This is a genomic window from Pseudomonas sp. TH15, from assembly GCF_016651105.1.
Classification (GTDB): domain Bacteria; phylum Pseudomonadota; class Gammaproteobacteria; order Pseudomonadales; family Pseudomonadaceae; genus Aquipseudomonas.
In genome coordinates this window covers 4,936,722-4,994,392 of the sequence record NZ_JAEKEL010000001.1, presented here as the reverse complement: position 1 = coordinate 4,994,392, position 57,671 = coordinate 4,936,722, and the positions used below count along the sequence as shown (strand labels likewise).

Sequence of the window (57,671 nt, the reverse complement as noted above, 5' to 3'; positions counted from 1 at the left end):
TTTCCACATGACGTGGCTTGAGCAGGTACTTTTCCACCAGCATCCGCGAATCGCCGAACGAGGATTTCGCTTCACGCTGGGCCGAGGCTAGGGCTTCGGCCAACTGGCTGACGTCCTCGACCACTTTCATGCCTTTACCGCCACCACCAGCCGTGGCCTTGAGCAGCACCGGATAACCGATGCGTTCACAGGCGTCGCGGAAGGTATCGAGGTCCTGGGCTTCGCCGTGATAGCCGGGTACCAATGGCACGCCGGCGGTCTCCATCAAGGCTTTGGCGGCGGATTTGCTGCCCATGGCGTCGATGGCCGCGGCGGGTGGGCCGAGGAAAATCAGGCCGGCGGCTTCAATGGCGCGAGCGAACCCGGCGTTTTCGGAAAGAAAACCGTAGCCAGGGTGAATCGCCTGAGCGCCACTGGCCTGGGCGGCGGCAATCAGTTTGTCGATTTGCAGGTAGCTGTCGGCAGCTTTACTGCCGCCCAGGTCGACGCGGATATCCGCTTCGCGGCTGTGCCGGGCGTCACGGTCGGTGGCGCTGTGCACGGCGACGGTGGTCAGGCCCAAGGCTTTGGCGGTGCGCATCACCCGGCAAGCAATTTCGCCACGGTTAGCCACTAGCAGAGTAGTGAGAACAGGTGCGCTCATCAACGCGGCTCCTTGGGGGTGGTGACGGCTTGCCAGTTCGGCGGACGTTTTTGCAGAAAGGCCCGCAGGCCTTCCTGACCTTCAGGGCTGACACGAATGCGCGCGATGGCATTTTCGGTGTAACGACGAAGCGCCGGAGTCAGGGCGCCATTGCCGACTTCACGCAACAAGTCCTTGCTGGCACGCATGGCGGCCGGGCTGTTGAGCAGCAGGTTGTCGATCCAGTGTTCGACGCTTTGCTCCAGTTCGGCGACCGGAAAACTCTCCGACAACAAACCGATTTCCCGCGCCCGCTGCCCGCCGAAACGCTCGGCGGTCAAGGCATAACGCCGCGCCGCACGTTCGCCGATGGCTTGCACCACGAACGGGCTGATCACCGCCGGTGCGAGGCCGATGCGCACTTCCGACAAACAGAACTGCGCGTCATCGGCACCGATGGCCATGTCGCAGCAACTGATCAGACCCAGTGCGCCGCCGTAAGCCGCGCCTTGCACAACCGCCAGAGTCGGGACTTTCAGCTTGGCGAGGTTGTACATCAGCTCCGCCAGTTCCCGGGCGTCGTCGAGGTTGGTGTGGTAATCGAGTTCGGCCGATTGCTGCATCCAGGCCAGGTCGGCGCCTGCGCTGAAATGCTTACCGCGACCACGAATCAGCAGGAAGCGCAGGCTGGCATCACCCGAGACCTTGTCCAGTGCGAGGATCAGCTCGCGGATCATTTCGGCGTTGAATGCGTTGTTCTTTTCTTCACGGCTGAGCCACAGGGTCGCGAAACCCCGTGGGTCGGTCAGCAGTTCGAGGGTGTTGAAGTCGCTCATATTTGTCCGTCTCCACGAGACTTGTGGGGGGATTGCAAGGGATGGCGATTGCTTCGCAATCGAACGGGGGCAAGCCCCCTCACCACACAAGCCCGCTCCCACAAAAAAATCACATCCGGAACACGCCGAAGCGGCTCGGTTCGATTGGCGCGTTCAACGACGCGGATAAGGCCAGGGCCAGTACGTCGCGGGTTTGGGCCGGGTCAATGACGCCGTCGTCCCACAGCCGTGCGCTGGAGTAGTAAGGGTGGCCTTGTTCTTCGTACTGATCGAGGATCGGTTGCTTGATTTGCGCTTCCTGTTCGGCGCTGAAACCCTGACCACTGCGTTCGGCCTGCTCGCGTTTGACCTGAACCAGCACGCCGGCAGCCTGCTCGGCGCCCATCACGCCGATGCGTGCATTCGGCCACATCCACAGGAAGCGCGGATCGTAAGCCCGCCCGCACATGCCATAGTTACCGGCGCCGAAGCTGCCGCCGATGATCACGGTGAATTTCGGCACCTTGGCACACGCCACGGCGGTCACCAGTTTGGCGCCGTGTTTGGCGATACCGCCGGCCTCGTATTTCTGGCCAACCATGAAGCCGGTGATGTTCTGCAGGAACAGCAATGGGATGCCGCGCTGGCAGGCCAGTTCGATAAAGTGCGCGCCTTTCTGCGCGGCTTCGGCGAACAAGATGCCATTGTTGGCGAGGATCGCGATCGGGTAACCGTGCAGGTGGGAAAAGCCGCAAACCAATGTAGTCCCGAACAACGCCTTGAACTCATCGAATACCGAACCGTCGACCAGTCGTGCAATCACTTCGCGCACGTCGAACGGCTGCTTGGCGTCGGCCGAGACCACGCCATACAACTCATCGCTACTGTAGAGCGGAGCAATCGGCGTGCGTTGTTGCAGTTCGCCGAGCTTGCGCCAATTGAGATTGGCAACGCTGCGTCGGGCGAGGGCGAGGGCGTGTTCATCGCTCTCGGCGTAATGGTCGGCGACCCCGGAAATCTTGCAGTGCACGTCGGCTCCGCCCAAATCTTCAGCACTGACCACTTCGCCGGTGGCCGCTTTCACCAGCGGCGGGCCAGCGAGGAAAATCGTTGCCTGATTACGCACCATGATCGCTTCGTCAGCCATCGCCGGTACGTAGGCGCCACCAGCCGTGCAGGAACCCATAACCACCGCAATCTGCGGAATGCCCATGGCGCTCATGTTGGCCTGGTTGAAGAAAATCCGCCCGAAATGCTCGCGGTCAGGAAACACTTCATCCTGACGTGGCAGGTTGGCACCGCCGGAGTCCACCAGGTAGATGCACGGCAAGCGGTTTTGCTGGGCGATGGTCTGGGCGCGCAGATGTTTTTTCACGGTCAGCGGGTAGTACGAGCCACCTTTCACCGTGGCGTCGTTGGCGACGATCATGCACTCGACGCCCTCCACGCGGCCGATCCCGGCAATCACGCCGGCCGCCGGAACGTCTTCGCCATACACCGCGTAGGCCGCCAGTTGGCTGATTTCCAGAAACGGTGAACCCGGATCGAGCAAACGATTGATCCGCTCGCGAGGCAGCAATTTGCCCCGCGACGTGTGGCGCTCTTGCGCCTTCGGGCCGCCACCTTGCTGCACTTGGGCGAGCAGGGTGTGCAGGTCGTCGACCTGTTTGAGCATCGCCGCGCTGTTGGCGGCGAACTCTGCCGAACGGGGGTTGAGCTGGGTATGCAGAATCATGGGGCTACTCCGTAGCAGCTTCGAGTTGCAAGCTACAAGCTACAAGTTGAAGCAAGAGCGCGGTCCTCTTGCAGCTTGGAACTTGCAGCTTGCCGCTGACGAAACTCATTTCGTTTCGTTGAAGAGTTCGCGACCGATCAGCATGCGTCGGATCTCGCTGGTGCCCGCGCCGATTTCATACAGCTTGGCGTCGCGCAGCAGACGACCGGCCGGAAATTCGTTGATGTAGCCGTTGCCGCCGAGAATCTGGATCGCGTCGAGCGCCATTTGTGTGGCGCGTTCGGCGCTATAGAGGATTACCCCGGCAGCGTCCTTGCGGGTGGTTTCGCTGCGCTCGCAGGCCTGGGCGACCGCGTAGAGGTAGGCGCGGCTGGCGTTGAGTTGGGTGTACATGTCGGCGACTTTGCCCTGGATCAGCTGGAATTCGCCGATGCTCTGGCCGAACTGCTTGCGGTCGTGGATGTACGGAACGATCAGGTCCATGCACGACTGCATGATCCCGGTCGGGCCGCCCGAGAGGACGACGCGCTCGTAATCGAGGCCGCTCATCAGCACTTTCACGCCGCCGTTGAGTACGCCGAGGATGTTTTCTTCCGGCACTTCGACGTCATCGAAGAACAGCTCGCAGGTGTTCGAGCCGCGCATGCCGAGCTTGTCGAACTTGTTGCTGCGGCTGAAGCCTTTCGAGTCACGCTCAACGATGAATGCGGTGATGCCATGGGGGCCTTTTTCCAGGTCGGTCTTGGCGTAGATCACGTAGGTGTTGGCGTCGGGGCCGTTGGTGATCCAGGTCTTGCTGCCGTTGAGCACGTACTTGTCGCCGCGTTTGTCGGCGCGCAGTTTCATCGAGACCACGTCGGAACCGGCATTCGGTTCGCTCATGGCCAGTGCGCCGATGTGCTCGCCGCTGATCAGTTTTGGCAGGTATTTGGTCTTCTGTTCGTGAGTGCCGTTGCGGTTGATCTGGTTGACGCAGAGGTTGGAATGCGCGCCGTAGGACAGCGCCACCGAGGCCGAGCCGCGGCTGATTTCTTCCATGATGACCACGTGGGCCAGGTAACCCAGGCCTGCGCCGCCGTACTCTTCCGGCACGGTGACGCCCAGCAGGCCCATGTCACCGAATTTGCGCCACAGGTCTGCGGGGAACAGGTTGTCGATGTCGATCTGAGCCGCGCGCGGGGCGATCTCTTTGGCGACGAAGGACTGAACCTGATCGCGCAGCATGTCGATGGTTTCACCGAGGGCAAAGTTCAGGGATGGATAGCTCATGGGTCACCTTTTGGCTTTTTTGTAGGGTTGGGAGGGCGTGGTTCGGCTCTCACCTTTACGTTAACGTAAGCTTGTGACGAATGGCTGTCAATCACCCTTTACGTTAACGTCAACTTGAGCGAGAGTAGGGCCAGTTCAAGATAGAAAAGCGGAGCAATCCTGTGGGAGCGCCCTGTGGTGAGGGGGCTTGCCCCCGTTTGAGTGCGTAGCACTCACAAAATTTTTTGGTGCATCGAAAGTTTTGGGGCTGCTTCGCAAACCCAACGGGGGCAAGCCCCCTCGCCACAGGCCGCTCCCACAGGTGACCGTCGCCAACCCATAAATAAAGACAATAGGGGTCGTCATGGATCAACCCAGTGCAAACCCGCAGCGCAGCTATACCCGTGGTTCCCAGGACAAAGCCTTGTTGGCAATGACCATCGGCGAGGCGTTCGATCACACCGTCGCGCAGTACCCGATCGGGGAAGCGCTGGTCGTGCGTCATCAACAGTTGCGCTACACCTGGCAGCAATTGGCCGACACCGTGGACCTGCACGCCAGAGCACTGCTGGCGCTGGGTTTGCAGACCGGCGATCGCCTCGGTATCTGGGCGCCGAACTGCGCGCAGTGGTGCATCAGCCAATTCGCCAGCGCGAAAATCGGCGTGATCCTGGTCAACATCAACCCGGCGTATCGCAGTTCTGAATTGGAGTACGTGTTGAAACAGTCCGGCTGCCAATGGCTGGTCTGCGCCGGGGCCTTCAAGACGTCCGACTATCACGGGATGCTGCAAGGATTGGTGCCAGAGTTGGCGGAGCAATCCATCGGCCAATTGCAGAGCGAACGCCTGCCGGACCTGCGTGGCGTCATCAGTCTGGACGCCTTGCCGCCCTCGGGTTTCCTGCCGTGGTCGCAACTTGCAGATCTTGCCGCCAGTGTCTCGGTCGAGCAGTTGAATGAACGTCAGCACAGCCTGCATTTCGATCAGCCGGTGAATATCCAGTACACCTCCGGCACTACCGGTTTCCCCAAAGGCGCGACCCTCAGTCACTACAACATTCTCAACAACGGTTACATGGTTGGCGAAAGCCTGGGTTTGACGGCCGATGATCGGCTGGTGATCCCGGTGCCGCTCTATCACTGTTTCGGCATGGTCATGGGCAACCTCGGCTGCGTGACCCACGGCAGCACGATGATCTACCCCAACGACGCATTCGATCCACTGTTGACCCTGACCACCGTCGCCGAAGAAAAAGCCACCGCGCTCTACGGCGTACCGACCATGTTCATTGCCATGCTCGATCAACCCCAACGCGGCGAATTCGATCTCTCCACCCTGCGCACCGGGATCATGGCTGGAGCGACCTGCCCGATCGAAGTGATGCGCCGGGTCATCAACGAGATGCACATGAGCGAAGTGCAGATTGCCTACGGCATGACGGAAACAAGTCCGGTGTCATTGCAGACCGGTCCGTCGGACGAGTTGGAATTGCGCGTCACCACCGTCGGCCGCACCCAGCCGCAACTGGAAAGCAAGATCATCGACGAGGCAGGTAACCTGGTGCCGCGTGGCACGATTGGCGAGCTGTGCACTCGGGGTTACAGCGTGATGCTCGGTTACTGGAAAAATCCGCAGGGTACCGCCGAAGCTATTGATCAGGCTGGCTGGATGCACACCGGTGACCTGGCGAGCATGAACGACGAGGGTTACGTGTGCATCGCCGGACGCAACAAGGACATGATCATCCGTGGCGGTGAGAATGTTTACCCACGGGAGCTGGAAGAGTTCTTCTTCACCCACCCGGCAATAGCGGATGTGCAGGTGATTGGCATTCCCTGCTCGCGCTACGGCGAGGAGATTGTTGCCTGGATCAAGTTTCACCCCGGCCACAGCGCGACCGAAGAAGAGCTGAAAACCTGGTGCAAGGCGCGCATCGCGCACTTCAAGACGCCGCGTTACTTCAAATTCGTGGAAGAGTTTCCGATGACCGTGACCGGCAAGATCCAGAAATTCCGGATGCGCGAGATCAGTATCGAGGAGTTCAAAGCGATACCGTAGGAGCTGCCGAAGGCTGCGATCTTTTGGGGGGGCGCAGAAGGCTCAGATCAAAAGATCGCAGGCTGCGCCAGTTCCTACAGGGGATTTGTGTCGGGTCAGTCGACAGCGAGGTTGAATGATAAATCGCCTTCGCGGGCAAGCCTCGTTCCTACAGGAGTCGGTTTTACTGAATCGCAGAAAGCACAAAGGGGAGCCGAAGCTCCCCTTTAATTTGTCGTTGCGCGTGCTCTTTTTTTATTATTGAGGGGCGGTCTATTGTTGTTTTTGGCAACCGTGGCCCTTTACTGCTGTTTTTGTCGACCCCCATCCGGGGTCAAGAGCAAACGTATTTTTTTGAGCGCTGATCTGCTTTTTCGCCAAGCGATCCAACCAGTTCGGGAGCTACCTGAAGGTAGTTTTATTGTTCTCTGCCCGGTTGCGGGTTACTCCGAAAAGCACCCTGAAAAGCACACCTTCTCCAAAAAAATCTGTTAGCTGCGTCTCTGCCGTGTTGTTCTTGTTATGTCAGAGTCGTTACGTCTTATTTTTATTAGGTTTGCTGCTTTTTATTCTTGTTATGCCATAGAGATAGCAGAAGCCGTGCCAAGTTTTTAAAAACCTTTAAATTCAATGGTTTGAGTTTTTTGTAGGGTTTTTCTCTCAATCAAAACTCAGCAATTTGTTTCCGTGTTACTCGTTTGTACCCGCACTCCAGACAATGCGGTAACACCCGGACACATCCGCCCACTCACTGGGCGCTGCGAGCCTTGGCCACGCGCGAACCGGTCGGGCGCCCCAGCACCGTGCAAATCTGTTGGCCCGCGAGAATCAAGGCGTCCAGGTCGATTCCGGTCTCGATTCCGAGGCCGTTGAGCAGGTACACCACGTCTTCGGTGGCGACGTTACCGCTGGCGCCCTTGGCATATGGGCAGCCGCCGAGGCCGGCGATAGAGCTGTCGAATACCGCGATGCCTTCCAGCAGACTGGCGTAGATATTGGCCATGGCCTGGCCGTAGGTGTCGTGGAAATGCCCGGCCAGTTTGTCCCGCGGCACATCGGCCGAGACCACCTCGAACATCCGGCGGGTAGCGCCAGCGGTGCCGGTGCCGATCGTGTCACCGAGCGAAACCTCGTAACAGCCCATGGCATAGAGCTCACGAGCCACCATCGCGACTTGTTCCGGCGCGACGTTACCTTCGTAAGGACAACCCAGCACACACGACACATAACCGCGCACGCTGACGCCGTGCTGTTTGGCGGCGTCCATGATCGGTACAAACCGCGCCAGGCTTTCGCTGATCGAGCAGTTGATGTTGCGCTGGGAAAACGCTTCGGAGGCGGCGGCGAACACCGCGACTTCCTTGACCCCGGCCGCGATGGCGTCTTCAAACCCGCGCAGGTTCGGCGCCAGTGCGCCATACGTCACGCCGGTCTTGCGCTGGATTTGCGCAAAAACCTCGGCGGAACCAGCCATTTGCGGCACCCACTTGGGCGAAACGAAACTGCCGACTTCTATATAGCCAAGGCCCGCAGCGCTCAAGGCGTCGACCAGTCGCACCTTGTCCGCGACGCTGATGGGCTGGGCTTCGTTTTGCAGACCGTCGCGGGGGCCGACTTCGATCAGGCGTACGTGGGTGGGAAGGGGCATGGCGGTTGACCTGTTCTTTGAATTCGTGGAGAACTCTGTGGGAGCGGGCTTGCTCGCGAAAACGTCAGGTCAGTCGACATCGATGTTGAATGACGTACCGCTTTCGCGAGCAAGCCCGCTCCCACAGGGGATTTTCGTAGGGCTACTGGACGGGCTGCTGGCTTTTGATCGTCTGCTCCAGCGCCTGGGTGCAGCGTTCCTGCGCGGTGTCCAGTTCCAGCTTCATTTGCTCAATGTCGAGCATTTGCTGTTCTAACTGATCACGCCGTTCGGCGATCTTGGTCAGCATGGTTTGCAGCTGTTTCTGATTGCCGCCGGTGGGGTCGTAGAGTTCGATCAGCTCGCGGCATTCGGCCAGTGAAAAACCGATGCGCTTGCCCCGCAGGATCAGCTTCAGGCTGACCTTGTCCCGGGGCGAATAGATGCGTTCCTGGCCACGGCGCTCGGGGCTGAGCAAACCTTGCTCTTCATAAAAGCGAATGGCCCGGGTGGTGATGTCGAGCTCGCGGGCGAGGTCGGAAATGCTGTAGGTCTGGCTGCTCATGGAAGCGCTCGAAGAAGGTCATGGCGCTAAGCTAATGTCAGGTTTACGTTTACGTCAAGGGGCATGCATCTATGGTGTTGCCGCTGGCCTCTTCGCGATCAAGCCCGCTCCCACAGGGGATCTCTGTAATACATAGACATTGTGGTCACTGAAGATCCAATGTGGGAGCGGGCTTGCTCGCGAAGAACGATAACGCGGTTCAAAGCCCTACGCCTTATCGAGCTTCTTCTCATGCGCCGTCACCTGCTGGCACAACTCGATCATCTGCTCGCGCATCCAGCGGTTGGCCGGGTCCTGGTCGGTGCTTTCGTGCCAATACAGGTGCGTTTCCACCGGTGGCACGTCGTTGACCGGCAGATTAAACGCGTGCAGTTCATGACGACGGGCGAAGCGCTCCGGCACGGTCATGACCATGTCGGTCTGCTGCAACACTTGCGACGCCATCAAATAATGCTGCGAGCGCAGGGCGATCTTGCGCTGAATTCCCATTTTTCCCAGCGCCAGGTCGACATGCCCCAGGCCACTGCGGCGGCTGGAAATGTGAATGTGGGTCAGTGACAGATAGTCATCAAGGGTGAATTTCTCTTTGGCCGCCAGCGGATGTCCCTTGCGCATGGCGCACACGTAACGGTCCTCCATCAACTTGACGTGACGCACTTGTGGGTCGGTGTTGAGCGGCGCATCCACCGCGAAGTCGAGGCGACCGGCCGCCAGTTCCTTGGTGGTCTCGCGGCGCTTGGACAGGAAGCTTTCGATGATCACCGCTGGCGCCAGACGACGCAGGCGCTGGAACAGTGCTGGCAGGATCACCGCTTCGGTGAGGTCGGTCATGCTGATGCGGTAGGTCTTGACTGCCTGCAACGGGTTGAAAATGCGGCTTTCCTGTACCGACACCCGTAGCAAAGAAAGGGCATGGCGCACCGGGCCGATGATGTTTTGCGCCATCGGTGTCGGCACCATGCCTTGGGCGGTGCGCACGAACAACGGGTCGTTAAAGGTCTCGCGCAGGCGAGCCAGAGCGTTCGAGACCGCAGGCTGAGTAATGCCGACAATCTGCCCGGCGCGGGTCAGGTTGGCTTCGGTATAGATCGCGTCGAAGACGATGAAAAGGTTGAGGTCGACCTTGCTCAGATTCATTACGCGGCTCTCTTGTTGTAGGGGCGTTTTTGGCCTTGATGATCAGCCGATCATATATCGGTGATGAATGTTAATACACGCCGAGAATAGGCTAGGTAAATTTTCGTAGCTGTTCTAGCATCGATTACATGACCTAAACAACCTCTCCCAAGAAGGTAGCTGCTCATGGATTTCGCTTATTCGCCCAAGGTTCAGGAACTGCGTGAGCGCGTGACCGCGTTCATGGACACCTACGTTTATCCCGCTGAAGCCGTGTTCGAGCGTCAGGTCGCCGAGGGTGATCGCTGGCAGCCGACCGCAATCATGGAAGAACTCAAACTCAAGGCCAAGGCCGAAGGGTTGTGGAATTTGTTTCTGCCTGAGTCCGAACTCGGCGCCGGCCTGACCAACCTCGAATACGCGCCCCTGGCGGAAATCATGGGCCGCTCGCTTCTGGGGCCTGAGCCGTTCAACTGCTCTGCGCCAGACACCGGCAACATGGAAGTGCTGGTGCGTTATGCCAACGAAGAACAGAAACAGCGTTATCTCGAACCGCTGTTGCGCGGCGAGATCCGTTCGGCATTCGCCATGACCGAGCCGGACGTAGCCTCGTCCGACGCCACCAACATGGCCGCCCGCGCCGTGCGTGATGGCGACGAGTGGGTGATCAATGGCAAAAAATGGTGGACCTCAGGCGCTTGCGACCCGCGCTGCAAGATCCTGATTTTCATGGGCCTGAGCAACCCCGACGCACCGCGTCATGCCCAGCACTCGATGATCCTGGTGCCGGTGGATGCACCGGGCGTGAAGATTGTCCGTCCGCTGCCGGTGTTCGGTTACGACGATGCGCCACACGGTCATGCCGAAGTGCTGTTTGAAAATGTACGGGTGCCGTACGAAAACGTCCTGTTGGGCGAAGGACGCGGCTTCGAAATTGCTCAGGGTCGCCTTGGCCCAGGCCGGATTCACCACTGCATGCGCTCAATCGGGATGGCCGAGCGTGCGCTGGAATTGATGTGCAAACGTGCGGTGAGCCGTACCGCATTCGGTAAACCGTTGGCGCGACTGGGCGGCAACATCGACAAGATCGCCGACTCGCGGATGGAAATCGACATGGCGCGGCTGCTGACGTTGAAGGCCGCCTACATGATGGACACGGTGGGCAACAAGATTGCCAAGAGCGAAATCGCCCAGATCAAGGTCGTTGCACCGAACGTAGCGTTGCGAGTGATCGATCGGGCGATCCAGATCCATGGCGGGGCAGGGGTGTCCAATGACTTCCCGCTGGCCTACATGTATGCCATGCAACGCACCCTGCGCCTGGCCGACGGTCCGGACGAAGTGCACCGCGCGGCGATCGGCAAGTTCGAGATCGGCAAGTACGTGCCGAAAGAGATGATGCGTAGCAGTCACTAAGACCGCGTCGCCCCCTTCGCGAGCAGGCTCGCTCCCACATTGGATTTGTGAACGCCACAGAACCTGTGGGAGCGAGCCTGCTCGCGAAGAGGCCTAAAGGCTCAACACATCAACATCAGGCTCAATAAACCCAAACCTCAACCCGCCGATTCTTGATCCGCCCCTCATCCGCGCTATTGGCCGCCACCGGCATCTCGGCACCAAAACCGCGAATCTCGCGAAACACCACGCCGCTTTTCACCAGTTCCCGCCGCACCGCCATCGCCCGTAACTTCGATAGCAGGTCGGCCCGCGCCGGATCGTTCTTGGCATCGCCAAACCCCACCAGCGTCACTTCACGGTTGGCCTTGTCGTGCTGCTTTATATAGTCGAGCACCCGAGACAGGTCCTGCCGGGCCTTGTTATCCAACGTCGCGCTGCCTTCTTCGAAGCGAAAATTTACCGTCAAGCGCTGGGCATGACGGCTCAAGGCCTGATAACCCTCGGGCATCAACGCATTCGGCGTGACGCTCATCGCTTGCACGGTCTGGGCGATAAACCCGTTGGCCGCGACAATCGCCTGGCCCTTGCTGCTTTGGGCGAACGCCACCAGCGCCTCGGCCCAAGGATTTTTCCCCGTCGGCGGTAGGTAAAAGAACAAACGGCGGGACAGCGGATAGTCCTCGGTCGCAATCAAACTATTTAGCGGCAACATCGCCTGGGATTGTCCGTCGACAATCGCCACGGCTTTGGCCTGGCGCACGTAGGGCAGACCGATGAAGCCGATGCCTTGCGGGTCCAGGCTGACAGCATCGGACAATTGCTCGCTGGATTCGAAACGTTTCGCCGAGCTGTTCAGCGTTTTCCCACGACGGCTGAGGACCAATTCCTTGAACGTATCGTAGGTGCCCGATTGATCATCCCGCGCGTAGAGGTGAATCGGCCCACCGCTGCCACCGACGTCTTCCCACGTCGCGGCCTCGCCACTGAAGATCCGGGCCAGTTGTTCGGTGTTGAGTTGATTCATCGGATTTTGTGGGTGCAGGATGATCGCCAGTCCATCGATGGCGATGACTTGCTCGGCAGCCGGACTTTTCAAGTCACCCAGTGCTTGCAGGTCCGCCAATTCGCTGTCCTTGATCGGGCGCGAGGAGGCGGCCAGATCGGCGGAGGCATTTTTCAGTGCCGTGAAACCGGTGCTCGAACCGTGGGCCGCGACCTCGACCACTACTCGGCGACCCTGGGCCGTTTGCCCGACGATGCGTTGTTCGTTGGCCTTGTCCGGCGTTTCGCTGTGAACCTTGAGCAGGCCTTGCTCCTGCATCAACCCTTCGACCAGCGCCGGCCCCAATGCGGCGCCAATCGTGTTGGAACCCTGGATGCGCAGCACCGGGCCGCGTTCGGGCGTCGGCATGGCAGCGGCAGAGACCGTCAGCCATCCACTCAATAGAAAAACGCACAGAACACGCAGGGTCATGCCGGCACCGAATCAAGCAAAGGGGATTGCCGGGGAGATTAAGTCAGGCGCATGACCAAAACATGACAGTGATTCAATGTAGAGGAGCCTTTGTGGCGAGGGGATTCATCCCCGCTCGGCTGCGAAGCAGTCGTGGAGTCTGTAAATCTGATTTGTCTGGAAGTATGCAGGGGCCGGCTTCGCCACCCAACGGGGATAAATCCCCTCGCCACAGGTCAGCCGACCAAAGAACCCCATTGTCAGAATGTGATTCTGTGGTGGCTTCAAGGTCAGGCCAGTTCAAGCCAGATCGGCGCATGGTCCGATGGTTTTTCCATCCCGCGCAGGTCGTAATCCACCCCGGCATCCTTCACCCGCGGCATCAAGCCGTGGGACGCCATGATCACGTCAATCCGCAGGCCGCGCTTGGGTTCGTCTTCAAAGCCGCGGCTGCGGTAGTCAAACCAGCTGAAACGGTCGGCCACGTCCGGGTTCAGGTGGCGGAAGCTGTCCACCAGACCCCAGTTCTTCAGGCGCGCCATCCACTCGCGTTCTTCCGGCAGGAAGCTGCACTTTCCGGTTTTCAGCCAGCGTTTCATATTGTCCGGGCCGATGCCGATGTCGCAGTCTTCCGGGGAAATATTCACATCACCCATCACCACGACAGGCTGGTCGTTGGTGAACTGGCTTTCCAGCAGGTGCTGCAAATCGTTGTAGAAGCGTTGTTTGGCCGGGAATTTGGTCGGGTGGTCGCGGCTTTCGCCCTGCGGGAAATAGCCGTTCATGATCGTCACCGGTACGCCATTGGCATCGGCGAACGTGCCCCAGATGAAACGCCGCTGAGCGTCTTCTTCATCGGTGGCGAAGCCTTTGTGCAGAGCAATCGGCTCTTGGCGCGAGAGCAGGGCGACGCCGTAATGGCCTTTTTGCCCGTGGAAATACACGTGGTAGCCCAGGGCCTGAACCTCGGCCAGCGGGAACTGGTCGTCGTGGACCTTGGTTTCCTGCAGGCCAATGACGTCCGGCTGGTGCTTCTCGATCAGCGCCGCCAGCTGATGCGGGCGAGCGCGCAGCCCGTTGATGTTGAAGGAGACGATCTTCATGGTCGGCAGTCCTGGCAAAAAGGCGATGCTAGCTGACATGTAGGAATGGGGCCAGTGTGGGGTGAGGGGATTCTTGTTTGGCGGTAGGGATGTGGCGGCAGAACCGGCGTCTTCGCGAGCAAGCCCGCTCCCACAGTAGATCGTGGTGCAGGCGCCTAATGTCTTCAGTCTGGTCTATACCTTGTGGGAGCGGCGGTGCGACGATTCGACTTGCCCGCGAAGACGGCTTAAGCAGCAACACTGATTCGGATCAGCAGGGAACTGTGCCAGCGCTATAGGCTCGTAACCAGAAGAGTGCCGTCATTTGAACGGTGCCCCGGGGAGAAATACCGTTATGCCTGAAACCTCGACCGCCATCGCCGATATCCACATGCTCGACAGCGGCTACTCCCGCGAAGCACGCTCCCTGCTGTACCAGGCTTACCGTCACGAGCCGACGTTCAGCTACTTATTCGAAGCCGAGCGCCCCGGATACGAACAGCGGGTGCGGGCGACGGTGCGTGAACTGGTCAAACAACACTTCCTCCAGGACCTGCCGGCCATCGGCCTGCTGGTCAACGACCGCTTGATCGGCATCGCCCTGATCGCGCCGCCGCAACGTCGCCTCGGCATCACCGAAAGCTGGGCCTGGCGCCTGCGCATGGTGCTCAGCACCGGTTTTCGCTGCACTCGACGCTACCTCGAATATCACGATGCCGTCACGGCGTGCGTACCGTCCGATGCGGTGCACGTGCTGCCATTGTTGGGGATTCACCCGCAATTCCAGGGCAAACACTTCGGCGAACAACTGCTGCAAGCGGTGCACAACTGGTGCGCGGTGGATGAGCACTCTGAGGGTGTGATCCTCGATACCGGGAATCCTCGTTATCTCGACTTCTATAAACGTCAGGGCTATGAGGAAATCGGCGAAGTGGCGGTAGGACCGATCCGTGAACACGTGTTTTTTCACGCCAATCCTCAGGTGTTACAAACCGCAACGGCATAAAGGTAGAACTTTCACGGCACCCCAGGCTCTATCAGGCTCCCAAGCTCGTGATAGCATCCGCGCCTATGAAGTTTCCAGGAAGATTTACCAGTGGCGTGCTCATGCTGTTATCCAGCTGCGCGGCGCTGGCGCAAAGTGAATTGGATGTGCGGATCAAACCGTCCAACGATGAACTGAAAGCCAATATAGAGGGCTATATCGGCAGCCTCGGCGATCGTGACGAAGAAGCGTTGCTGCGCTTCAGTCGTGGCGCCGAAGAACAGGCGCGCAAGGCCGCCCAGGCCTTGGGTTATTACCAGCCGCAAATCGACAGCGAAGTGAAGGGCGGCGAGAAGCCGCGCCTGACGCTGAAGATCGACCCCGGCGAACCGATCCATTTGCGCAACGTCACCGTGCGCATCGACGGCCCGGCCGCGTCCCTCAAATCCTTTCGAGTGCCCAACAGCGACACGCTCAAACCCGGCGCCGTGCTCAATCATGGCCATTACGAAGACGCCAAGCGCCTGATCCAGAACCAGGCCTCGCGTTTCGGCTTTTTCAGTGGCCGTTTCACCAGCCAAAAGCTGTTGGTGGACCCGCGTGCCGGTGTGGCGGACGTCGAACTGATCTACGACAGCGGCCCGCGCTACGCCCTCGGCAAGGTCACTTTTGAAGGCGACACGCCGTTCGACGAAGACTTGCTGCAACGCATGGTGCCGTTCAAGGCCGGTGCGCCGTATGACTCCGAACTGATCGCCGAACTCAACCAGGCCCTGCAATCGAGCGGCTATTTCGAGGGCGTGCGGGTGGACGCGGCACCCACCGCCTCCAAGGACGATGTGATCCCGGTGGCGGTCAAGCTCGACACCCGCAAGCCGCGAACCATGGGCCTGGGCTTGGGCTACTCCACCGACGTCGGCCCGCGGATCAAGGCTAACTGGACCCGACACTGGGTCAACCCGCAGGGCGACAGCTATGGCTGGGAAGCTGAACTGTCGGCGCCACGGCAGAACGTCGGGGTGTTCTACGACATCCCGCTCGACCCACCGCTGACCGACAAGTTGCGCTGGGCCGCCGGCTATCAATATGAAGACATCGACGGCTCTGACACCCAGAGCAAGCTGCTGACCCTCGGCCCGGAATGGCACAGCAAGCTGCCCAGCGGCTGGCAGCGGGTGGTCTCGCTCAAATGGCAGCGCGAGGAATATACCCTCGGCGATGACTCGGGCTTGAGCACATTGCTGATGCCCGGCGTCAGCTATTCGTACCTCAAAAGCGATAACCGCATCGACCCGCACAACGGCTATCGCCTGACGTTCGAAACCAAAGTTGCCAAGGAAGGGCTGGGCTCGGACACCAACCTGGTTTACGGCACCGCGCTGATCAAAGGCTTGACCACGGTTTTCGATAACCACCGTTTCCTCGCTCGGCTGCAGGTGGGTGGCAGTGCTACCAACGGCTATAAGTCCGTGCCGCCGTCCCTGCGTTTCTTTGCCGGTGGCGATCAGAGCGTGCGCGGTTACGACTATCAGAGCCTGTCCCCGGAAAACTCCGAGGGCGACCGCATCGGTGGCCGTTACATGGTCGCTGGCAGCGTCGAGTATCAATACTCCATCGCCGAGAAATGGCGGATCGCGACTTTCGTCGACCAAGGCAACTCCTTCAACACCCTCGAACTGCCGAACCTCAAGACCGGCGTCGGTATCGGCATCCGTTGGGTCTCGCCTGTGGGGCCGCTGCGCCTCGACCTGGCCCATGCGCTGGACGATGACGGCGGCATTCGACTGCACTTTTCCATGGGGCCTGAGCTGTGAATCGTGGTTTGAAAATAACGCTGCTGGCGATTCTGGCGCTGCTGATGCTGGTCATCCTGGCGGTGGCCACGGTGCTGGGTACGGCGACGGGCAGTCGCTGGGCACTGGGGTTTGTGCCGGGGTTGACCGTGGAGAATTTCCAGGGCCGTTTGGGCGGCCAGTGGAGCGCCGATCATCTGCTGTGGCAGCAGGGCAGCAGCCGGGTTGAACTGAATAAAGTGATCTTCGCCTGGTCGCCGCTTTGCCTGACGCGCATGACCCTGTGCATCGAGCAATTGCAGGCCGATCAGGTCAGCCTGCAATTCCCGCCGAGTACTGAAGAAGCGAGCAGCGGCCCGATCAAACTCCCTGATTTGAAACTGCCGGTGGCGATTGAACTCGGTGACGTCAAAGTCGGCAGCCTGCTGTTCAACGGCAGCGAAGAGCTCAGGGGCCTGCAACTGGCGGCGCACTGGACGGCCAAAGGGTTGCAGATCGACTCGGTGCAATTGCAACGTGACGACCTGAGCCTGAACCTCTCCGGCCTGCTGCAACCCGGCGGCAACTGGCCGCTGACCGCTGAAGGCACGCTGACGATGTCGACGCCCGCGCCTTGGGTACTGGCCTTGAAAGTTGACGGCGACCTGCTGAAAATCCTGAACCTTAAGGCCGACAGCAGCGGCTACCTGAACGGGCAATTGACCGGCGAGCTGCAACCGCTGGTGGACAACCTGCCGGCCAAGGTGCGAATCACCGCCGACGGCTTCAAGCCCGGCGACGATCTGCCGGACACCCTGCAACTCAATCAACTGGAACTCACTGGCGACGGCGACCTGAAAAACGGTTACCAATTGTTCGGCAAAGCGACGCTGCCCGCCGAGAAAGGCCCGGTCGCGCTATTGCTGCAAGGCAAGGTCGACGCCAAGGGCGCGCAGATTGCCGGCCTCGACCTGACCGCCAACGACAAGCAAAGCCTGAAACTCACCGGCAACCTAGACTGGAGCAAAGGTTTCAGCGCCGAGGCAAAAATCGACTGGCTGGACTTTCCGTGGCATCGGCTTTATCCGCTAATCGACGAACCGCAAGTCGCGTTGCGCAGCTTCAACGGCGAAGTCTCCTACACCGACGGCAAATACCTCGGTAACTTCAAAGCCGCGCTGGATGGCCCGGCGGGGGCCTTCAGCCTGAGCAGCCCGTTCAGCGGCGATCTGACGAAAATCTACCTGCAACAATTCCAACTCGAAGCCGGGCAGGGCAAGGCCGAAGGCCACCTGAACCTGCAATTCGCCGATGGCATCGCCTGGGACACCGCGCTGGACCTGTCGGCGATCAACCCGGCGTACTGGATGGCGGAACTGCCGGGCACACTGGCCGGGCCGTTGCGCAGTAAAGGCGAGATGAAGAATGAAAAGCTCAGCCTGACTGCCGATCTCGATTTGAAAGGCAAACTGCGCGGCCAACCAGCGGTGATCCAGGCCAAGGCTGATGGCGGCGGCGAGCAATGGAACCTCAGTGCCTTGCAGATTCGCCTTGGCGACAACAGCATCAACGGCAAGGGCAGCCTGCAACAGAAACTCGCCGGGCAGATCGATATCAAGTTGCCGCGACTGGCCCAACTCTGGCCGCAACTGCGCGGCCAGCTCAATGGTCGGGTCGATGTCGCCGGCACGCTCAAGGCGCCGCAAGGCAAGCTCGGGTTGCAAGGTTCGCAACTGGCCTTCCAGGATAATCGCCTGCAAAGCCTCAATCTCGATGCCACCCTCGACGGCGCCCAACGGGCGAAGATCGACCTCAAGGGCAGCGGCATCCAGGCCGGCGACACCTCGCTGGGCACCCTGACGGCTAGTGGCCAGGGCGATATCAAGAACCAGAAACTCAGCCTCGACCTGCAAGGGCCGAAGCTGAAACTGGCGCTCGGGCTGGACGGCGCACTGGACAAGGGCAATTGGCGCGGGCGCCTGGCCAGCGGCGATATCCAGGCCGGCGGTCAGGACTGGAAGCTGCAAGGCCCGGCGAAGCTTGAACGACTGGCGGACGGCAAAATCAATTTCGGCGCCCATTGCTGGATGTCGGGTGACGCCAGTTTGTGCGGCGAAGACCAGCGCCTGATGCCTGAACCGAAGCTGCGTTATCACCTCAAGCAATTCCCGATCGACAGCCTCGCCCAATGGTTGCCGAAGGATTTCGCCTGGCAGGGCAAGCTTAACGCCGACCTGCAACTCGACCTGCCGGCCAGCGGCCCGAACGGTCAGATCAGCATTGACGCCAGCGGCGGCACCTTGCGCATGAAAGAGAAAGATCAGTGGCTGGACTTCCCCTACCAGACCCTGAAACTCACCAGCAAACTCACGCCCAAGCGCATCGACACCGACCTCAACTTCGTCGGCGGCAAGTTGGGCGAATTGATGGTGCAGGCGCAAATCAACCCGTTGCCGAAGAACAAACCGCTGACTGGCTCGTTCCGCCTCAATGGCCTGGACCTGTCGGTGGCCCGGCCGTTTGTGCCGATGGTCGAGAAACTCACCGGCCGCTTGAATGGCAGCGGCACGCTCTCCGGCGGGTTGCTGGCGCCGCTGGTCAACGGCAACCTCGTGCTCAGCGATGGCGAAGTATCCGGGGCTGAATTGCCCATCAGCCTCGAGGCCTTGCAGCTTCAAGCGGTGATCGCCGGCGAAACCGTGCAATTGAATGGCGGCTGGAAAAGCGGCAAGACCGGGCAGGGCAGCTTGAACGGCAACATCGCTTGGGGTCAGGCGCTGGTCGTCGACCTGTCGCTCAAAGGCACGCAATTGCCGGTCAGCGTTGAGCCCTACGCCAAGCTCGAAGTGGCGCCGGACCTGAAAATTTCGATGAAGGGCGATGAGCTGTCTATCGCCGGCAAAGTGCTGGTGCCCAAGGGTGAAATCACCGTGCGCGAGTTGCCGCCGTCGACGGTCAAGGTCTCTGATGACACGATCATCGTCGGTGCGCAAACCGAGGATGGCAAGCCACCGATTGCCATGAAAATGGACATCGATGTGGTGGTCGGTGACGACAAACTTGCCTTCGCCGGTTTTGGCCTGACCGCGAATGTGCAAGGTCATGTGCACATCGGCGACAACATGGACACTCGCGGCGAGCTCTGGCTCAACGACGGTCGTTATCGCGCCTACGGCCAGCGCCTGACGGTGCGTCGGGCACGCCTGCTGTTCGCAGGTCCCATCGATCAACCGTACCTGGACATCGAAGCCATTCGCCAGACCGACGATGTGATCGCCGGTATACGCCTGAGCGGCAGCGCCGAACAGCCAACCACGCAAATCTTCTCAGAGCCAGCCATGAGCCAGGAACAGGCATTGTCCTATCTGGTGTTGGGACGTCCATTGAGCACCACCGGCGAAGACAACAACATGCTCGCCCAAGCGGCCCTCGGGTTGGGGTTGATGGGCAGCTCCGGGGTGACCAGTGGCTTGGCCAAGGACTTGGGCATTCAAGACTTCCAGCTCGACACCCAAGGCAGCGGCAACACCACCAGCGTGGTGGCCAGCGGCAATATCTCCGAGAAGCTCAGCTTGCGTTATGGGGTCGGCGTGTTCGAGCCGGCCAACACCATTGCGCTGCGCTACAAGCTGAGCAAGAAGGTTTATCTCGAAGCGGCCAGTGGCGTCGCCAGCTCGCTGGATATCTTCTACAAGCGCGATTTCTAAAGGCGTCGCGAAGAGCCGGAGCGCAACGCTGCGATCCGGCTTTTGCAGAATGTATTAGACTCACCGCAGCTCGAAAGCTGCGCGGTTTGCGGCTGTCCGAAGAGAACAGGGACGCCTATGGTTCGCTTGAGTATGGTCTTGCTGGGTAATGACTTTGTCCGCAAGCGTTGGTCAGCGCTGGCGCTGACCGGCATCGTCTGGGGCGCGGCCGGCGTGGCTATCTTCATCGACGCACTGGACGGCGTTTTGTATTTTCCGCTGCATGTCTTCGGCTATCTGTTGTTGCTCGAAGCCCTGATCATTCTGTTTGTACCGGCACCACAAACCGGAACCGCCGCGGCTTTGCGCAAATCGCGCGGTTTGGTTTTCCTGTTGCTGGGGCTGCTGATCATCGACAGGCAACATGCTGCCAGCCTGATTCTGGCGGTGCTGTTTGGCGGGGCTTTCATGCTCGATGGCGTCTTTCGCCTGGCAGCGGCGGTGGTCGTGCGTTTTGTCGGTTGGCAAGTGTCGCTGCTGACGGGGTTGTTCGAAATCGGCTTTGGCGTGTTCATCCTTGAGCCGTACCCGACGCTTTATAAAGGCACGGTGCCGTTTTGCATTGGCATGAGCATTTTTCTCTCGGGTTGCGCCTTGTTGCGGCAGTCCGTGCGTTTCAAAAACTGGCAGTCGCCGGTCAGCCCCTTTTCCGTCAGTGCACCGGCTCCCAGCGCTGCGCTGGTGATTCACGTCTGGACACCGAGTGGCACGGTTGACGACACACTGGTGCGCAACCGGTTGCTCAACCGCTATATCGCAGCGGTCGACATCAACGGCGTGATCTCCGCCGGGCACGCGGCACTGGAATGTGGCCCGGACATCTACATCAGCCATTACCCGCTAGATGACATTGATCGTTCGGCGGGGGATTTCGTGCGCTTGCTGCGGGCGACGCCGAACAACGATGTTGCCGGCCGGTTTCTGCCTGACTATGCGGAGGAGGTGGCTGACTGGTGTCCGTCTTCGGTGCAGGTCAGTTTTGCCCACTACGACGCCCGACGACTCAATGCGTTCTGGGCGCAATATCGGCAGAACAGCACTTACAACCTGACCAGCCGCAATTGTTCCAGTGCCGTCGCCCATAGCCTCGAAGCGGCGCTTGAAGGGGCGATGAATCGAGGCCATTCGAGCATGCGCGATTTCGCTCGAGTGATCTTCAGCCCCGAGTTCTGGGTGGCGGCGCAGGTGCGCAAGCGCGCCGAGGTGATGGCCTGGACGCCAGGGCTGGTGCTCGACTACGCGCGGGCGTTGCACGCGGCCATCGAACCGGCACCGCCGGGCTGGCATGGCCTGTACGCGGGGGCCAAACGTGCCTGCGGGTATGTGGCCACTGCCTTGCGTGGGCGCGAGGTGCATCCTGTGCAACCGCCGCCTGTGCATCCTTCCGACAAGTCCTGACCGAACTTACACCGCATCGCGGCCTTCGCGAGCAGGCTCGCTCCCACATTGGATCTCTGAGCGGCACAGAATTTGTGTCCGCTGGAGATCTCCTGTGGGAGCGAGCCTGCTCGCGAAAGCATCCGCGTGCGCGCCACAAAACCCCAGTCCACTGATCAGCTAAATACAAAGCATCCTAACTATTACGTTGACATTCGCTGCCTAGGCAGTAACATCTCGACATACATTCTCTGCCTAGGCAGCTAATTGGTGGTCAGATGAAACATTTCACCCCAGACGAATTCCGTAATTGCCACCTCGGCCTCTTGCTCGGGCGCGCTGCGCTGCTCAAGGACCGGATCATCGACACGCACATGGAACCCCACGGCATCACCGCCGCGCAGTTCAAAGTGCTGATCATCATGGCCCAGTTCGGTGTCGATACCCCGGCCGAGCTGTGCCGTCACCTGTCGCTGGACAGCGGTTCGATGACGCGCATGCTCGATCGTCTGGAGCAGAAAGGATTTCTTGCCCGTCAACGCTCCGAGGCTGATCGACGCCAGGTGCAACTGATGTTGACTGAGGAAGGCCAGAAGCTCGCCGACCGCCTGCCGCACATCGGCGCCGACGCCATGAATGAACTGGCTGGCGCCATCAGCCCGGACGAGTTGAAAACCCTGGAATTGATCCTGAAGAAAATCTTGGTAGCAGCCGGTGACTCGATCACTATCCAGCGGCTAGGTGAACACAATGAGCGGTAAAACCTTGCGCAGCAGCCTGACCCTGGTGCTCTCGGCGATGATCCTCGCCGGTTGCGCCAGTTACAGCGGCTTGGACACCGAAGGCAAAAGCCTCGATGCGAAAACCCTGAAGGCCGGGCAATCCCTCACTGGCGTGACCTTGTCGCCGGCGGCCTGGCCGAAAAGCGACTGGTGGAAAAGCCTCGGCGACCCACAACTCGACGGTCTGATCCGCGAAGCCCTGCACGACAGTCCGGACATGCAAATCGCCGAAGCCCGCGCCCACCAAGCCAGTGCCGCCGCATATGCCGCCGACGCTGCGCGGATGCCGACCCTCGATGCCAGCGCCGGCGTCAGTCGTTCGCGGCTGGCCAAAGATCAAGACCCGTCGGGTAAGGGCGACACCTACGCCACCGTGCGTAACATCAGCGCCAGTTTCAATTACAACTTCGACCTCTGGGGCGGTCAGCGTGACGCTTGGGAAGCCGCACTGGGCCAGGCCCGCGCCGCCGAAGTCGATCAGCAAGCCGCGCAGTTGACCTTGTCCGCCGACGTCGCTCGCGCCTACAGCGATCTGGGGCAGGCGCACATCGTTTATGACTTGTCCAATGACGACCTCAAGCGCACCAAACAAATGCTTGATCTGAGTCAGCGTCGTTTGAATTCCGGGATCGACAGTCAGTACCAGTTCCAGCAGACCGAAAGCCTGGAAGCCAGCTCCGAAGCGAGCCTGATCGACGCCGAAAAACAGCTGAACAGCGCCAAAATTGCATTGGCCGTACTGCTCGGCAAAGGTCCGGACCGCGGCAACGAAATCACCCGGCCGAAAATCCTTCAGGCCAGCGCCGTGGCCTTGCCGTCGGTGCTGCCGGCCGAGTTGCTCGGTCGTCGCCCGGATCTGGTCGCGGCACGCTGGCGGGTTGAGGCGGCGAGCAAGAACATTGCCGCAAGCAAAACCCAGTTCTATCCCAACCTGAACCTTACGGCCGCTGCCGGTGCCGAATCCTTATTGGGTGACGCAATGTTCGGTTCGGCCAGTCGTTTCTTCAATATCGCGCCGACGATTTCGGTGCCGATTTTCGACGGTGGCCGCCTGCGCGCCAACCTCGATTCCCGCGACGCCGACTATGACCTGGCGGTGGCGCAGTACAACAAGAGTCTGGTCAAGGCGCTGGGGGATGTCAGCGACACCATCAACCAGTTGCGCGATATCGGCCGGCAGATTGGTGCCCAGCAGCACGCCACCGAGATCGCCCAGGACTCTTACAACACCGTGGTCCAGCGCTACGGTTCCGGCATCGGCAATTACCTGGATGTGCTCAGCATCGAACAGCAATTGCTCCAGGCCCAGCGTCAACTGGCGAACCTGAATGCCGAGCAGATCGACCTGTCGATCCAACTGATGCAGGCGCTGGGTGGCGGTTTCCAGAGTGAAACCATCGCCTCGGCCAATCCAGCTCCAGCCAAGCTGAACAACTAATTCAAGGTATCTGTCATGGCCACTGCCGAAACGACTTCTGCTCCAACTAACAAAGCGCCTGAAAACGCCCCGGACACCAGCAACCCGCGCAAACGCAAAATCATGCTGACGGTGCTGGCGATTCTGGTGATCCTCGCCGGTGTCGGCGTCTGGGCCTATCACGAGCTCTACGGTCGCTGGAACGAAAGCACCGACGACGCCTACGTGAACGGCAACGTGGTGGAAATCACCCCGCTGGTCACCGGTACCGTGGTGAGCATCGGTGCCGATGATGGCGATCTGGTCCACGAAGGCCAGGTGCTGGTCAACTTTGACCCGAACGATGCTGAAGTCGGTCTGCAAAGTGCCCAGGCCAACCTGGCTCGCACCGTGCGTCAGGTTCGCGGCTTGTACAGCAATGTCGACGGCATGAAAGCCCAGGTCAACGCCCAGCAGGCTAACGTGCAAAAAGCCCAGGACAACTTCAATCGCCGGAAAAACCTCGCCGCTGGCGGCGCGATTTCCCAGGAAGAACTGTCCCACGCTCGCGACGACCTGACCTCGGCGCAAAACGCCCTGGCCAATGCCCAGCAGCAGCTCAAGACCACCAGCGCGCTGGTCGATGACACCGTCGTGTCGTCGCACCCGGATGTGATGTCCGCCGCCGCGCAAGTGCGTCAGGCTTACCTGAATAATTCCCGCAGTACCTTGATCGCGCCGGTCACCGGTTATGTGGCCAAACGCTCGGTGCAACTGGGTCAACGGGTTCAGCCGGGTACGGCGCTGATGGCGGTAATTCCACTGGATCAACTGTGGATCGACGCCAACTTCAAGGAAACCCAACTGCGTGACATGCGCATCGGCCAACCGGTGGACATCGAAGCTGACCTGTACGGCAGCGATGTGAAGTTCAGCGGCACCATCGACAGCCTCGGCGCCGGGACCGGCAGCGCGTTCGCCTTGTTGCCAGCGCAGAACGCCACCGGTAACTGGATCAAGATCGTCCAACGCGTACCGGTGCGGATTCACGTCAACGCCGAAGAGCTGGCTAAACACCCGTTGCGCGTTGGTCTGTCGACTCAGGTCGATGTGAACCTGCACGACCAGAGCGGTCCGGTACTGGCGCAACAGCCGCCACAAAAGGCTTCGTTCAGCACCAACGTGTATGACCGTCAGTTGACCGAAGCCGACGCGATGATCACCCAGTTGATCCATGACAACAGCGCTGCGGTCAGCAAGACCGCGCAACGCTGATTCGCCAATCCCTCAGCGGCGCCGGTTAAACGGCGCCGCGCACGCCAAGTTACATAGGATTCGCGATGAGCAATAACGCGTCTTTCACGCCGCCCAGCCTGCTGCTCAGCACCATTGGCCTGTCGCTGGCGACCTTCATGCAAGTGCTCGACACCACCATTGCCAACGTGGCCTTGCCGACGATTTCCGGCAACCTGGGCGTGAGTTCGGAGCAGGGCACTTGGGTCATCACATCGTTTGCGGTCAGTAACGCCATTGCGTTGCCACTGACTGGCTGGCTGAGCCGGCGTTTCGGTGAGGTGAAGCTGTTTCTCTGGGCCACGATTCTGTTTGTACTGGCCTCGTTTCTTTGCGGTATCTCGACGTCGATGCCGGAATTGATCGGTTTCCGCGTACTTCAAGGCTTGGTGGCCGGGCCGTTGTACCCGATGACGCAGACGCTGTTGATTGCGGTGTATCCCCCAGCGAGGCGCGGCATGGCCCTGGCGTTGCTGGCGATGGTCACGGTGGTGGCGCCGATTGCCGGCCCGATCCTTGGCGGTTGGATTACCGACAGCTATAGCTGGCCGTGGATCTTCTTTATCAACGTGCCGATCGGGATCTTCGCGGTGATGGTGGTGCGCTCGCAGCTCAAGGCGCGTCCGGTGGAAACCAGCCGTCAGCCGATGGACTACGTTGGTTTGATCACGTTGATCATAGGGGTCGGCGCGTTGCAGGTGATCCTCGATAAAGGCAACGACCTGGACTGGTTCGAATCGAACTTCATCATCATTGGAGCGGCGATTTCGGTGATTGCCCTGGCGGTGTTTATCATCTGGGAAATGACCGACCAACATCCTGTGGTGAATCTGCGGCTGTTTGCTTACCGCAATTTCCGTATCGGCACCATTGTGTTGGTGTTGGGTTACGCCGGGTTCTTCGGTATCAACCTGATCCTGCCGCAATGGCTGCAAACCCAGATGGGCTACACCGCCACTTGGGCCGGTCTGGCGGTAGCGCCCATCGGGATTCTACCGGTGCTGATGTCGCCGTTTGTCGGCAAGTACGCGAACAAGTTCGACCTGCGACTGTTGGCCGGCCTGGCGTTCCTGGCGATTGGCCTGAGCTGCTTTATGCGCGCCGGGTTTACCAACGAGGTCGACTTCCAGCACATCGCGTTGGTGCAACTGTTCATGGGCATTGGCGTGGCGCTGTTCTTTATGCCGACCTTGAGCATTTTGATGTCGGACTTGCCGCCGAGCCAGATCGCCGATGGCGCGGGCCTGGCGACGTTCTTGCGGACATTGGGCGGTAGCTTCGCGGCGTCGTTGACCACCTGGATCTGGATTCGCCGGGCGGACCAGCATCACGCGTACTTGAGTGAAAGCATCACCTCCTATGACCAACCGACCCGGGATGCCTTGAACACACTGGGCGGGGCGGGTACCCCGGCGTATGCGCAACTCGATCAAGTGCTGACCAGTCAGGCGTACATGCTCTCCACCGTGGATTACTTCACGTTGCTGGGCTGGGGCTTTATGGGGTTGATTCTGATCGTGTGGCTGGCGAAACCGCCGTTTGCCGCGAAGGCAGGTCCGGCGGCTTCCGGGCACTAAGGTCAAAAAACCCTCACCCTAACCCTCTCCCAGAGGGAGAGGGGACTGACCGCGGTGGATGTTCGAGATACATCGACCTGACAGACTTCAGTCGAACTCAGGTCTTGAAAGGCATGAAGATCGGCTCCCTTTCCCCTCGCCCCCCTGGGGGAGAGGGCTGGACCGCGGTGGATGTTCGGGATACATCGACCTGACAGACTTCAGTCGAAATCAGGTCTTGAAAGGCATAAAGATCGGCTCCCTTTCCCCTCGCCACCCTGGGGGAGAGGGGACTGACCGCGGTGGATGTTCGAGATACATCGACCTGACAGACTTCAGTCGAACTCAGGTCTTGAAAGGCATAAAGATCGGCTCCCTTTTCCCTCGCCCCCTGGGGGAGAGGGCTGGACTGACCGCGGTGGATGTTCGGGATACATCGACCTGACAGACTTCAGTCGAACTCAGGTCTTGAAAGGCATGAAGATCGGCTCCCTTTCCCCTCGCCCCCTGGGGGAGAGGGCTGGACTGACCGCGGTGGATGTTCGAGATACATCGACCTGACAGACTTCAGTCGAACTCAGGTCTTGAAAGGCATGAAGATCGGCTGCCTTTCCCCCTCGCCCCCTTGGGGGAGAGGGCTGGGGTGAGGGGGTAAAGCATTTAGCCGTGCGACAAACCCAGTGGCGGCGCAAAATCAAACGGCGCTAACGCAAACCCGTTCTCATCCACCTGCAACGCCCAGCCCTGACGATCCCAATCCCCCAGCACGATGCGTTTGGCCGCTTGCTCGCCAATCTGCAACTTGTGAATCGCCGGGCGATGGGTGTGCCCATGAATCAGGGTTTTCACGGCAAATGCCTGCATGATGCGCGGCACTTCGTCCGGCGTCACATCGACAATGTCGTTAGCCTTCATCCGCGTCTGCGCACGGCTTTCGCTGCGCAGCTTGCGCGCCAGTTTATGCCGGGTGCTCAACGGCAGATGCCGGAGGATGAACAGGGTGATGGGGTTGCGCAGGTAGCGCCGCAGCTTCATGTAGCCAACGTCGCGGGTGCAGAGGCTGTCGCCGTGCATCAATAGCACCGGCTCGCCGTAAAACTGCACGACACTCGGGTCCTTCAGCAGCGTACAGCCGGCTTCTTTGCAGAACGCCTTGCCGAGCAGGAAGTCACGATTGCCGTGCATCAGAAAAATGGCCGTGCCGCTGTCGCTAAGATTGCGCAGGGCCTGGCAGATGGAGCGCTGGAACGGCGTCATGGCATCGTCGCCAATCCACGCCTCGAAAAAGTCGCCGAGGATGTACAGCGCACTCGCTGTCCGGGCGCGTCCGGCGAGCAAATCCAGAAACGCCCGGGTTATGTCCGGGCGCTCCTCTTCCAGATGCAAGTCTGAAATCAGCAATATCACTCAATGATCTCGGCTTTCTCGATGATCACGTCGTCTGCTGGTACGTCCTGATGGCCGGACTTGGAAGTGGTGCTCACGCCTTTGATCTTGTCGACGACGTCGGTGCCGGCAACAACTTTGGCGAATACCGCGTAGCCCCAGCCCTGAGTGGTCTTGGCGCTGTGGTTCAGGAAGCTGTTGTCAGCCACGTTGATGAAGAACTGGGCGGAAGCCGAATGCGGCTCCATGGTGCGCGCCATGGCCACGGTGTACTTCTCGTTCGGCAGGCCGTTGTCAGCTTCGTTCTGGATGCTTGGGCGCTTGTCTTTCTTTTCTTTCATGCCTGGCTCGAAACCGCCGCCCTGGATCATGAAGTTACCGATCACACGGTGGAAAACGGTGTTTTCGTAGTGGCCGGCCTTGACGTATTCGATGAAGTTGGCAACGGTCAGCGGTGCCTTTTCAGCGTTCAATTCCAGGACGATGTCGCCATGGTTGGTGGTCAGTTTGACTTGGGTCATGATCGGGGACTCTTTATAAAAGAAGCATTTTAATGAATTCGTGGGTTTCGGGGCGTTTGAGCCCTCAACCGGTTTGGCCAGCAACAGCCAAGGTGCGCAGTTTAGCGCGACAGGCGCGAATTTCGAGGCTGTTTTTCAAAACAGGTGGATTAAACACACCTGATTTAGGGCCTGCTCTGTCAGCAGCTTGACAGCATCGGCTATGATAGCGGCTTTGTTTTGTCAGGCCTTTAGTTCCGGCCGCGCACTCGTACGTTCAAGGATCCTATGAGCAAGCCCACTGTCGACCCTACCTCGAATTCCAAGACTGGCCCTGCTGTGCCGGTCAATTTCCTGCGCCCGATCATCCAGGCGGACCTGGACTCGGGTAAGCACACGCAGATCGTCACCCGTTTCCCGCCTGAGCCCAACGGCTACCTGCACATTGGTCACGCCAAGTCGATTTGCGTGAACTTCGGCCTGGCCCAGGAATTTGGCGGCGTCACGCACCTGCGTTTCGACGACACCAACCCGGCCAAGGAAGACCAGGAATACATCGACGCGATCGAAAGCGACATCAAATGGCTGGGCTTTGAATGGTCCGGCGAAGTGCGCTACGCCTCGCAGTATTTCGACCAGTTGCACGACTGGGCCGTCGAGCTGATCAAGGCCGGCAAGGCCTACGTTGATGACCTGAGCCCGGAGCAAGCCAAGGAATACCGTGGCAGCCTGACCGAGCCGGGCAAAAACAGCCCGTTCCGTGACCGTTCCGTGGAAGAAAACCTCGACTGGTTCGCCCGCATGAAGGCCGGCGAATTCCAGGACGGCGCACGTGTACTGCGGGCCAAGATCGACATGGCCTCGCCGAACATGAACCTGCGCGATCCGATCATGTATCGCATCCGTCACGCTCACCATCACCAGACCGGTGACAAGTGGTGCATCTACCCGAACTACGACTTCACACACGGTCAGTCGGACGCCATCGAAGGCATCACTCACTCGATCTGCACCCTGGAGTTCGAAAGCCATCGTCCGCTGTACGAGTGGTTCCTGGACGCTCTGCCAGTGCCGGCGCACCCGCGTCAGTACGAGTTCAGCCGCCTGAACCTGAACTACACGATCACCAGCAAGCGCAAGCTCAAGCAACTGGTCGATGAAAAGCACGTGTTCGGCTGGGACGATCCGCGCATGTCCACGCTGTCGGGTTTCCGCCGCCGTGGCTACACGCCGAAATCGATCCGCAACTTCTGCGACATGGTCGGTACCAACCGTTCTGACGGCGTCGTCGATTTCGGCATGCTCGAGTTCAGCATCCGTCAGGATCTGGACCAGAACGCTCCGCGCGCCATGTGCGTGCTGCGTCCGTTGAAGGTGGTGATTACCAACTACCCGGAAGACCAGGTCGAGAACCTCGAACTGCCGCGTCATCCGCAGAAAGAAGAACTGGGCGTGCGCAAGCTGCCGTTCGCCCGTGAGATCTACATCGACCGTGAAGACTTCATGGAAGAGCCGCCAAAAGGCTACAAGCGCCTGGAACCGAACGGCGAAGTGCGTCTGCGCGGCAGCTACGTGATCCGTGCCGACGAAGCGATCAAGGACGCCGATGGCAACATCGTCGAACTGCGTTGCTCCTACGACCCGGAAACACTGGGCAAGAACCCTGAAGGTCGCAAGGTCAAAGGCGTGGTGCACTGGGTGCCGGCGGCTGCCAGCGTCGAGTGCGAAGTGCGTCTGTACGATCGTCTGTTCCGCTCGGCCAACCCTGAGAAGGCCGAAGACAGCGCCAGTTTCCTGGACAACATCAACCCTGACTCGCTGCAAGTTCTCACTGGTTGTCGTGCTGAGCCTTCGCTGGGCAATGCACAGCCGGAAGACCGTTTCCAGTTCGAGCGCGAAGGCTACTTCTGCGCGGATATCAAGGACTCGAAACCAGGTCATCCGGTCTTCAACCGTACCGTGACCTTGCGTGATTCGTGGGGCCAGTGATTCAAGGAACATAAAGTGCTTACGATCTACAACACGCTCACCAAGAGCAAAGAAGTCTTCAAACCGCTGGATGGCAACAATGTGCGCATGTACGTCTGCGGGATGACCGTGTACGACTACTGCCACATTGGCCATGGCCGCAGCATGGTCGCGTTTGACCTGGTGACCCGCTGGTTGCGGTTCAGCGGCTATAACCTGACCTACGTGCGCAACATCACCGACATCGAAGACAAGATCATCAATCGGGCCAAGGAGAACGGCGAGCCGTTCGACGTGCTGACCGAGCGCATGATCACTGCGATGCACGAGGACGAGGCGCGCCTCAACATCCTCAAACCGGACATGGAACCGCGGGCCACCGACCACATCGCTGGCATGCAGACCATGATCCAGACCCTGATCGACAAGGGTTACGCCTACGCACCGGGCAATGGCGACGTGTACTACCGCGTCGCCAAGTTCATGGGCTACGGCAAGCTGTCGCGCAAAAAGATTGAAGACCTGCGCATCGGTGCGCGGATCGAAGTCGACGAGTCCAAGCAGGATCCGCTGGACTTCGTGCTGTGGAAAGGCGCCAAGCCGGGCGAACCGAGCTGGCCATCGCCGTGGGGCGACGGTCGTCCGGGCTGGCACATCGAGTGCTCGGTGATGTCGACCTGCTGCCTCGGCGAGACTTTCGACATTCATGGCGGCGGCAGCGACCTCGAGTTCCCGCACCATGAAAACGAAATCGCCCAGAGCGAAGCGGCGACCGGCAAGACCTACGCCAACGCGTGGATGCATTGCGGCATGATTCGCATCAATGGCGAGAAGATGTCCAAGTCCTTGAACAACTTCTTCACCATTCGCGATGTGCTGGAAAAGTACCACCCGGAAGTCGTGCGTTACCTGCTGGTGTCGAGCCACTACCGCAGCGCGATCAACTACTCGGAAGACAACCTCAAGGACGCCAAAGGCGCACTCGAGCGTTTCTACCACGCGTTGAAAGGCCTGCCGAGCGTGGAGCCGGTTGGCGGCGAAGCCTTTGTCGAGCGCTTCACTCAGGTGATGAACGACGACTTCGGCACGCCGGAAGCCTGCGCGGTGTTGTTCGAGATGGTTCGCGAGATCAACCGTCTGCGCGAGAGTGATCTCAATGCAGCGGCGGGCCTGGCGGCACGCTTGAAAGAACTGGCCAGCGTGCTGGGTGTATTGCAGCTCGAAGCCGATGACTTCTTGCAGGCCGGCGCTGAAGGCCGGGTTGATGCGGCGCAAGTGGATGTGCTGATTGCTGCGCGTCTGGCCGCTCGTGCTGGCAAAGACTGGGCCGAATCCGACCGCATCCGCGACCAGCTCACCGCCATGGGCGTGGTGCTGGAAGACGGCAAGGGCGGCACGACCTGGCGTCTGGCTGACTGATTGCTTTATTCGTTACAAACAAAAACCCGCCTTGTGCGGGTTTTTGTTTGGCTGCGAGAAGAGCCCCTCACCCTAACCCTCTCCCAGTGGGAGAGGGGACTGAATGGGGGATATTCAAGAAATTCGCCGACCTGAAAGATTGTTTCCGAATCCATAATCGACGCAATCTCTCCGATCGATGTACAACGCCAGACACCTCGGTCGGCCTCTTCTCCCTCCGGGAGAGGGGATTGAATGGGGGATATTCAAGAAATTCGCCGACCTGAAAGATTGTTTCCGAATCCATAATCGACGCAATCTCTCCGGTCGATGTACAACGCCAGACCCCTCGGTCGGCCTCTTCTCCCTCTGGGAGAGGGGATTGAATGGGGGATATTCAAGAAATACGCCGACCTGAAAGATTGTTTCCGAATCCATAATCGACGCAATCTCTCCGGTCGATGTACAACGCCAGACACCTCGGTCGGCCTCTTCTCCCTCCGGGAGAGGGGACTGAATGGGGGATATTCAAGAAATACGCCGACCTGAAAGATTGTTTCCGAATCCATAATCGACGCAATCTCTCCGGCCGATGTACAACGCCAGACACCTCGGTCGGCCTCTTCTCCCTCTGGGAGAGGGGACTGAATGGGGGATCTTCAAGAAATACGCCGACCTGAAAGATTTTTTCCGAATCCACAATCGACGCAATCTCTCAGGTCGATGTACAACGCCAGACACCTCGGTCGGCCTAGAGGGGATTGAATGGGGGATATTCAAGAATACGCCGACCTGAAAGATTGTTTCCGAATCCATAATCGACGCAATCTCTCAGGTCGATGTACAACGCCAGACACCTCGGTCGGCTCCTTCTCCCTCTGGGAGAGGGCTGGGGTGAGGGGATCTTTTCGGGGTTGCTTTTGGTGTCCGCGTAGGTCTTGATGTCTGACGCGGCAGCGGGATGCTGCTCAGCGACGAATCAAGGGAGGAATCATGGCTAATCACTACCGCGAGCTTCTAACAACACCCGGCGCCACGGGGTTAGTGCTCGCGAGTTCCATTGCCCGATTGCCGCAAGCAATGATCGGCATTGGCATCATCACCATGCTGGTGGAGCAAACCGGTGTCTACTGGCTGGCAGGCGCAGTCGCCGGTATGTTTACCCTGGCCAATGCATTGCTTGGCCCGCGCATTTCGAAACTTGTTGATCAGCGTGGTCAGAGTCGAGTGCTACCCGTGGTGACGGCATTCAGCATCGTCATGTTGCTGGCGTTGATCTTCGCCGTTCACTTGAGAGCGCCCGCCGCGTTGTTTTTGTTCTTGCGGCACTGGCGGGGACGATGCCGAGCATGCCGTCGATGATCCGCGCACGCTGGACGCAATTGTTTCGTGGCAAGCCGCAACTGCACACGGCGTTCTCGCTGGATACGGTTCTGACCGAACTCGCCTACATCATCGGCCCGCCACTGGCGATCGGCTTGAGCGTGAGCTTTTTCGCCGAGGCCGGGCCGTTGGTGGCGGTGGCGCTGCTGGCTGTCGGGGTGACAGCGTTTCTCCTGCAGCGCCAGACTGAACCTAAAGTTGTCGTGGGCCATACCCGCAATACCGGCTCAACCCTGCTGATTCCCGGCGTTCGCACGATTGTCCTCGCGCTGTTGGCGATGGGTGTCATCGGTGGAGCGATCGATGTGGCGGTCGTGGCCTTCGCCAATGCTCAAGGCTGGCCAGCGTCTGCCACCTTCATCCTCGCCGCCTATGCGTTCGGTTCACTGGTGGCCGGCCTGACGTTCGGTGCGTTGAGGGTTTCGCTGGCGATCGAAAAACAGTTCCTGATCGGGATATTGGTCACGGCGTTCACCGGCGTTTTGCCGATTTTTGCAGCGGACGTTTATGTCCTGTCAGCGACGCTGTTTATCGCCGGCATTTCGTTTGCGCCAACGATGGTCGTGGTCATGAAGCTGGGGACGATCATCATCCCGCCGTCGCGGATCACCGAAGGGCTGACGTGGATGACCACTGGCATCAGCATTGGCGTTGCGCTCGGGGGCATGCTGGCGGGGGTGGTTATTGATGCTTTTGGTGCACGAGCAGGGTTCGGCGTGGCGATTGGCGCGGGGGTGATGATGATTGGGGTTGTGCTGATTGGGCTGCGCACATTGGCGGCTGTTTCAAGTGCGCGTGTTGAGTCGGTCTTTTCGCCCTCACTGTAGAGACCGGTACATCCTTTACACATTAGACCGGGGACATCGTTTACACCTTTTCCAGGCTTGCTACGCGTTTAGCGCCGCGTTCAAGCCTGCCTAAACAGAAGGTGCAAAGGTACAACTCCCACACATCATCAGCCACCTCCTTCAGCGCGATCTCTTCGCCGATCAGTGCCTCTCCCAGAAAAATCAGCTGTCCTTTCCATTTGAACTCTCCGTTCGAACGAACCTTACGCACTTCAACGTCAGTGCCGTATTCAACCGCTGGCAGGTAACCGGGGTAGGGTCGTAACGACGGGCTATACACCGAAGCAGGTGGCTTCATGTCCAACGCGGTGTGCGGTCGAACCTGATTGAAGTCCTGGATGAAATCCTCAAAGGCCAATTGCTGGCGCACAAGATTTTCCGCAGGTGTTCGTAATACCGCTGCTTTCAGCGTTCGGTGCATCCGTTCGTGCCGGCCATTTTGGTCGGGACGGCCAGGCGTAATTGTCTCGACGTGGATTCCGTGCCTGATGAACCACACCGACAACTTCGACAAACGCGCCAAACCCGTTGATGCGAAGGGAGCGCCATTGTCCGTGCGAATCACATCCGGCAACCCAAACTCCCGGAAGGCCCACTCGAAGCCCTGCCGCGTCGGCTCCCCATGCGTGCTGGGCAATGCCCGGCAAAGCAGCAGATAGCGACTCATCTGGTCGGTAATGGTCAGCGGATAGCACCAATTGCCATCCTGCATTTTGAATTGCCCTTTGTAATCGGCACACCAGGTCTGATTGGGTTGATCGACCGGACGCAAATGCGTCGGAGCGCGTGGGCGCACGGGATAGGGGCGCCGCGCGGTGACCAGACCAGCCTTCTTCAACCATATCCCGGCGGTACTCGCGGCCGGCCAGTGGATATCCGGATCGGAGACGCGTAGACGATCAATGATCTGCTTCGGCCCCCGATCGGGATGCTCGTTTTTCTTGGTCAGCAGCGTGGCTATGATTTCGTCGGGAGTCTGATGAGGGCAATTCAATGGCTTACGCGATTGCTCTTTCAAGCCATCCACGCCCAGCGCTGCATACCGTTCCAGCCACTTGTCGATGGTTGGACGGCTGACGCCATAGCGCCGACTTAATTGGCTTTTGGTGTAACTGCCGCCAAGCCAGTCGCTGACTAACTTCACTCGTTGATCCATTGGGGATTCTTGATTCCAGGGCATGGTCAGCACCTCCTGACCATGATTGATACCTGTAAACCATGTCCCCGGTCTCAAACGTAAAGGATGTACCCGGTCTTTACCCACCCTAGCCCTCTCCCCCAGGAGAGGGGACTGAATGGGGGATGCTCATGAGATACGCCGACTTGAACGTGATGCGTTGAATCCATAATCGACTGGTTGTTTCAGGTCGATGTGCGGCGCCAGACACCTCGGTCGGCTCCCTCTCCAGGAGGAAAGGGCTGGGCGGGCGGCGTTCCGATGAGGGGAAGGGGTTCACTCAACCTTCAATCTGCCGCAGCCGCTTATAAAGTGTATTGCGACTAACGCCCAGCCTTCTGGCCAAATGCGAGATATTCCCCCCGGCCGCCTTCAACTCCCGGTTCAACGCTTCAACATCATTCAAATCCAATCCCAGCGGCGGTGCGCTCTCAACCGGCTCCATTTCCAGATCAACAAAAAAATCATCGGGCAAATGCTCCGGCCGCACCGGTTGCTCCTCGGCCATGGCCAATGCCACCTGCATCACACTGCTGACCTGACGCAAATTCCCCGGCCACGGATGTCTTTCAAATAACGCCAACACTTCGTGGCTCAGCCCCGCCCATTGCGTCGGCTCACGGTGTTGTTCCCAGAGTCGTTTAAACAAAGCCTGTTTATCACTGCGTTCTCTGAGCGGCGGCAACTCCAATGTCAGCCCGCCGATGCGGTAATACAAATCCTCACGAAACCGCCCCAACTGCACTTGTTCACGCAGAGAGCGGTTGGTCGCCGAGATAATCCGCAAATCCACCGCAAACAACTCACTGCTGCCCACCGGTTGCACGCAGCGCTCCTGCAACACGCGCAACAAGCGCGCCTGGGTTGGCAGCGGCATGTCGCCGATTTCATCGAGGAACAATGTTCCTTTGTCAGCCTTGCGAATCAGCCCGATGCTGCCTTTCTGGTTGGCGCCGGTGAACGCGCCTTTCTCGTAACCAAACAGCTCGGACTCCACCAGTTCGGCGGGAATCGCTGCGCAGTTGACGGCGATGAATGCCTGTTTGCTGCGCGAACTCGCTTGGTGCAAGGCTTTGACGAAGACTTCCTTGCCGACGCCGGTTTCACCGTGGATCAGCAGCGGGATGTCTTTCTCCAACAAGCGCTCGGCCTGGCGCACGGCTTTTTCTACGCGACTGTCGCCGAAGTGCAAGCTGTTGAGGCTGATCGCGCTGGGTGCGGCGGGTTTCGGCTCAGTGACAAACAGCCGCGGCTGAATCGGCGCCTGTTTCGGCCGCTTCAGCAAACATTGAAAACGGTTGCGCCCGGACGTCTGCAAGGCAAATGGCAAGTCATCCGGCTGATTGATCAATTCCAGAAGCGACACGTTGAACAGGCTCTCGACACTGACCCGCGACAAACGCACACCGAGCAGATTGTCCGCGCGGCGATTGGCTGACAGCACCTGGCCGCTCTCATCAAAAATCAGCAAACCCGCCCACTGGCTGTCGAGGTTGTTCAACCCGGTATTGAACGTCAGTTGAAAGTGCTGACCGTGAAACAGATTGAGGATCAGCCGGTTCTCCACGGTCTGGCTCATCATCTTGACCATGCCCAACGTGTGCGAGGGCGGCAAGTAGCTGTCGCTGGAGACATCGAGCACCGCAATGACCTTGCGCTCGGCATCGAAAATCGGCGCGGCGGAACCGGTCATGAAGCGGTTGGCCTTGAGAAAGTGTTCATCGTGTTCGATATGCACTGCCTGCTCGCAAGCCAGCGCGGTGCCGATGGCATTGGTGCCGCTGGAGCGCTCCATCCAGCTCGCCCCGGCCTGAAAGCCGCGAGCCAGATTCGGTTCGATAAAGCGTTGCGTGCCCCACGACGTCAGCACCTGGCCCTGGTTGTCGGCGAGCATGATCAGGCAATTGGAGTTGCTGAGGATGTTTTCGTAGTAGGGCAGCACTTCCTGGTGAGTGGTCTGCACCAGAGAGTGATGGCGGTCGAGCAGATGGGCAATGCCGGCGCTGGGCAACTGATCGAAAGCCGGGGTGCTTTGGTGCTCAAGACCGAACGCGCGGCAGCGTTGCCAGGAAGTCTGGACGATCGCGTCGTGGGACAACGGCGGGGCAGGTGCGGCCATGGCAGTGGGCCTCTGATGCAGCGATTTTTATTGTTGTTATGAACCCAAATCCTGAACACAACACAGATCAACTGTGGGAGCGGGCTTGCTCGCGAAAGCGGTCTATCAGTCAACATTTGCGTTGAGTGTTATTCCGTCATCGCGAGCAAGCTCGCTCCCACAGGGGATCTATTTCGCATTCAGGATCGGGCAAAAGGCGTTCATAGAGTGTTGTTCACTATTGTTCATTGTCAATCGCCCGACTGTTCAAATGTGTTCAGCAATGAATGCTCAATCACCGCGCTTTCAACGATTTTCACGACAAATCAACCACTTGCCATTTCTGGCACGAAACTCGCTCCCGTGTACAGGTCGCTTGACTCCAATAATAAAAAGGCCGAGCCATGTCACTCACTCTGGAGCACGTCAGCCGCACCGTCGAGGGCCAGACCTGGATCGACGATGCCTGCCTGAAATTCGAACCCGGTTCTTTCAATGTTTTGCTCGGTCGTACGCTGTCCGGCAAGACCAGTCTCATGCGTTTGATGGCCGGTCTGGACAAGCCCGACAGCGGCCGCATCCTGATGAACGGCGTCGACGTCACTCAGCGCCCGGTGCGTCTGCGCAACGTGTCGATGGTCTATCAGCAGTTCATCAATTACCCGACCATGACCGTATTCGAGAACATCGCCTCGCCACTGCGTCAGGCCGGGATCGGCAAAGAGATCATCCATAGCAAAGTGCAGGAAACCGCGAAGATGCTGCGCATCGAGAAGTTTCTGCAACGCTATCCGCTGGAGCTTTCGGGCGGCCAGCAGCAGCGCACGGCGATGGCTCGCGCATTGGTCAAGGATGCCGAGTTGATCCTGTTCGACGAGCCGCTGGTCAACCTCGATTACAAACTGCGCGAAGAGCTGCGGCAGGAAATGCGCGAACTGTTCAAGGCGCGCCATACCATCGCGATCTACGCCACCACCGAGCCCAACGAAGCGTTGGCGCTGGGCGGCACCACGACCATTCTTCACGAAGGTCGGGTGATCCAGAGCGGCGCGTCGACCTCGGTCTATCACCAGCCGCAAACCGTGCTGGCCGCCGAGCTGTTCTCCGAACCGCCGATCAATCTGATGCCCGGTCGCATCGCCGGCAACGAAGTCAGCTTCGCCAACTTCGTCCACTTTCCGTTGAACGTCGATTTGCGTCCGGTGGGCGAGGGTGAGTTTCGATTTGGCGTACGCCCCAGTCATATCTCGCTGGTGCCGAGCAACGATGACGATCTGGAGTTGGCAGTCACCGTTGAAGTCGCCGAGATCAGCGGTTCGGAAACCTTCCTGCATGTGCGCAACGAACATTTCCTGTTGGTACTGCACCTGTCCGGTGTTCACGAATACGACGTCGATGCGCCGATCCGCATTTACATCCCGACCCACAAACTGTTCGTTTTCGATGCGCAGGGCCGCTTGGTGCAAGCCCCGGGCCGACGTGTCGCGAGGGTTGCCTGATGGCCGAAATCCGTTTGCAGCACCTAGCCCACAGCTACAGCAAAACCCCAGGCGGCGCGGAGGATTACGCGATCCGCGAAATGAATCATGTCTGGGAACAGGGCGGTGCCTACGCCTTGCTCGGGCCGTCGGGTTGCGGCAAGTCGACCTTGCTCAACATCATTTCCGGATTGCTCAGCCCCTCGCAAGGTCATGTCTTGTTTGACGGCAAAGCGGTCAATGACCTGACGCCGGAGAAGCGCAACATCGCTCAGGTTTTCCAGTTTCCGGTGGTTTACGACACCATGACCGTGTTCGATAACCTCGCTTTTCCCCTGCGCAATCAGGGCATGGCCGAGGCGAAAGTGCACAGCAAGGTGCAGGAAATTGCCGAAGTCCTCGACCTGCAAAACCTGCTGAGCAAAAAGGCGCGCAACCTCACCGCCGACGAAAAACAGAAAGTCTCCATGGGTCGTGGCCTGGTGCGCGACGACGTCTCGGCGATCCTTTTTGACGAGCCGTTGACGGTGATCGACCCGCACCTGAAGTGGAAACTGCGACGCAAGCTCAAGCAGATCCACGAGCAGTTCAACATCACCATGGTCTACGTCACCCACGATCAACTTGAGGCCTCGACCTTCGCCGACAAGATCGCGGTGATGTACGGCGGGCAGATCGTCCAGTTCGGCACGCCCCGGGAATTGTTCGAGCGGCCAAGCCACACCTTTGTCGGCTACTTCATTGGCAGCCCCGGCATGAACCTGATCGAAGTGCAGCCGCAGCCCGGCGGCGTCGGTTTCGCCTCGACGCACCTGCCGTTGTCCGACGCCATGCAGCGGCATATCGAACACGGTCAGTGGAAAAACCTCAAGGTCGGCATCCGTCCCGAATTTATTCATGTCTGGGACGAGCCGTTTGACGACGCGATGCAGGCACAGGTCGTACACGTCGAAGACCTCGGCACCTACAAGATCATGACCCTCGACCTCGACGGCGCGCCGCTGAAAGTACGCTTGGCGGAAGACAAACCGGTGCCGCAAGGCACGGCGTATATCAGTTTCCCGGCGCAGTGGCTGATGGTTTATGCCGATGAATTCCTCCTTGAAGCCGACAGCAGCGAGGTGCGGCCATGAACAAGGTGCAGAACAACAAGGCCTGGTGGCTGGTGTTGCCGGTGTTTCTGCTGGTGGCGTTCAGTGCGGTGATCCCGATGATGACCGTGGTCAACTATTCGGTGCAGGACATCTTCGACCAGTCCAGCCGCTACTTCGTCGGTGCTGACTGGTACCGGCAAGTGCTGCTCGATCCACGCTTGCACGACTCATTGCTGCGCCAGTTCATCTATTCCGGCTGCGTGTTGCTGATCGAAATCCCGCTGGGCATTGCCGTCGCGCTGACCATGCCGACCAAGGGTCGCTGGTCATCGCTGGTGCTGATCATCCTGGCGATTCCGCTGCTGATCCCGTGGAACGTGGTCGGCACCATTTGGCAGATTTTCGGTCGCGCCGACATTGGTCTGTTGGGGTCGAGCCTCAACGCGATGGGCATCAGCTACAACTACGCGGCGAACACCATGGACGCGTGGGTGACGGTGCTGGTGATGGACGTCTGGCACTGGACTTCACTGGTGGCGCTGTTGTGTTTCTCCGGGTTGCGGGCGATCCCCGACGTCTATTACCAGGCCGCGCGCATAGACAGGGCCTCGGCCTGGGCGGTGTTCCGCCATATTCAATTGCCCAAGCTGAAAAGCGTGCTGTTGATCGCGGTCATGCTGCGCTTCATGGACAGTTTCATGATCTACACCGAGCCATTCGTGCTCACCGGCGGCGGGCCGGGCAACGCCACGACGTTCTTGAGTCAGACGTTGACGCAAATGGCGGTAGGCCAATTCGACCTCGGTCCGGCAGCGGCGTTTTCGCTGGTGTACTTCCTGATCATCCTGTTGGTGTCCTGGCTGTTCTACACCGCCATGACGCACTCCGACGCCAACCGCTGAGGCCCGGCCATGAGCAAAAGAAAGCTTATCCCGTTGCTGATCTACATCCTGTTCCTGCTGGTGCCGATCTACTGGCTGCTGAACATGTCGTTCAAGAGCAACACGGAAATCCTCGGCGGGTTGACGCTGTTTCCGCAGGATTTCACCTGGCACAACTACAAGGTGATTTTCACCGATCCGAGTTGGTACAACGGTTATCTCAACTCGTTGTATTACGTCAGCCTGAACACTGTGATTTCACTGAGCGTGGCGTTGCCAGCGGCCTATGCGTTTTCGCGTTACCGCTTTCTGGGCGACAAGCACTTGTTCTTCTGGTTGCTGACCAACCGCATGGCGCCGCCCGCGGTGTTTCTGCTGCCGTTCTTCCAGTTGTACTCATCGATTGGCCTGTTTGATACACACATTGCCGTGGCACTGGCGCACTGCCTGTTCAACGTGCCGCTGGCGGTGTGGATTCTCGAAGGCTTCATGTCCGGGGTACCGAAGGAAATCGACGAAACCGCTTACATCGACGGCTACAGTTTTCCCAAGTTTTTCGTGAAGATTTTCATCCCGCTGATTGGTTCCGGCATCGGCGTCACGGCGTTTTTCTGCTTCATGTTTTCCTGGGTGGAGCTGCTGCTGGCGCGCACGTTGACCTCGGTAAACGCCAAGCCGATTGCCGCCGTCATGACGCGCACGGTTTCAGCATCGGGCATCGATTGGGGCGTGCTGGCAGCGGCGGGGGTGTTGACCATTCTGCCGGGCATGCTGGTGATCTGGTTTGTTCGCAACCACGTGGCCAAGGGCTTTGCCCTCGGCCGGGTCTGAGGAGCTGATGATGGAATGGATGAGCTGGACGACCCCGACAGCGGGGTTCTTCATCGCCATTGGTCTGCTGCTGGTGGGCATGACCACGTGGGAATTGCGCTCGCCGAGCATTTTGCGGCGAGGTCTTCTACCGATTGCCACCACCCGTGGTGATCGCTTGTTTATCGGTCTTCTCGGCAGCGCCTACCTGCATCTGCTGGTAATCGGCGTCACCGACTGGAGCATCTGGGTCGCGTCCGCGTTGTCCCTGGTGTGGCTGTTGGCTGTGATGCGTTGGGGCTAGTCGAATCGCTCGACAACTTGGCTCCACAACTTAAACAGGAGGTCTCTATGTTCGACAAAAACAATAAGCTGCGACATAGCATTTCATTGGCAGCCATGCTCGCACTCAGCGGTTTGAGCGCAGCCGCCTGGGCCGATGCGTACGAAGACGCGGCGAAAAAGTGGATTGGCAGTGAGTTCAAACCGTCGACCCTGACGGCCGATCAGCAACTCGAAGAGTTGAAGTGGTTCATCAAGGCAGCGGAGCCGTTTCGCGGGATGGAAATCAAGGTCGTTTCCGAGACCCTGACCACTCACGAATACGAGTCGAAAGTGCTGGCCAAGGCCTTCACCGAAATCACCGGGATCAAGCTCACCCACGACCTGCTGCAAGAAGGCGACGTGGTCGAGAAAATGCAGACGGTGATGCAGTCCGACAAGAACATCTATGACGGCTGGGTCAACGACTCGGATTTGATCGGCACGCACTTCCGTTACGGCAAGACTGAATCGATCACCGACCTGATGGCCAACGAAGGCAAAAACTTCACCTCGCCGACCCTCGACATCAAGGACTTCATCGGCATCTCGTTCACCACCGCGCCGGACGGCAAGATCTATCAATTGCCTGATCAACAGTTCGCCAACCTCTACTGGTTCCGCGCCGACTGGTTCGAGCGCGCCGATCTGAAAGCCAAGTTCAAGGAAAAGTACGGCTACGAATTGGGCGTGCCGGTGAACTGGTCAGCCTATGAAGACATCGCCAAATTCTTCAGCGAGGACGTCAAGGAAATCGACGGCAAACGCATTTACGGGCACATGGACTACGGCAAGAAAGACCCGTCGCTGGGTTGGCGTTTCACCGATGCCTGGTTCTCCATGGCCGGTGGCGGCGACAAGGGTCTGCCCAACGGTTTGCCGGTGGACGAGTGGGGCATTCGTGTCGAGGATTGCCACCCGGTCGGCTCCAGCGTGACCCGTGGCGGCGACACCAACGGTCCGGCGGCAGTGTTTGCCACGCAGAAATACGTCGATTGGCTCAAGGCTTACGCGCCACCGGAAGCGGCGGGCATGACCTTCTCCGAGTCCGGCCCGGTGCCGTCGCAGGGCAACATTGCTCAGCAGATTTTCTGGTACACCGCGTTCACCGCCGACATGACCAAGCCAGGCCTGCCGGTGATGAACGCCGACGGTACGCCGAAATGGCGCATGGCACCGTCGCCACGCGGGCCGTATTGGGAGCAGGGCATGAAGCTCGGCTATCAGGACGTGGGATCGTGGACGTTCATGAAGTCCACACCTGAGAAACAGAAACTCGCGGCGTGGTTGTACGCGCAGTTCGTCACCTCGAAAACCGTGTCGCTGAAGAAAACCATCGTTGGCCTGACGCCGATTCGCGAGTCGGATATCAACTCGCAGGCGATGACCGATCTGGCGCCGAAACTCGGTGGTCTGGTCGAGTTCTACCGCAGCCCGGCCCGCGTGCAATGGACCCCGACCGGGACCAATGTGCCGGATTATCCGCGTCTGGCGCAGTTGTGGTGGAGCCATATCGCCGAAGCGGCGAGCGGCGAGAAGACTCCGCAACAGGCGTTGGATGGCTTGGCCAAGGATCAGGACGCGATCATGACGCGCCTCGAACGCTCCAAAGCCCAGGCAGTGTGCGCGCCGAAAATGAACCCGGAACGCGATGCGCAATACTGGTTCGATCAACCGGGCGCACCGAAACCGAAACTGGCCAACGAGAAGCCGCAGGGCGAGACCGTGAGCTACAACGAACTGCTCAAGTCGTGGGCGGATGCGCGCAAGTGATATTGGAAATGTGAAAGGCAAACGGCACCGCAAGGTGCCGTTTTTTATGGGGCCCAACCTACCGCCATCGCTTGCAGGCAAGCTCCCACAGGTTCCCGTGGTGCCCACACATCCCGGGTATATCGCAGATCCTGTGGGAGCTGGCTTGCCAGCGATTGCTTTCTGACATTCAACATTGATATCGACTGACCCACCGCCATCGCTGGCAAGCCAGCTCCCACAGGTTCCTGTGGTAGCCCTCAAATTCCGCATGCACCACCAATCACTCCTATAGGTTTCAGCGGTGCTGATAAAACCTGGGAACAGTCGAGATCACTGTGGGAGCTGGCTTGCCAGCGATTGCTTTCTGATATTCAACATTGATATCGACTGACCCACCGCCATCGCTGGCAAGCCAGCTCCCACAGGTTTCTGTGGTGATCACAAATTCCGCATGCACCGCAAATCACTGTAGGAGCGAGCCTGCTCGCGATAGCGGTGTGTCAGACAACAAAGATATCGACTGACCCACCGCATTCGCGAGCAGGCTCACTCCTACAGGTTTCAGCGGTGCTGACCAAACCTGGGAACACCCGAAATCACTGTGGGAGCTGGCTTGCCAGCGATGGGGCCATGGGTGTCGCCGCAGGAAACCCAAGCCTGAACACGGTCATCGCCCCCGGCAAACTTTTAACGTCCGCTACACCCTGATGCAGGCTCATGATCGAACGCACAATCGCCAGACCAAGCCCGGTCCCGCCTTCAGCGCGGGACCGGCTGGTGTCGACCCGATAGAAGCGGTCGAACAAATGCGTCAGATGCTGCGGTTCAATCCCGGCGCCAGGGTTGCCCACCAACAGTGAGGTCTGCGTCGCGCCTTGTTCAATCAGCAACGTCACGGTTTTCCCGCCAGGGCAATGCCGCAAAGCGTTGGACAGCAAATTCGAAATCGCCCGCTGAATCATCAATCGATCCCCGAGCACTGAGGCACTCCCCACCACATTCAAACGAATCTGCTTGTCCTGCGCCGACAGTGAAAACAGATCGACGACTTTCAACGCTTCATCCTCCAGCGCAATGGTCTCGAACGGGACCAGCGCGGCGGGGTGACTGACCTGCGCCAGAAACAGCATGTCCGAGACAATCCGCGTCACGCGGCCCAACTCTTCGGTGCAGGACTCCAGCACCGCTTTGTACTCCTCGGCCGGTCGCTCCCGGGACAGGGTCACCTGAGCCTTGCCCATCAGGTTGGTGATCGGCGAACGCAGTTCGTGGGCCAGGTCATCGGAGAACTGCGACAACTGCTGAACATCGCCGTCGAGGCGGTGCAGCATGAAGTTGATGCCGTGGGCCAGCTCACTGAGTTCCTGGGGCATCTTGACCACCGACAGTCGATGGCTGAGGTCCTGCGCCGAGATCATCGCCGCGACCTTACGAAACTCACGCAACGGCGCAAGGCCACGCTGGACCACGGCCCAGGCGCTGATGCCGATGAGGATCAGCAGCAACGGCAAGGCAATGATCGTCGAGCGCAGGTACGCACTGAGCAAGGCTTGATCGTGGGCGTTATCGATCGATAACAGCACCGGCACGCTGCTGCCATCCTTGAGGCGAATCAGCTTCGACACGGTGAGGAATTTCGCCCCCTCGGCGTCGGTGCTCTCTGAATAAGCCAATTGATCGGTGGTTGCCCGCACGGCTTTCAATTCGACCCGCGGGTCGCTCAATCCGCTGCCTGACTTGAGCAGCGGCGAGCGCTGATTGACGCGGTCGTAAATCGTCAGCGTGAGGTTGTCGTGGCCCATCACCTGATCAAGCAAGATGTGCGGTTTGCCCGTGACTTCGTTGGCGTCAACGTACAACGCGAGGCTGTGTTCGACCTGCTCCATCTTCTTTTCCAGACTGTCTCTGGAAAGCGCATTCAGCTCATGGGACAGTGCGATAAACGCGAGCACCGCTAGCAACACCACCAGCAACGCCCCCAGAATACTCACGGTCAAACCCAGTCGCATCGACAGGCTCGCCGGCTTCATTCCCGGGCCTCCAGCACATAGCCAACGCCGCGCAGGGTATGGATCAACTTGTTGTCGAACGGGTCATCGATCTTCGCTCGCAGGCGCCGGATCGACACCTCGACCACGTTGGTGTCGCAGTCGAAATTCATGTCCCAGACCAGCGAAATAATCTGTGTACGAGAGAGCACCTCGCCTGACTGGCGCATCAGCAGGTGCAGCAACGCGAACTCCTTGGTCGTCAGGTCGATGCGCTGCTCGCCACGAAAGGCCCGGTGGCGGCCCTGATCGAGTTCGAGGTCGGCAACTTTGAGCACTGGCGGCACGGGAATGTGCTCGCTGCGACGCATCAAGGTTCGGACTCGGGCCAGCAGTTCGGGAAACTCGAACGGCTTGACCAGATAGTCATCGGCGCCCAGATCGAGGCCTCGAATTTTATCCGCCAGACGCCCGCGTGCGGTCAGCATCATCACCCGGGTGTTGCTGCTTTGGCGCAGTTGCTCAAGCACACTCCAGCCATCAAGTTGCGGAAGATTGGCATCAAGTATTACCAGGTCGTAGGCCTGTTGGCGGGCCAGATGAAGTCCATCTGCACCATTCGCGGCCCGGTCAACTACATAGCCACTTTCCGTCAGGCCCTGATGCAAGTACTCGGCAGTTTTAAGCTCGTCCTCAACTACAAGGATTCGCATGATCAATCACCACTTTCATTGAATGGAAAAGTAATTAAGGTGACCGGGAAAGTTGTTGTTTTTGTAAGGTCTTCCGGACGTTTTCAATAACGATAAGAAGCCCCTCACCCTAACCCTCTCCCAGCGGGAGAGGGGACTGAACGTGAGATGCTTCAGAACTACACCGACGTGGAGCATCTTTACTGAATCCATAATCGACTTGATTTAACAGGTCGATGGAAAGTATCAGACACCTCGGTCGGCTCCCTCTCCCCCGGGAGAGGGCTGGGGTGAGGGGGACGGCACAATAAAGGTTGAAGCGACTACAGGGTCAACGAGCTAGCGGTGTAAAACAGTACTCTGCGACAGTCGGTCGCAGTGAAAATCGCAGAGTTCTCATTAGTTCGATTCAAGCAAGTGCTGTTCAGCAGATAACTAATGCGCATTTGTTTCCATGTATTGCAGTGACTGTATTCGTACTTCGCATCCTAGAACAAAACAACTTGGCGGAACCGTGGATAACGGATTTGTAATGTTCCAGTCACCTTGTCGATAAGTTCAAAACCCTACCGTGGCGGCATCGAAAAATCCTCAATGAAGGAAGTCTTCCATTGCCCGGTTCAAGACAACTGACGGCGCGATCACGCCTGAAAAAAGCAGCCAGCGGCATTCTGTTGCTGGCCAGTACCAGCCTCGCGAGCGCCTCCACCCTGACCCTCGATCAGGCCCTGCAAACGGCCTTCGCCGGCAACCCGGATCTGGCCGCTGCACAATGGGAAATCGGCATCGCCGAGGGCGACCGCCAACAGGCTGGCCTGATCCCCAATCCCGAAGTCTCGTGGGAGGCTGAAGACACCCGCCGCAACTCGCGCACCACCACGGTGATGCTCAGCCAGCCGATCGAACTGGGCGGCAAACGCGGTGCGCGCATTGACGTCGCCAGCCGTGCGCAGGACGCCGCCGGCATCGAGCTTGAGCGCAAACGCAACGCCTTGCGCGCCGATGTGATTCAGGCGTTCAACAGCGCCCAGACCGCGCAGCAACGCTTGCAGTTGTCGCGCCAATCCATGCAACTGGCCGAACACGGTTTGCGCGTGGCGCAAGGGCGGATCGAGGCCGGCAAGTCTTCCCCGGTCGAGGGCACGCGGGCGCAAGTGCAACTCTCCGAGGTGCGCCTGGAGTTGAGCCGCGCCGAACGCGATCAGGCCAACGCCTATCAGCAATTGGCGCAGGTCATGGGCGCGCCGTTACCGACCTCGACCACGGTGCAAACCGCCACACAAAACCTCATCAACGTGCCGCCGCCAAACCGGCTGCTTGAGCGTCTGAACCAGACCGCCGAACTGCGACTGGCCAAGCTGCAGATCGATCAGCGCGAAGCGTCCCTGGGCCTGGAAAAAGCCCAGCGGATTCCAGACCTCACGGTGAGTGTCGGCAGCCAATACAGCGAGCTGGAGCGCGAGCGGGTCAACGTCGTCGGGCTGTCGATGCCGATCCCGCTGTTCAACCGCAATCAGGGCAACATCCTCGCCGCCGCACGCCGCGCCGATCAGGCCCGCGACCTGCGCAACGCCAGTGAGCTGCGCTTGCGCACGGAAATCCAGACCACCCTGGATCAATGGCTGACCGCCAACACGGAAATCCAGTCGTTCGACCAATCGATCCTGCCGGCGGCGCAAAGCGCCGTCGACACCGCGACCCGTGGTTTTGAGATGGGCAAGTTCAACTTCCTCGACGTGCTCGATGCCCAGCGCACCTTGATCAGCGCCCGCGCCCAATACATCCAGGCGATTGCCGAGGCCACTGACGCCTGGGTGCGCATCGAGCGGATTTTCGGCGACCTCGCCGTCAGCCCTTGAATTTCACTTTTCAAATCACTGCGCGCAGGTTCGGCGCAGAGGAGTTTCCATGGATAAAAAACTGATCGTGGTCGCTGCGGCGACGCTGGCATTGGGCATCGGCATCGGCTCGATGTGGCCGGGCAATGGCGCCATCGACGCGCACGCCGATGAGGCCTCGGAACATGCCGATCACGCGGATCACGCCGAGGAGGGCGCCGCTGCCGAAGGCGAGCATGCCGAGGAAGGGCACATCGAATTGAGTGCCGTGCAGATCGCCTCGGCCGGTATCCAGTTGGCCGAAGCCGAGGCGCGGGACATCAGTCTCTCGTTGCCGTTTCCCGGCGAAATCCGTTTCGACGAAGACCGCACCGCCCACGTGGTGCCGCGTGCGCCGGGTGTGGTCGAGTCGGTGCACGTCAACCTCGGTCAGTCGGTGAAGAAAGGCCAGTTGCTGGCGGTCATCGCCAGCCAGCAGATCTCCGATCAACGCAGCGAACAAGCCGCCGCACAACGGCGTCTGGAGTTGGCGCGTACCACCTACGAACGTGAGAAGAAACTCTGGCAAGACAAAATCTCTGCCGAGCAGGATTTCCTCCAGGCTCGTCAGGCCCTGGAAGAAGCCGAAATCGCCGTGAACAACGCTCGGCAAAAAATCAGCGTGCTCAGCGGCAGTTCGGTGGCCAGCGGCGGTAATCGCTATGAACTGCGGGCGCCGTTCGACGGTGTGGTGGTGGAAAAACACTTGGGGTTGGGGGAGGTCGTCAGCGAAACCACCAATGCTTTCACACTCTCGGATTTGTCGCGGGTGTGGGTGACCTTCGGTGTCTCGCCGAAGGACTTGAACAAGGTGCTGGTGGGCAAATCGGTGACGGTCAGCGCCCCGGAGCTGAACGCCGAAGTCAGCGGAACCGTGGCCTACGTCGGCAGCTTGCTGGGCGAGCAGACCCGCACTGCCACGGTCCGCGTCACCTTGGCCAACCCGCAAGGCGCCTGGCGTCCAGGGTTGTTCGTCACCGCGCGGGTGGACACCGAAACCCGCCAGACGAAGGTCGCCGTGCCGGAAGCCGCGCTGCAAACGGTGGAGGACAAACCCACCGTGTTCGTTCGAACCGATGACGGCTTCAAGGCGCAGCCGGTGGTGATCGGCAGCCGCGCGGCAGGCCTGGTCGAGATCACCGAAGGCCTGGCGCCTGGCGTGCAAGTCGCGACCGCCGGCAGCTTCATTCTCAAATCGGAACTGGGTAAGGCCTCGGCCGAGCACGCTCACTAAAGACGCCCACCGATCCGCCATTGCCACGAGAAGGTCCTCATGTTTGAACGCCTGATTCAATTCTCCATCGAGCAGCGCATCATCGTGTTGCTCGCGGTGCTGCTCATGGCCGGCCTCGGCATCGCCAGCTATCAAAAGCTGCCGATCGACGCGGTGCCCGACATCACCAACGTGCAGGTGCAAATCAATACCGGCGCGGCGGGTTTCTCGCCACTGGAAACCGAGCAGCGCATCACCTTTCCCATCGAAACCGCCATGGCCGGTTTGCCGGCGCTGGAGCAGACCCGTTCGCTGTCGCGTTCGGGGTTGTCGCAAGTCACGGTGATCTTCAAGGAAGGCACCGACCTGTTCTTCGCCCGGCAATTGGTCAATGAGCGATTGCAGGTCGCCAAGGAACAATTGCCCGACGGAGTGGAGGCGGTGATGGGGCCGATTTCGACCGGGTTGGGGGAGATTTTTCTGTGGACAGTCGAGGCCGAGGAGGGCGCGCTCAAAGAGGACGGCAGCCCGTATACGCCGACCGATTTGCGGGTGATCCAGGACTGGATCATTAAGCCGCAACTGCGCAACGTGCCGGGCGTGGCGGAAATCAACACCATTGGCGGCTTTGCCAAGGAATACCAGATTGCGCCCGATCCAAAACGCCTGGCGGCCTACAAGTTGACCCTGACCGACCTGGTGACGGCGCTGGAGCGCAACAACGCCAACGTCGGCGCCGGTTACATCGAGCGCAGCGGCGAGCAGCTGTTGATTCGCGCCCCAGGCCAAGTGGCGACCACCGAGGACATCGCCAACATCGTCATGGCCAATGTCGACGGCACGCCGATCCGGATCAAGAACGTCGCGACCGTGGACATCGGCCGCGAATTGCGCACCGGGGCCGCGACCGAAAACGGCCGTGAAGTGGTGCTCGGCACGGTGTTCATGTTGATCGGCGAGAACAGCCGCACGGTGTCCCAGGCCGTTGCCGCCAAGCTTGAACAAATCAACCGCTCGCTGCCCAAAGGCGTGGTCGCGATCACCGTCTACGACCGCACGCATCTGGTGGACAAGGCAATTGCCACGGTCAAGAAGAACCTGGTGGAAGGGGCGATCCTGGTGATCGCGATTCTGTTCCTGTTCCTGGGCAACATTCGTGCGGCGCTGATCACGGCGATGGTGATTCCGCTGGCCATGCTCTTCACCTTCACCGGCATGTTCACCAACAAAGTCAGCGCCAACCTGATGAGCCTCGGCGCGCTGGACTTCGGCATCATCGTCGACGGCGCGGTGGTGATTGTCGAAAACGCCATCCGGCGGCTGGCCCATGCGCAGCAGCATCACGGGCGCATCCTGACGCGCTCCGAACGCTTTCATGAAGTGTTCGCGGCGGCCAAGGAAGCGCGCCGGCCACTGATTTTCGGCCAGTTGATCATCATGGTCGTGTACCTGCCGATTTTTGCCCTGACCGGCGTCGAAGGGAAAATGTTCCACCCGATGGCGTTTACCGTGGTGATCGCCTTGCTCGGGGCGATGTTGTTGTCGGTGACTTTTGTTCCGGCGGCGATTGCGCTGTTCGTGACTGGCAAGGTCAAGGAAGAAGAGAACGTCATCATGCGTGGCGCCCGTCGGGTCTACGCCCCGGCGTTGGAGTGGGTTATGGGCCATCGCTCGATCGCATTCGGCGCGGCATTGGCCGTGATCGCGATATCGGGAGTGGTGGCCAGTCGAATGGGCAGCGAGTTTGTACCGAGTCTCAGCGAAGGCGATTTTGCCCTGCAAGCCTTGCGCGTGCCGGGCACCAGCCTGACGCAATCGGTAGAAATGCAGCAGCGCCTGGAAAAACTGGTACTGGAAAAAGTGCCCGAAGTGCAGCGCATGTTCGCGCGCACCGGGACCGCGGAAATTGCTTCCGACCCGATGCCACCGAATATCTCCGACAGCTACGTGATGCTCAAACCCAAGGACCAATGGCCTGATCCGAACAAGTCCCGAGAGGCGCTGATTGCCGATATCCAGAACGCCACGGCGCTGATGCCGGGCAGCAACTACGAGTTGTCCCAGCCGATTCAGTTGCGTTTCAACGAACTGATTTCCGGCGTGCGCAGTGACGTGGCGGTCAAGGTGTTCGGCGATGACATGGCGGTGCTCAACAGCACGGCGGCGAAAATTGCCGCGTCGATGCAGAAGGTCAGCGGCGCTTCCGAGGTCAAGGTTGAACAGACCACCGGGCTGCCGGTGCTGACCATCAACATCGACCGCGACAAAGCCGCGCGTTATGGCCTGAACGTTGGTGACGTGCAAGACACCATCGCGGTGGCGGTCGGTGGGCGCCAGGCGGGGACTCTGTATGAAGGTGATCGTCGATTCGACATGGTGGTGCGCCTGTCCGACGCCATGCGCAAGGACGTCGAAGGCCTGTCGACGCTATTGATTCCGGTGCCGGCGCTGCTCAATGGCAGTTCCGATCAGATTGGCTTCATCGCGCTGTCGGAAGTGGCCAGCCTTGATCTGGTGCTCGGGCCGAATCAGGTCAGCCGCGAAAACGGCAAGCGTCTGGTGATCGTCAGTGCCAACGTGCGCGGGCGCGATATTGGTTCGTTTGTGCAGGAAGCCAGCCGCGTGATTGAACAGCAGGTGCAGATCCCGGCCGGTTACTGGACCAGTTGGGGCGGGCAGTTCGAGCAACTGCAATCGGCGGCCAAACGCTTGCAGATCGTAGTTCCGGTCGCTCTGCTGCTGGTGTTTGCCTTGTTGTTCATGATGTTCAACAACCTCAAGGATGGGCTGTTGGTGTTCACCGGGATCCCTTTCGCACTGACCGGTGGGGTCATGGCGTTGTGGCTGCGGGACATTCCATTGTCGATCTCGGCGGGGGTCGGTTTTATTGCCTTGTCCGGGGTCGCGGTGCTCAACGGTCTAGTGATGATCGCGTTCATCCGCAATCTTCGGGAAGAAGGGCGCTCGCTAAGCAGCGCGATCAATGAAGGTGCGCTGACGCGGTTGCGTCCGGTGTTGATGACGGCGCTGGTGGCCTCGCTCGGCTTTATTCCGATGGCGTTGGCCACCGGCACCGGGGCGGAGGTGCAACGGCCGCTGGCGACCGTGGTAATCGGCGGGATCCTGTCCTCGACGGCACTGACGTTGCTGATCTTGCCGGCCCTCTACCAACTCGCCCATCGCCGCGATGAGGACCCAACGCCCACCCAGTAATCAACTTTCAGGCTCCCCACTTATCAGTGGTGAGGAGCCTTTGTGGCTTTCAGCCTCCCCACTTATCAGTGGTGTGGAGCCTTTGTGGCGAGGGGATTTATCCCCGTTGGACTGCGCAGCAGTCCCCTTCTTTTTAATAGAGAGGGGCCGCTTCGCAGCCCAGCGGGAGCAAGCTCCCTCGCCACAGGTTATTCCTGTCGTCAACCATCCTCACACTGCTGATCTTGCCGGCCCTCTACCAACTCGCCCATCGCCGCGATGAGGATCCAACGCCCACCCAGTAATCAACTTTCAGGCTCCCCACTTATCAGTGGTGAGGAGCCTTTGAGGCTTTCAGGCTCCCCACTTATCACTGGTGAGGCTTTTGTGGCGAGGGAGCTTGCTCCCGTTGGACTGCGCAGCAGTCCCCTTCTTTTCAAAGAGAGGGGCCGCTTCGCAGCCCAGCGGGAGCAAGCTCCCTCGCCACAGGTTATTCCTTCAGCCTGAAAACCTCTTGAGCGCTTTTCAGTTTAGCCACATAACGGATATGTAATTTCCACGCCACCGTCACGCAAGGTTCGGCTTGTTACCTTGATCCCGTCAGTTACTTAAACGAGGAATCAAAGATGAAATTTGCCCAAATCAGTGCTTTTACAGCCGCTCTGGCGATGTCGTCCCTGGCCATGGCCGAAGGCGGCGGTGACCGCACCTTCGAGAAAATGATGAGCGCCAACGACCGCTCTGTAGAGCTGTTTGTCGCTAAGGAAAACGCTGCTGGCAATCCGGTCGTCGTCAATGAAAAGAAAGACGACAAGACTCAAGACCTGTAAACGCGTCGTGCTGGAACAAGCCTGTCATCGCGCATCGATGCCGGGCTTTTTTATGGAGGAGCAAACATGAAGATGATCAAGTTGATGACCCTCGCCGGCGTCATGGCGATGTCTACGAATGTATTGGCGGAGGGCGGTGGTGACCGCACGTTCGACCGCGCTTTTAGCGCCAACGCCAAAGCGATGGAGCAATACGCCGCCAACCAGGGTAAAGCGCCGCCGGTTGTGAGGGATTACGAGTACGGGATGAAGCTGGACGTGGTGAAAATAGTCAGCGTCGTGAAGCCCCAGCCAGCCTGCGCGGTCGTCCCTACGGCCATGACCTACGAAGATTCGAACGGGCAGCTCAACACCCTCAAATACAGCGTGGCGGGTGTCTGCCGCAACAGCGGTGGCTAAGGCCCCGCAACCCACTGTAGGAGCTGCCGAAGGCTGCGATCTTTTGATCTGGTTTTTTAACAAGCCAAAGTCAAAAGATCGCAGCCTTCGGCAGCGTCCGTGTCCAGTTTTGCAAACGGGGAACTCTGGCGAGTGGCCTCTGCGATTAAGCGGTTCCTAAAGGGAAGAGCCGCTACTGCGGCTCTACTTGAAAGGCAATGGCGCTGTGCCTGCAACGGCCGAAACGGGCTGCGCTTCGTTCCTTAACTTGCGCTGGGCAATCTCTGCGCCGCGTTTGCGCAGTGGTGTTTCGATAAAGCGGTAGTTCAGTTCGCTCAACACCAGCAATATCCCGATCGACGTCGCCAGCAATTCAACGGTAAAGCTGCTATCCAGCGGTACGCCTTGGCTGGCGGCGACACGGGTCCAGATTTCGGTGCTCAGATGGTTGGTGAAAACGTGGATGACGTACAGCGCGTAGGATCTTGAGCCGAGCCATTGCATGAGACCGCGCAAAACCGCTGGGCAGTAGATGTAGCCGTTCTGATAACTCGCCAGCCAGACAATGATCACCGAGACGATGGCGACCATGCCGACGGCAATCGGCAGGGCTATCAGTTGGATCGCAACTGCGCCCAGCATGTACAGCAGAAATAAGGTGCAAAGCAGGGGTTTGAGTACGCCCTGACCGAGTCCGCGAGGTTCTATCTGTTGATAGAGACGGGTGCGGGTGAACAGGCAGAGGAGAATCCCCCATAACAACGCATCCAGGCGGAAGTCACCGAGCATCGCGCCGAGGGGCGCCCCATAAGGATTGCGATCCAGGCCGAATTGCAAGGCAATAAGCGCGATCAGGGCAATCACGCGCCAGCGCGCAGCCGTGATAAACAGCAGGAAAAACGGGAACAGGAAATAGAACTGCTCTTCAAGTGCCAGGCTCCAGTATTGGGGGCTGGGCCCGATCAAATTGTAGTGCTTCGCCAGGTTGGCGCTGAATGTCGCCACAGCGGTGGCATTGCGCAGATTGTCGAACCACGAACCGAAGGCGTTGGACTGGTTGAAGGCGATGGAAAAGAACAACGGAATCAGTATCCACACCCAGGCAGTCGGCAGCAGACGATAGGCGCGGCGCAACCAGAAACTGACGGCTGCCAGCCCGAACTGACCTTGTGTGCGGTGCTTGTCGAAGTAGTCCAGATAAGCCTTGCTGACAACGAAACCGGAAATACAAAAGAACAGGTCGACTCCGCTCCAAGGCATGTAAATCGAGAAAATTCTCAGCAGCGTGTCGGTATGAAACGGCAGCATCATCGTGACATGACAAAAAAAGGTCATGCCGACAGCGATCCCTCGCAAGTACTCAATTTCCAGATTTTTACGGCTACCCATCGGTTCCTCATTATTCTTGTTATTCAGCGCCCGCGACGATGGCAGGTGGCCTGCGGGTTGGTCAAGAACGCGATGCCGAATTCATTAAACGCCACATGTGCAGGTGAATGCCGGGCATAAAAAAGGCGTCCCAAAGGACGCCAAAAAATTCACCTCTTCCAAAGGAGCAAGGAGCTTCTAAAGGTGAATGTGCAGATTTAACTGAGCAGCAGGGTCTTACAGAATCGCCAGCGGGTATTCGACAATCACGCGCACTTCATCCAGGTCCGACTCGAACGCCGTTGCCCGGGTATTGGCTTGGCGCAGACGCAAGGACATGTCTTTCAACGTGCCGGTTTGCACCACGTATTTCACCTCGATATCGCGCTCCCAGCGTTTCTGGTCGGTTAGCGGGTTACCCTCGGCATCGCGGCGCATGTACACGGCGTTCGCGTTGGAATAGTCGGCGCCGGAGCCACGGCCGTAACGGGTCATGAATGACAGGCCAGGCACGCCATACGGGCTCATGTCGAGGTCGTAGCGGACCATCCAGGAACGTTCTTTGGGCGAGTTGAAGTCACTGTACTGGATCGAGTTGTCGAGAAAGATCGAGTCCGACTGGCGCAGATAATCGAAGTCGTCGTTGCCGTTATTTCGTTGGTGGGACAGTGCCAGCGAGTGGGCGCCGTACTTCACGCCGATCCGGCCGCTCCAGATGTTGTTGTCGAACTTGCCGAGCAACTGCTTGCCCTCGTCGACGGCTTTGTAATAGTTCAAGCCACCAAATACCGAGAGTTCATCCGACAACGAGTGATTCAACGCGGTGCCTGCGTAGTATTGATTCCAAGCATCTTTGAGGCGGCTGGAATAAAGACTGAAGCTGACATCTTTGTTCAGTGCGTAGTCACCGCCGAAGTAGCCAACCCATGGTGAGTTGACCGGGCCGGCGTAGAACGTCGCGAAGTTCTCGCGCATGTTGCTGGAGACCGGTTGGCTCATGGCGTGAAGTCGACCGCCCTGAAGTGTCAGGCCTTCAAGGCTGGTATTGGTCGCGGTAACGCCCCGGAAACTTTCCGGCAGAAGCCTGGAATCACCAGCCGCCACCACTGGGGTGGAAGGGAACACATCACCGACTTTCAGCACGGTATCAAAGGCCCGAACTTTGGCTGCACCACCGACCTTGGTGTATTCATCTCGCGCCTCGCCGTCGCTGTTGACGGGCAATACGTCGAACGAACTACGGCCGCCGTTGCGACCATCACCGGTATCAAGCTTCAGCCCGATCATCGCAAATGCATCAACGCCGACACCGACAGTGCCTTGGGTAAAACCGGATTCGAACTTGCTGATAATCGCATGGGCCCAGGCCTCGGAATAGCCATTGCCCGTGGGACTCGACTGACCATTGCGGTGATCACGATTGAAGTAGTAGTTACGGTTGAGCACGGTCAGGCTGCTGTCTTCAACAAATCCCCCGGCCTTTTCCTCAGCCGCTACCAGGGACGGCCCGGAACTGACAACCATCGCTAAAGCGGCCATCGAATACTTTGTAGGGTTAACCATCAATCACTCCTTGGGTTCGGCAGAACTGGAACGTTCTTCGGCTTGGTTTTATTTTTCTACGGGCAGGCGCCCGCCGGCATTGGTCGCCGGGTCACATCGTTGCAAGCTGCGGATAACGCCAAGGTGATGGGGCAATTACAATTTCGTCATGTGGCTGTAACGCCAAGCCATGCGGGTGTACCTGGATTTATGAACACCACTGAAACCTGTGGGAGCGGGCTTGCCCGCGAAAGCGTTGGGTCAGGCAATGATGATGCTGAATGTGCCGGTGCCATCGCGGGCAAGCCACGCTCCCACATGGGTTTAGGGGAAACTTCGCGATTGACGTGTAGGAACAATCCACAGCACTATCCGACCATGAATACCCCACACCGAATGACCATGATGTGTTCCTCTGTGACCGCTTCCGGCGGGCCATAAGGTCATACGTGTTTGCCATTTGACGTGTTACCCGAAGCCCCGCCAGCGATGGACGGGGCTTTTTCATGCCCCACCCGTACATGGCTCATGGAGAGAGAAATGTTCGAAATCAGAAGAGCCACACTGGACGATGCGCGAATAGCGTTCGACATTCGCCGACAAGCGATTCGGCATCAATGCATCGGTGCCTACAGCGAGCAGCAGATGCTCGATTGGACGAGAGGTTCGGCCGAGGACGGTTACGACACACTCATGGCAAAGCATTTCTATCTGGGGTGTGTGGACGGTGAGGCGGTAGCGACCGGGATGCTTGATCTGCAGCATCGTGAAATCGGCGCGATCTTTATTCTTCCTGATTTCATGCAGCGGGGGTTGGGCACGCGCGTTCTGTATTTTCTTGAAGATCTGGCTCGGGATCTGGGGCTGGCCGAGGTGTGTCTGGACGCA

41 protein-coding genes and 1 pseudogene (2 of these 42 cut by a window edge) are annotated in these 57,671 nt (G+C 59.2%); 25 read left to right on the top strand and 17 right to left on the bottom strand.

Features of this window, described 5'->3' with window-relative positions; all coding sequences use genetic code 11:
• The 4 genes from JFT87_RS22525 to JFT87_RS22510 all read right to left on the bottom strand — a co-directional run.
• A protein-coding gene (locus JFT87_RS22525; RefSeq protein WP_201204666.1) for an acetyl/propionyl/methylcrotonyl-CoA carboxylase subunit alpha crosses the window boundary here: on the bottom strand, positions 1–643 show its beginning. 1,307 nt of this gene lie to the left of the window's left edge; the window shows 643 of its 1,950 coding nt (coding positions 1–643); it begins with the start codon at positions 641–643; the stop codon falls past the left edge of the window.
• Positions 643–1,458, bottom strand: a complete 816-nt coding sequence (locus JFT87_RS22520; protein ID WP_201204664.1) for a gamma-carboxygeranoyl-CoA hydratase — start codon at positions 1,456–1,458, stop codon at positions 643–645. The genes JFT87_RS22525 and JFT87_RS22520 overlap by 1 nt, the downstream gene beginning before the upstream one ends.
• Positions 1,459–1,567: 109 nt before the next feature.
• On the bottom strand, positions 1,568–3,172 hold the full coding sequence (locus tag JFT87_RS22515) for a carboxyl transferase domain-containing protein (RefSeq protein ID WP_201204662.1): 1,605 nt from the start codon (positions 3,170–3,172) through the stop codon (positions 1,568–1,570).
• 105 nt (positions 3,173–3,277) lie between these two features.
• Complete coding sequence (locus tag JFT87_RS22510; protein ID WP_201204661.1) at positions 3,278–4,441, bottom strand: isovaleryl-CoA dehydrogenase; 1,164 nt, start codon at positions 4,439–4,441, stop codon at positions 3,278–3,280.
• A 343-nt stretch (positions 4,442–4,784) separates the two neighbouring features.
• Between JFT87_RS22510 and JFT87_RS22505 the strand changes: the two genes are divergently transcribed.
• Positions 4,785–6,479 (top strand): AMP-binding protein, encoded by a 1,695-nt coding sequence (locus JFT87_RS22505; RefSeq protein ID WP_201204660.1) that lies wholly within the window; start codon positions 4,785–4,787, stop codon positions 6,477–6,479.
• A gap of 727 nt (positions 6,480–7,206) precedes the next feature.
• On the opposite strand, the gene JFT87_RS22500 is transcribed toward JFT87_RS22505, so the two are convergent.
• The 3 genes from JFT87_RS22500 to JFT87_RS22490 form a co-directional block, all read right to left on the bottom strand.
• A complete protein-coding gene (locus tag JFT87_RS22500; protein WP_201204659.1) occupies positions 7,207–8,106 on the bottom strand; it encodes a hydroxymethylglutaryl-CoA lyase in 900 nt (299 codons plus the stop codon).
• A 142-nt stretch (positions 8,107–8,248) separates the two neighbouring features.
• A complete protein-coding gene (locus tag JFT87_RS22495; protein ID WP_133838710.1) occupies positions 8,249–8,650 on the bottom strand; it encodes a MerR family transcriptional regulator in 402 nt (133 codons plus the stop codon).
• A 207-nt stretch (positions 8,651–8,857) separates the two neighbouring features.
• Entirely contained in the window at positions 8,858–9,787 is a 930-nt protein-coding gene (locus JFT87_RS22490) for a LysR family transcriptional regulator (RefSeq protein ID WP_201204658.1), read from the bottom strand.
• A gap of 165 nt (positions 9,788–9,952) precedes the next feature.
• Between JFT87_RS22490 and JFT87_RS22485 the strand changes: the two genes are divergently transcribed.
• Positions 9,953–11,182: an acyl-CoA dehydrogenase gene (locus tag JFT87_RS22485; RefSeq protein ID WP_201204657.1), complete on the top strand. Its 1,230-nt coding sequence runs from the start codon at positions 9,953–9,955 to the stop codon at positions 11,180–11,182.
• A 121-nt stretch (positions 11,183–11,303) separates the two neighbouring features.
• Here JFT87_RS22485 and JFT87_RS22480 read toward each other — a convergent pair whose 3' ends face one another.
• Positions 11,304–12,638, bottom strand: coding sequence for a substrate-binding domain-containing protein (locus tag JFT87_RS22480; RefSeq protein WP_201204656.1), 1,335 nt, complete (start codon positions 12,636–12,638; stop codon positions 11,304–11,306).
• A gap of 269 nt (positions 12,639–12,907) precedes the next feature.
• The gene (gene xthA, locus JFT87_RS22475) at positions 12,908–13,720 is read right to left on the bottom strand and encodes an exodeoxyribonuclease III (protein WP_201204654.1); all 813 of its coding nucleotides are present in this window, start codon (positions 13,718–13,720) and stop codon (positions 12,908–12,910) included.
• A 334-nt stretch (positions 13,721–14,054) separates the two neighbouring features.
• On the opposite strand from xthA, the gene JFT87_RS22470 reads away from it, so the two are divergent.
• From JFT87_RS22470 to JFT87_RS22435, 8 genes are all read left to right on the top strand, one after another.
• Positions 14,055–14,705: a GNAT family N-acetyltransferase gene (locus JFT87_RS22470; protein WP_201204652.1), complete on the top strand. Its 651-nt coding sequence runs from the start codon at positions 14,055–14,057 to the stop codon at positions 14,703–14,705.
• A 65-nt stretch (positions 14,706–14,770) separates the two neighbouring features.
• Complete coding sequence (locus JFT87_RS22465; protein ID WP_201204650.1) at positions 14,771–16,498, top strand: autotransporter assembly complex protein TamA; 1,728 nt, start codon at positions 14,771–14,773, stop codon at positions 16,496–16,498.
• Complete coding sequence (locus JFT87_RS22460; protein WP_201204648.1) at positions 16,495–20,163, top strand: translocation/assembly module TamB domain-containing protein; 3,669 nt, start codon at positions 16,495–16,497, stop codon at positions 20,161–20,163. The genes JFT87_RS22465 and JFT87_RS22460 overlap by 4 nt, the downstream gene beginning before the upstream one ends.
• A 117-nt stretch (positions 20,164–20,280) precedes the next feature.
• Positions 20,281–21,600, top strand: a complete 1,320-nt coding sequence (locus tag JFT87_RS22455; RefSeq protein WP_201204646.1) for a DUF308 domain-containing protein — start codon at positions 20,281–20,283, stop codon at positions 21,598–21,600.
• 257 nt (positions 21,601–21,857) lie between these two features.
• Entirely contained in the window at positions 21,858–22,340 is a 483-nt protein-coding gene (locus tag JFT87_RS22450; protein ID WP_201204644.1) for a MarR family winged helix-turn-helix transcriptional regulator, read from the top strand.
• The gene (locus JFT87_RS22445) at positions 22,330–23,799 is read left to right on the top strand and encodes an efflux transporter outer membrane subunit (protein WP_201204642.1); all 1,470 of its coding nucleotides are present in this window, start codon (positions 22,330–22,332) and stop codon (positions 23,797–23,799) included. The genes JFT87_RS22450 and JFT87_RS22445 overlap by 11 nt, the downstream gene beginning before the upstream one ends.
• Positions 23,800–23,814: 15 nt before the next feature.
• Positions 23,815–25,032 carry an HlyD family secretion protein gene (locus JFT87_RS22440; protein WP_201204640.1) on the top strand — a complete coding sequence of 406 codons (1,218 nt, stop codon included), beginning with the start codon at positions 23,815–23,817 and terminating at the stop codon, positions 25,030–25,032.
• Positions 25,033–25,097: 65 nt separating this feature from the next.
• Complete coding sequence (locus JFT87_RS22435) at positions 25,098–26,627, top strand: DHA2 family efflux MFS transporter permease subunit (RefSeq protein ID WP_201204639.1); 1,530 nt, start codon at positions 25,098–25,100, stop codon at positions 26,625–26,627.
• A 639-nt stretch (positions 26,628–27,266) separates the two neighbouring features.
• On the opposite strand, the gene lpxH is transcribed toward JFT87_RS22435, so the two are convergent.
• Positions 27,267–28,013 (bottom strand): UDP-2,3-diacylglucosamine diphosphatase, encoded by a 747-nt coding sequence (lpxH, locus tag JFT87_RS22430; protein ID WP_201204638.1) that lies wholly within the window; start codon positions 28,011–28,013, stop codon positions 27,267–27,269.
• Entirely contained in the window at positions 28,010–28,513 is a 504-nt protein-coding gene (locus tag JFT87_RS22425; protein WP_201197107.1) for a peptidylprolyl isomerase, read from the bottom strand. The genes lpxH and JFT87_RS22425 overlap by 4 nt, the downstream gene beginning before the upstream one ends.
• Before the next feature lie 267 nt (positions 28,514–28,780).
• Between JFT87_RS22425 and JFT87_RS22420 the strand changes: the two genes are divergently transcribed.
• From JFT87_RS22420 to JFT87_RS22410, 3 genes and pseudogenes are all read left to right on the top strand, one after another.
• Positions 28,781–30,481: a glutamine--tRNA ligase/YqeY domain fusion protein gene (locus tag JFT87_RS22420; RefSeq protein ID WP_201204637.1), complete on the top strand. Its 1,701-nt coding sequence runs from the start codon at positions 28,781–28,783 to the stop codon at positions 30,479–30,481.
• A 15-nt stretch (positions 30,482–30,496) separates the two neighbouring features.
• Positions 30,497–31,879 (top strand): cysteine--tRNA ligase, encoded by a 1,383-nt coding sequence (gene cysS, locus JFT87_RS22415; protein ID WP_201204636.1) that lies wholly within the window; start codon positions 30,497–30,499, stop codon positions 31,877–31,879.
• A gap of 972 nt (positions 31,880–32,851) precedes the next feature.
• A pseudogene (locus JFT87_RS22410) lies at positions 32,852–34,068 on the top strand (MFS transporter).
• 40 nt (positions 34,069–34,108) lie between these two features.
• On the opposite strand, the gene JFT87_RS22405 reads toward JFT87_RS22410, so the two are convergent.
• Positions 34,109–35,269: an integrase core domain-containing protein gene (locus tag JFT87_RS22405; RefSeq protein WP_141130028.1), complete on the bottom strand. Its 1,161-nt coding sequence runs from the start codon at positions 35,267–35,269 to the stop codon at positions 34,109–34,111.
• Positions 35,270–35,546: 277 nt separating this feature from the next.
• Positions 35,547–37,385, bottom strand: coding sequence for a sigma-54-dependent Fis family transcriptional regulator (locus JFT87_RS22400; RefSeq protein ID WP_201204635.1), 1,839 nt, complete (start codon positions 37,383–37,385; stop codon positions 35,547–35,549).
• Between the two features lie 383 nt (positions 37,386–37,768).
• On the opposite strand from JFT87_RS22400, the gene JFT87_RS22395 reads away from it, so the two are divergent.
• From JFT87_RS22395 to JFT87_RS22370, 6 genes are read left to right on the top strand one after another with little or no spacing between them, the layout of a single operon-like run.
• Positions 37,769–38,863, top strand: coding sequence for an ABC transporter ATP-binding protein (locus JFT87_RS22395; protein ID WP_201204632.1), 1,095 nt, complete (start codon positions 37,769–37,771; stop codon positions 38,861–38,863).
• Positions 38,863–39,975: an ABC transporter ATP-binding protein gene (locus tag JFT87_RS22390; RefSeq protein ID WP_201204630.1), complete on the top strand. Its 1,113-nt coding sequence runs from the start codon at positions 38,863–38,865 to the stop codon at positions 39,973–39,975. Before JFT87_RS22395 ends, JFT87_RS22390 begins: the two co-directional genes overlap by 1 nt.
• On the top strand, positions 39,972–40,838 hold the full coding sequence (locus tag JFT87_RS22385; RefSeq protein ID WP_201204628.1) for a carbohydrate ABC transporter permease: 867 nt from the start codon (positions 39,972–39,974) through the stop codon (positions 40,836–40,838). Before JFT87_RS22390 ends, JFT87_RS22385 begins: the two co-directional genes overlap by 4 nt.
• Positions 40,839–40,847: 9 nt before the next feature.
• Positions 40,848–41,648 (top strand): carbohydrate ABC transporter permease, encoded by an 801-nt coding sequence (locus JFT87_RS22380; protein ID WP_201204626.1) that lies wholly within the window; start codon positions 40,848–40,850, stop codon positions 41,646–41,648.
• 10 nt (positions 41,649–41,658) lie between these two features.
• A complete protein-coding gene (locus JFT87_RS22375) occupies positions 41,659–41,931 on the top strand; it encodes a DUF2160 domain-containing protein (RefSeq protein WP_201204624.1) in 273 nt (90 codons plus the stop codon).
• A gap of 47 nt (positions 41,932–41,978) precedes the next feature.
• Entirely contained in the window at positions 41,979–43,721 is a 1,743-nt protein-coding gene (locus JFT87_RS22370) for an ABC transporter substrate-binding protein (protein ID WP_201204622.1), read from the top strand.
• 578 nt (positions 43,722–44,299) lie between these two features.
• Here the strand turns inward: JFT87_RS22370 and JFT87_RS22365 are convergent.
• Entirely contained in the window at positions 44,300–45,733 is a 1,434-nt protein-coding gene (locus tag JFT87_RS22365; protein ID WP_201204620.1) for a heavy metal sensor histidine kinase, read from the bottom strand.
• The gene (locus tag JFT87_RS22360) at positions 45,730–46,404 is read right to left on the bottom strand and encodes a heavy metal response regulator transcription factor (protein ID WP_201204618.1); all 675 of its coding nucleotides are present in this window, start codon (positions 46,402–46,404) and stop codon (positions 45,730–45,732) included. Before JFT87_RS22360 ends, JFT87_RS22365 begins: the two co-directional genes overlap by 4 nt.
• A 590-nt stretch (positions 46,405–46,994) precedes the next feature.
• On the opposite strand from JFT87_RS22360, the gene JFT87_RS22355 reads away from it, so the two are divergent.
• The 5 genes from JFT87_RS22355 to JFT87_RS22335 all read left to right on the top strand — a co-directional run bounded on the left by JFT87_RS22355 (position 46,995) and on the right by JFT87_RS22335 (position 53,894).
• Positions 46,995–48,242 carry a TolC family protein gene (locus JFT87_RS22355; protein WP_201204616.1) on the top strand — a complete coding sequence of 416 codons (1,248 nt, stop codon included), beginning with the start codon at positions 46,995–46,997 and terminating at the stop codon, positions 48,240–48,242.
• Positions 48,243–48,291: 49 nt separating this feature from the next.
• Entirely contained in the window at positions 48,292–49,494 is a 1,203-nt protein-coding gene (locus tag JFT87_RS22350) for an efflux RND transporter periplasmic adaptor subunit (RefSeq protein WP_201204614.1), read from the top strand.
• Positions 49,495–49,533: 39 nt separating this feature from the next.
• Positions 49,534–52,686 carry a CusA/CzcA family heavy metal efflux RND transporter gene (locus JFT87_RS22345; protein WP_201204612.1) on the top strand — a complete coding sequence of 1,051 codons (3,153 nt, stop codon included), beginning with the start codon at positions 49,534–49,536 and terminating at the stop codon, positions 52,684–52,686.
• A gap of 605 nt (positions 52,687–53,291) precedes the next feature.
• Positions 53,292–53,495 (top strand): co-regulatory protein PtrA N-terminal domain-containing protein, encoded by a 204-nt coding sequence (locus tag JFT87_RS22340; RefSeq protein ID WP_201204611.1) that lies wholly within the window; start codon positions 53,292–53,294, stop codon positions 53,493–53,495.
• 66 nt (positions 53,496–53,561) lie between these two features.
• Entirely contained in the window at positions 53,562–53,894 is a 333-nt protein-coding gene (locus JFT87_RS22335) for a DUF2790 domain-containing protein (protein ID WP_201204609.1), read from the top strand.
• Between the two features lie 183 nt (positions 53,895–54,077).
• Here JFT87_RS22335 and JFT87_RS22330 read toward each other — a convergent pair whose 3' ends face one another.
• Together JFT87_RS22330 and JFT87_RS22325 are read right to left on the bottom strand one after the other, a co-directional pair.
• The gene (locus JFT87_RS22330; RefSeq protein WP_201204607.1) at positions 54,078–55,262 is read right to left on the bottom strand and encodes an acyltransferase family protein; all 1,185 of its coding nucleotides are present in this window, start codon (positions 55,260–55,262) and stop codon (positions 54,078–54,080) included.
• Between the two features lie 216 nt (positions 55,263–55,478).
• Positions 55,479–56,804 (bottom strand): OprD family porin, encoded by a 1,326-nt coding sequence (locus JFT87_RS22325; protein WP_201204605.1) that lies wholly within the window; start codon positions 56,802–56,804, stop codon positions 55,479–55,481.
• Positions 56,805–57,323: 519 nt separating this feature from the next.
• On the opposite strand from JFT87_RS22325, the gene JFT87_RS22320 reads away from it, so the two are divergent.
• On the top strand, positions 57,324–57,671 hold the 5' portion of the coding sequence (locus tag JFT87_RS22320) for a GNAT family N-acetyltransferase (RefSeq protein ID WP_201204603.1). Its footprint extends 120 nt past the window's final position; 348 of the gene's 468 nt are visible here — the first part of the coding sequence; the start codon lies at positions 57,324–57,326; its stop codon lies beyond the right edge, outside the window.

What these genes read in the sequence shown, in the direction of transcription:
- JFT87_RS22405 (WP_141130028.1), bottom strand. Translation starts at nt 35,269, where the DNA reads ATGCCCTGGAATCAAGAATCCCCAATGGATCAACGAGTGAAGTTAGTC.
- JFT87_RS22350 (WP_201204614.1), top strand. Translation starts at nt 48,292, where the DNA reads ATGGATAAAAAACTGATCGTGGTCGCTGCGGCGACGCTGGCATTGGGC.
- JFT87_RS22435 (WP_201204639.1), top strand. Translation starts at nt 25,098, where the DNA reads ATGAGCAATAACGCGTCTTTCACGCCGCCCAGCCTGCTGCTCAGCACC.
- JFT87_RS22365 (WP_201204620.1), bottom strand. Translation starts at nt 45,733, where the DNA reads ATGAAGCCGGCGAGCCTGTCGATGCGACTGGGTTTGACCGTGAGTATT.
- JFT87_RS22520 (WP_201204664.1), bottom strand. Translation starts at nt 1,458, where the DNA reads ATGAGCGACTTCAACACCCTCGAACTGCTGACCGACCCACGGGGTTTC.
- JFT87_RS22495 (WP_133838710.1), bottom strand. Translation starts at nt 8,650, where the DNA reads ATGAGCAGCCAGACCTACAGCATTTCCGACCTCGCCCGCGAGCTCGAC.
- JFT87_RS22455 (WP_201204646.1), top strand. Translation starts at nt 20,281, where the DNA reads ATGGTTCGCTTGAGTATGGTCTTGCTGGGTAATGACTTTGTCCGCAAG.
- JFT87_RS22425 (WP_201197107.1), bottom strand. Translation starts at nt 28,513, where the DNA reads ATGACCCAAGTCAAACTGACCACCAACCATGGCGACATCGTCCTGGAA.
- JFT87_RS22395 (WP_201204632.1), top strand. Translation starts at nt 37,769, where the DNA reads ATGTCACTCACTCTGGAGCACGTCAGCCGCACCGTCGAGGGCCAGACC.
- JFT87_RS22380 (WP_201204626.1), top strand. Translation starts at nt 40,848, where the DNA reads ATGAGCAAAAGAAAGCTTATCCCGTTGCTGATCTACATCCTGTTCCTG.
- JFT87_RS22370 (WP_201204622.1), top strand. Translation starts at nt 41,979, where the DNA reads ATGTTCGACAAAAACAATAAGCTGCGACATAGCATTTCATTGGCAGCC.
- JFT87_RS22500 (WP_201204659.1), bottom strand. Translation starts at nt 8,106, where the DNA reads ATGCCCCTTCCCACCCACGTACGCCTGATCGAAGTCGGCCCCCGCGAC.
- JFT87_RS22490 (WP_201204658.1), bottom strand. Translation starts at nt 9,787, where the DNA reads ATGAATCTGAGCAAGGTCGACCTCAACCTTTTCATCGTCTTCGACGCG.
- JFT87_RS22485 (WP_201204657.1), top strand. Translation starts at nt 9,953, where the DNA reads ATGGATTTCGCTTATTCGCCCAAGGTTCAGGAACTGCGTGAGCGCGTG.
- JFT87_RS22465 (WP_201204650.1), top strand. Translation starts at nt 14,771, where the DNA reads ATGAAGTTTCCAGGAAGATTTACCAGTGGCGTGCTCATGCTGTTATCC.
- JFT87_RS22325 (WP_201204605.1), bottom strand. Translation starts at nt 56,804, where the DNA reads ATGGTTAACCCTACAAAGTATTCGATGGCCGCTTTAGCGATGGTTGTC.
- JFT87_RS22340 (WP_201204611.1), top strand. Translation starts at nt 53,292, where the DNA reads ATGAAATTTGCCCAAATCAGTGCTTTTACAGCCGCTCTGGCGATGTCG.
- JFT87_RS22375 (WP_201204624.1), top strand. Translation starts at nt 41,659, where the DNA reads ATGGAATGGATGAGCTGGACGACCCCGACAGCGGGGTTCTTCATCGCC.
- JFT87_RS22470 (WP_201204652.1), top strand. Translation starts at nt 14,055, where the DNA reads ATGCCTGAAACCTCGACCGCCATCGCCGATATCCACATGCTCGACAGC.
- JFT87_RS22335 (WP_201204609.1), top strand. Translation starts at nt 53,562, where the DNA reads ATGAAGATGATCAAGTTGATGACCCTCGCCGGCGTCATGGCGATGTCT.
- JFT87_RS22360 (WP_201204618.1), bottom strand. Translation starts at nt 46,404, where the DNA reads ATGCGAATCCTTGTAGTTGAGGACGAGCTTAAAACTGCCGAGTACTTG.
- JFT87_RS22480 (WP_201204656.1), bottom strand. Translation starts at nt 12,638, where the DNA reads ATGACCCTGCGTGTTCTGTGCGTTTTTCTATTGAGTGGATGGCTGACG.
- JFT87_RS22390 (WP_201204630.1), top strand. Translation starts at nt 38,863, where the DNA reads ATGGCCGAAATCCGTTTGCAGCACCTAGCCCACAGCTACAGCAAAACC.
- xthA (WP_201204654.1), bottom strand. Translation starts at nt 13,720, where the DNA reads ATGAAGATCGTCTCCTTCAACATCAACGGGCTGCGCGCTCGCCCGCAT.
- JFT87_RS22385 (WP_201204628.1), top strand. Translation starts at nt 39,972, where the DNA reads ATGAACAAGGTGCAGAACAACAAGGCCTGGTGGCTGGTGTTGCCGGTG.
- JFT87_RS22440 (WP_201204640.1), top strand. Translation starts at nt 23,815, where the DNA reads ATGGCCACTGCCGAAACGACTTCTGCTCCAACTAACAAAGCGCCTGAA.
- JFT87_RS22515 (WP_201204662.1), bottom strand. Translation starts at nt 3,172, where the DNA reads ATGATTCTGCATACCCAGCTCAACCCCCGTTCGGCAGAGTTCGCCGCC.
- JFT87_RS22505 (WP_201204660.1), top strand. Translation starts at nt 4,785, where the DNA reads ATGGATCAACCCAGTGCAAACCCGCAGCGCAGCTATACCCGTGGTTCC.
- JFT87_RS22445 (WP_201204642.1), top strand. Translation starts at nt 22,330, where the DNA reads ATGAGCGGTAAAACCTTGCGCAGCAGCCTGACCCTGGTGCTCTCGGCG.
- JFT87_RS22420 (WP_201204637.1), top strand. Translation starts at nt 28,781, where the DNA reads ATGAGCAAGCCCACTGTCGACCCTACCTCGAATTCCAAGACTGGCCCT.
- JFT87_RS22400 (WP_201204635.1), bottom strand. Translation starts at nt 37,385, where the DNA reads ATGGCCGCACCTGCCCCGCCGTTGTCCCACGACGCGATCGTCCAGACT.
- JFT87_RS22450 (WP_201204644.1), top strand. Translation starts at nt 21,858, where the DNA reads ATGAAACATTTCACCCCAGACGAATTCCGTAATTGCCACCTCGGCCTC.
- JFT87_RS22510 (WP_201204661.1), bottom strand. Translation starts at nt 4,441, where the DNA reads ATGAGCTATCCATCCCTGAACTTTGCCCTCGGTGAAACCATCGACATG.
- JFT87_RS22330 (WP_201204607.1), bottom strand. Translation starts at nt 55,262, where the DNA reads ATGGGTAGCCGTAAAAATCTGGAAATTGAGTACTTGCGAGGGATCGCT.
- JFT87_RS22345 (WP_201204612.1), top strand. Translation starts at nt 49,534, where the DNA reads ATGTTTGAACGCCTGATTCAATTCTCCATCGAGCAGCGCATCATCGTG.